58 protein-coding genes and 2 tRNA genes (2 of these 60 cut by a window edge) are annotated in these 55,436 nt (G+C 67.0%); 26 read left to right on the top strand and 34 right to left on the bottom strand.

The annotated features are described in order from the left end of the window. Positions 1–100: the 3' end of an Asp-tRNA(Asn)/Glu-tRNA(Gln) amidotransferase subunit GatB gene (gene gatB / locus ACJH71_RS07720; protein WP_406757431.1), read on the top strand. The gene continues 1,406 nt to the left of window position 1, outside the view; 100 of the gene's 1,506 nt are visible here — the last part of the coding sequence; its start codon lies off the left edge, out of view; the stop codon is at positions 98–100. A gap of 234 nt (positions 101–334) precedes the next feature. On the opposite strand, the gene ACJH71_RS07715 is transcribed toward gatB, so the two are convergent. The 3 genes from ACJH71_RS07715 to ACJH71_RS07705 form a co-directional block, all read right to left on the bottom strand. Beyond that, positions 335–613 carry a hypothetical protein gene (locus ACJH71_RS07715; protein WP_406757430.1) on the bottom strand — a complete coding sequence of 93 codons (279 nt, stop codon included), beginning with the start codon at positions 611–613 and terminating at the stop codon, positions 335–337. A 17-nt stretch (positions 614–630) separates the two neighbouring features. After that, entirely contained in the window at positions 631–1,665 is a 1,035-nt protein-coding gene (gene gjpA / locus ACJH71_RS07710) for an outer membrane porin GjpA (RefSeq protein WP_406757429.1), read from the bottom strand. A 318-nt stretch (positions 1,666–1,983) separates the two neighbouring features. Beyond that, positions 1,984–3,105 (bottom strand): sorbosone dehydrogenase family protein, encoded by a 1,122-nt coding sequence (locus ACJH71_RS07705; protein WP_024443383.1) that lies wholly within the window; start codon positions 3,103–3,105, stop codon positions 1,984–1,986. A gap of 133 nt (positions 3,106–3,238) precedes the next feature. On the opposite strand from ACJH71_RS07705, the gene ACJH71_RS07700 reads away from it, so the two are divergent. Then, entirely contained in the window at positions 3,239–4,057 is an 819-nt protein-coding gene (locus ACJH71_RS07700; RefSeq protein ID WP_406757428.1) for a DoxX family membrane protein, read from the top strand. A gap of 4 nt (positions 4,058–4,061) precedes the next feature. Here ACJH71_RS07700 and ACJH71_RS07695 read toward each other — a convergent pair whose 3' ends face one another. Continuing rightward, positions 4,062–4,400: a PH domain-containing protein gene (locus ACJH71_RS07695; protein WP_406757623.1), complete on the bottom strand. Its 339-nt coding sequence runs from the start codon at positions 4,398–4,400 to the stop codon at positions 4,062–4,064. A gap of 158 nt (positions 4,401–4,558) precedes the next feature. Here ACJH71_RS07695 and ACJH71_RS07690 point away from each other — a divergent pair, with 158 nt between their 5' ends. The 5 genes from ACJH71_RS07690 to ilvC all read left to right on the top strand — a co-directional run bounded on the left by ACJH71_RS07690 (position 4,559) and on the right by ilvC (position 9,710). Then, positions 4,559–5,209 (top strand): TetR/AcrR family transcriptional regulator, encoded by a 651-nt coding sequence (locus tag ACJH71_RS07690; protein WP_406757427.1) that lies wholly within the window; start codon positions 4,559–4,561, stop codon positions 5,207–5,209. Then, positions 5,206–6,072 carry a metal-dependent hydrolase gene (locus ACJH71_RS07685; protein WP_406757426.1) on the top strand — a complete coding sequence of 289 codons (867 nt, stop codon included), beginning with the start codon at positions 5,206–5,208 and terminating at the stop codon, positions 6,070–6,072. The genes ACJH71_RS07690 and ACJH71_RS07685 overlap by 4 nt, the downstream gene beginning before the upstream one ends. A 201-nt stretch (positions 6,073–6,273) precedes the next feature. Next, entirely contained in the window at positions 6,274–8,142 is a 1,869-nt protein-coding gene (locus tag ACJH71_RS07680; protein WP_406757425.1) for an acetolactate synthase large subunit, read from the top strand. Continuing rightward, positions 8,142–8,654: an acetolactate synthase small subunit gene (gene ilvN / locus ACJH71_RS07675; RefSeq protein WP_406757424.1), complete on the top strand. Its 513-nt coding sequence runs from the start codon at positions 8,142–8,144 to the stop codon at positions 8,652–8,654. The genes ACJH71_RS07680 and ilvN overlap by 1 nt, the downstream gene beginning before the upstream one ends. Positions 8,655–8,708: 54 nt before the next feature. Continuing rightward, on the top strand, positions 8,709–9,710 hold the full coding sequence (ilvC, locus tag ACJH71_RS07670; protein ID WP_406757622.1) for a ketol-acid reductoisomerase: 1,002 nt from the start codon (positions 8,709–8,711) through the stop codon (positions 9,708–9,710). A 117-nt stretch (positions 9,711–9,827) separates the two neighbouring features. On the opposite strand, the gene ACJH71_RS07665 is transcribed toward ilvC, so the two are convergent. The 3 genes from ACJH71_RS07665 to ACJH71_RS07655 form a co-directional block, all read right to left on the bottom strand. Continuing rightward, on the bottom strand, positions 9,828–10,451 hold the full coding sequence (locus ACJH71_RS07665; protein WP_406757423.1) for a hypothetical protein: 624 nt from the start codon (positions 10,449–10,451) through the stop codon (positions 9,828–9,830). A gap of 185 nt (positions 10,452–10,636) precedes the next feature. Then, positions 10,637–12,070, bottom strand: coding sequence for a phytoene desaturase family protein (locus ACJH71_RS07660; protein ID WP_406757422.1), 1,434 nt, complete (start codon positions 12,068–12,070; stop codon positions 10,637–10,639). Between the two features lie 26 nt (positions 12,071–12,096). Further along, positions 12,097–12,567, bottom strand: a complete 471-nt coding sequence (locus ACJH71_RS07655) for a DUF4262 domain-containing protein (RefSeq protein WP_406757421.1) — start codon at positions 12,565–12,567, stop codon at positions 12,097–12,099. A 292-nt stretch (positions 12,568–12,859) separates the two neighbouring features. Between ACJH71_RS07655 and serA the strand changes: the two genes are divergently transcribed. Both serA and ACJH71_RS07645 read left to right on the top strand, forming a co-directional pair. Beyond that, positions 12,860–14,446 carry a phosphoglycerate dehydrogenase gene (gene serA, locus ACJH71_RS07650; protein ID WP_406757420.1) on the top strand — a complete coding sequence of 529 codons (1,587 nt, stop codon included), beginning with the start codon at positions 12,860–12,862 and terminating at the stop codon, positions 14,444–14,446. 2 nt (positions 14,447–14,448) lie between these two features. Further along, a complete protein-coding gene (locus tag ACJH71_RS07645; RefSeq protein WP_406757621.1) occupies positions 14,449–15,459 on the top strand; it encodes a 3-isopropylmalate dehydrogenase in 1,011 nt (336 codons plus the stop codon). 59 nt (positions 15,460–15,518) lie between these two features. Here the strand turns inward: ACJH71_RS07645 and ACJH71_RS07640 are convergent, their stop codons facing one another. Genes ACJH71_RS07640 through ACJH71_RS07590 form a run of 11 tightly spaced genes read right to left on the bottom strand, consistent with a single transcriptional unit; the run spans position 15,519 to position 24,336 of the window. Next, a complete protein-coding gene (locus tag ACJH71_RS07640) occupies positions 15,519–16,193 on the bottom strand; it encodes a 3-oxoacid CoA-transferase subunit B (protein ID WP_406757419.1) in 675 nt (224 codons plus the stop codon). Further along, positions 16,190–16,858, bottom strand: coding sequence for a 3-oxoacid CoA-transferase subunit A (locus tag ACJH71_RS07635; protein ID WP_406757418.1), 669 nt, complete (start codon positions 16,856–16,858; stop codon positions 16,190–16,192). Before ACJH71_RS07635 ends, ACJH71_RS07640 begins: the two co-directional genes overlap by 4 nt. Next, entirely contained in the window at positions 16,855–18,015 is a 1,161-nt protein-coding gene (gene pcaC / locus ACJH71_RS07630) for a 4-carboxymuconolactone decarboxylase (protein WP_406757417.1), read from the bottom strand. Before pcaC ends, ACJH71_RS07635 begins: the two co-directional genes overlap by 4 nt. Further along, on the bottom strand, positions 18,012–19,211 hold the full coding sequence (locus ACJH71_RS07625) for a lyase family protein (protein WP_406757416.1): 1,200 nt from the start codon (positions 19,209–19,211) through the stop codon (positions 18,012–18,014). The genes pcaC and ACJH71_RS07625 overlap by 4 nt, the downstream gene beginning before the upstream one ends. Further along, a complete protein-coding gene (gene pcaG, locus ACJH71_RS07620; RefSeq protein ID WP_406757415.1) occupies positions 19,208–19,756 on the bottom strand; it encodes a protocatechuate 3,4-dioxygenase subunit alpha in 549 nt (182 codons plus the stop codon). The genes ACJH71_RS07625 and pcaG overlap by 4 nt, the downstream gene beginning before the upstream one ends. Further along, positions 19,749–20,498, bottom strand: a complete 750-nt coding sequence (pcaH, locus tag ACJH71_RS07615) for a protocatechuate 3,4-dioxygenase subunit beta (RefSeq protein ID WP_406757414.1) — start codon at positions 20,496–20,498, stop codon at positions 19,749–19,751. Before pcaH ends, pcaG begins: the two co-directional genes overlap by 8 nt. Next, a complete protein-coding gene (locus tag ACJH71_RS07610; protein WP_406757413.1) occupies positions 20,498–21,223 on the bottom strand; it encodes a class II aldolase/adducin family protein in 726 nt (241 codons plus the stop codon). The genes pcaH and ACJH71_RS07610 overlap by 1 nt, the downstream gene beginning before the upstream one ends. Next, entirely contained in the window at positions 21,220–22,020 is an 801-nt protein-coding gene (gene hcaB, locus ACJH71_RS07605) for a 3-(cis-5,6-dihydroxycyclohexa-1,3-dien-1-yl)propanoate dehydrogenase (protein WP_406757412.1), read from the bottom strand. Before hcaB ends, ACJH71_RS07610 begins: the two co-directional genes overlap by 4 nt. Then, on the bottom strand, positions 22,017–22,256 hold the full coding sequence (locus ACJH71_RS07600; protein WP_406757620.1) for a dihydrodiol dehydrogenase: 240 nt from the start codon (positions 22,254–22,256) through the stop codon (positions 22,017–22,019). Before ACJH71_RS07600 ends, hcaB begins: the two co-directional genes overlap by 4 nt. Positions 22,257–22,273: 17 nt before the next feature. Then, complete coding sequence (locus ACJH71_RS07595) at positions 22,274–22,900, bottom strand: 3-phenylpropionate/cinnamic acid dioxygenase subunit beta (RefSeq protein WP_406757411.1); 627 nt, start codon at positions 22,898–22,900, stop codon at positions 22,274–22,276. Next, the gene (locus ACJH71_RS07590) at positions 22,897–24,336 is read right to left on the bottom strand and encodes an aromatic ring-hydroxylating dioxygenase subunit alpha (RefSeq protein WP_406757410.1); all 1,440 of its coding nucleotides are present in this window, start codon (positions 24,334–24,336) and stop codon (positions 22,897–22,899) included. The genes ACJH71_RS07595 and ACJH71_RS07590 overlap by 4 nt, the downstream gene beginning before the upstream one ends. Before the next feature lie 122 nt (positions 24,337–24,458). Here ACJH71_RS07590 and ACJH71_RS07585 point away from each other — a divergent pair, with 122 nt between their 5' ends. Next, positions 24,459–25,277, top strand: a complete 819-nt coding sequence (locus ACJH71_RS07585) for an IclR family transcriptional regulator (protein ID WP_406757409.1) — start codon at positions 24,459–24,461, stop codon at positions 25,275–25,277. Positions 25,278–25,280: 3 nt separating this feature from the next. Here ACJH71_RS07585 and ACJH71_RS07580 read toward each other — a convergent pair whose 3' ends face one another. The 3 genes from ACJH71_RS07580 to ACJH71_RS07570 are packed head-to-tail and all read right to left on the bottom strand — an operon-like array spanning position 25,281 to position 27,456. After that, positions 25,281–25,973, bottom strand: coding sequence for a GntR family transcriptional regulator (locus ACJH71_RS07580; RefSeq protein WP_406757408.1), 693 nt, complete (start codon positions 25,971–25,973; stop codon positions 25,281–25,283). After that, a complete protein-coding gene (locus tag ACJH71_RS07575) occupies positions 25,970–26,692 on the bottom strand; it encodes a maleate cis-trans isomerase (RefSeq protein WP_406757407.1) in 723 nt (240 codons plus the stop codon). Before ACJH71_RS07575 ends, ACJH71_RS07580 begins: the two co-directional genes overlap by 4 nt. Beyond that, the gene (locus tag ACJH71_RS07570) at positions 26,689–27,456 is read right to left on the bottom strand and encodes an Asp/Glu/hydantoin racemase (RefSeq protein ID WP_406757406.1); all 768 of its coding nucleotides are present in this window, start codon (positions 27,454–27,456) and stop codon (positions 26,689–26,691) included. Before ACJH71_RS07570 ends, ACJH71_RS07575 begins: the two co-directional genes overlap by 4 nt. Positions 27,457–27,537: 81 nt before the next feature. On the opposite strand from ACJH71_RS07570, the gene ACJH71_RS07565 reads away from it, so the two are divergent. Beyond that, the gene (locus ACJH71_RS07565) at positions 27,538–28,503 is read left to right on the top strand and encodes a D-2-hydroxyacid dehydrogenase (protein WP_406757405.1); all 966 of its coding nucleotides are present in this window, start codon (positions 27,538–27,540) and stop codon (positions 28,501–28,503) included. A gap of 13 nt (positions 28,504–28,516) precedes the next feature. Further along, on the top strand, positions 28,517–29,887 hold the full coding sequence (locus tag ACJH71_RS07560; protein WP_406757404.1) for an amidase: 1,371 nt from the start codon (positions 28,517–28,519) through the stop codon (positions 29,885–29,887). Between the two features lie 88 nt (positions 29,888–29,975). Here the strand turns inward: ACJH71_RS07560 and ACJH71_RS07555 are convergent, their stop codons facing one another. From ACJH71_RS07555 to ACJH71_RS07530, 6 genes are all read right to left on the bottom strand, one after another. Then, positions 29,976–30,467 (bottom strand): DUF3830 family protein, encoded by a 492-nt coding sequence (locus tag ACJH71_RS07555; protein ID WP_406757403.1) that lies wholly within the window; start codon positions 30,465–30,467, stop codon positions 29,976–29,978. Between the two features lie 27 nt (positions 30,468–30,494). Continuing rightward, positions 30,495–31,403: an ectoine hydroxylase gene (thpD, locus tag ACJH71_RS07550; RefSeq protein ID WP_406757402.1), complete on the bottom strand. Its 909-nt coding sequence runs from the start codon at positions 31,401–31,403 to the stop codon at positions 30,495–30,497. Further along, a complete protein-coding gene (locus ACJH71_RS07545; RefSeq protein ID WP_406757401.1) occupies positions 31,400–31,807 on the bottom strand; it encodes an ectoine synthase in 408 nt (135 codons plus the stop codon). Before ACJH71_RS07545 ends, thpD begins: the two co-directional genes overlap by 4 nt. Further along, positions 31,804–33,081 (bottom strand): diaminobutyrate--2-oxoglutarate transaminase, encoded by a 1,278-nt coding sequence (gene ectB, locus ACJH71_RS07540; protein ID WP_406757400.1) that lies wholly within the window; start codon positions 33,079–33,081, stop codon positions 31,804–31,806. Before ectB ends, ACJH71_RS07545 begins: the two co-directional genes overlap by 4 nt. Before the next feature lie 188 nt (positions 33,082–33,269). Beyond that, entirely contained in the window at positions 33,270–33,836 is a 567-nt protein-coding gene (ectA, locus tag ACJH71_RS07535; RefSeq protein WP_406757399.1) for a diaminobutyrate acetyltransferase, read from the bottom strand. Positions 33,837–33,868: 32 nt separating this feature from the next. Beyond that, positions 33,869–35,119 carry an MFS transporter gene (locus tag ACJH71_RS07530; protein WP_406757398.1) on the bottom strand — a complete coding sequence of 417 codons (1,251 nt, stop codon included), beginning with the start codon at positions 35,117–35,119 and terminating at the stop codon, positions 33,869–33,871. 165 nt (positions 35,120–35,284) lie between these two features. Here ACJH71_RS07530 and ACJH71_RS07525 point away from each other — a divergent pair, with 165 nt between their 5' ends. From ACJH71_RS07525 to ACJH71_RS07510, 4 genes are all read left to right on the top strand, one after another. Continuing rightward, complete coding sequence (locus tag ACJH71_RS07525; RefSeq protein ID WP_406757397.1) at positions 35,285–36,073, top strand: fumarylacetoacetate hydrolase family protein; 789 nt, start codon at positions 35,285–35,287, stop codon at positions 36,071–36,073. After that, positions 36,070–37,542, top strand: a complete 1,473-nt coding sequence (gene gltX, locus ACJH71_RS07520; RefSeq protein ID WP_406757396.1) for a glutamate--tRNA ligase — start codon at positions 36,070–36,072, stop codon at positions 37,540–37,542. The genes ACJH71_RS07525 and gltX overlap by 4 nt, the downstream gene beginning before the upstream one ends. Positions 37,543–37,641: 99 nt before the next feature. After that, positions 37,642–37,713, top strand: a tRNA-Gln gene (locus tag ACJH71_RS07515). Between the two features lie 73 nt (positions 37,714–37,786). Continuing rightward, a tRNA-Glu gene (locus ACJH71_RS07510) sits at positions 37,787–37,859 on the top strand. A 65-nt stretch (positions 37,860–37,924) separates the two neighbouring features. Here the strand turns inward: ACJH71_RS07510 and ACJH71_RS07505 are convergent. Together ACJH71_RS07505 and ACJH71_RS07500 are read right to left on the bottom strand one after the other, a co-directional pair. After that, on the bottom strand, positions 37,925–38,425 hold the full coding sequence (locus tag ACJH71_RS07505; protein ID WP_406757395.1) for a pyridoxamine 5'-phosphate oxidase family protein: 501 nt from the start codon (positions 38,423–38,425) through the stop codon (positions 37,925–37,927). Between the two features lie 41 nt (positions 38,426–38,466). Then, on the bottom strand, positions 38,467–39,168 hold the full coding sequence (locus ACJH71_RS07500) for an IclR family transcriptional regulator (protein WP_406757394.1): 702 nt from the start codon (positions 39,166–39,168) through the stop codon (positions 38,467–38,469). A gap of 54 nt (positions 39,169–39,222) precedes the next feature. Here ACJH71_RS07500 and leuC point away from each other — a divergent pair, with 54 nt between their 5' ends. From leuC to ACJH71_RS07485, 3 genes are all read left to right on the top strand, one after another. Further along, the gene (gene leuC / locus ACJH71_RS07495; RefSeq protein ID WP_406757619.1) at positions 39,223–40,641 is read left to right on the top strand and encodes a 3-isopropylmalate dehydratase large subunit; all 1,419 of its coding nucleotides are present in this window, start codon (positions 39,223–39,225) and stop codon (positions 40,639–40,641) included. Positions 40,642–40,671: 30 nt separating this feature from the next. Next, positions 40,672–41,268 (top strand): 3-isopropylmalate dehydratase small subunit, encoded by a 597-nt coding sequence (gene leuD / locus ACJH71_RS07490; RefSeq protein ID WP_406757393.1) that lies wholly within the window; start codon positions 40,672–40,674, stop codon positions 41,266–41,268. 188 nt (positions 41,269–41,456) lie between these two features. After that, positions 41,457–42,164, top strand: a complete 708-nt coding sequence (locus ACJH71_RS07485) for an HU family DNA-binding protein (protein WP_406757392.1) — start codon at positions 41,457–41,459, stop codon at positions 42,162–42,164. Positions 42,165–42,212: 48 nt separating this feature from the next. On the opposite strand, the gene ACJH71_RS07480 is transcribed toward ACJH71_RS07485, so the two are convergent. The 3 genes from ACJH71_RS07480 to cofC are packed head-to-tail and all read right to left on the bottom strand — an operon-like array spanning position 42,213 to position 46,076. Further along, positions 42,213–43,145: an NUDIX domain-containing protein gene (locus ACJH71_RS07480; protein ID WP_406757391.1), complete on the bottom strand. Its 933-nt coding sequence runs from the start codon at positions 43,143–43,145 to the stop codon at positions 42,213–42,215. A 53-nt stretch (positions 43,146–43,198) separates the two neighbouring features. Next, positions 43,199–45,406: an RNA degradosome polyphosphate kinase gene (locus ACJH71_RS07475; RefSeq protein ID WP_406757618.1), complete on the bottom strand. Its 2,208-nt coding sequence runs from the start codon at positions 45,404–45,406 to the stop codon at positions 43,199–43,201. Further along, positions 45,396–46,076, bottom strand: a complete 681-nt coding sequence (cofC, locus tag ACJH71_RS07470; protein WP_406757390.1) for a 2-phospho-L-lactate guanylyltransferase — start codon at positions 46,074–46,076, stop codon at positions 45,396–45,398. Before cofC ends, ACJH71_RS07475 begins: the two co-directional genes overlap by 11 nt. A 129-nt stretch (positions 46,077–46,205) precedes the next feature. On the opposite strand from cofC, the gene ACJH71_RS07465 reads away from it, so the two are divergent. Together ACJH71_RS07465 and ACJH71_RS07460 are read left to right on the top strand one after the other, a co-directional pair. Then, positions 46,206–47,234 (top strand): NAD(P)H-dependent glycerol-3-phosphate dehydrogenase, encoded by a 1,029-nt coding sequence (locus tag ACJH71_RS07465; protein WP_406757389.1) that lies wholly within the window; start codon positions 46,206–46,208, stop codon positions 47,232–47,234. 23 nt (positions 47,235–47,257) lie between these two features. Beyond that, on the top strand, positions 47,258–48,370 hold the full coding sequence (locus ACJH71_RS07460) for a D-alanine--D-alanine ligase family protein (RefSeq protein WP_406757388.1): 1,113 nt from the start codon (positions 47,258–47,260) through the stop codon (positions 48,368–48,370). Positions 48,371–48,475: 105 nt separating this feature from the next. Here the strand turns inward: ACJH71_RS07460 and ACJH71_RS07455 are convergent, their stop codons facing one another. Then, complete coding sequence (locus tag ACJH71_RS07455) at positions 48,476–49,021, bottom strand: DUF3515 domain-containing protein (RefSeq protein ID WP_406757387.1); 546 nt, start codon at positions 49,019–49,021, stop codon at positions 48,476–48,478. A gap of 39 nt (positions 49,022–49,060) precedes the next feature. Between ACJH71_RS07455 and ACJH71_RS07450 the strand changes: the two genes are divergently transcribed. Beyond that, the gene (locus ACJH71_RS07450) at positions 49,061–50,038 is read left to right on the top strand and encodes a thiamine-phosphate kinase (RefSeq protein ID WP_406757386.1); all 978 of its coding nucleotides are present in this window, start codon (positions 49,061–49,063) and stop codon (positions 50,036–50,038) included. A 6-nt stretch (positions 50,039–50,044) separates the two neighbouring features. Then, entirely contained in the window at positions 50,045–50,725 is a 681-nt protein-coding gene (locus tag ACJH71_RS07445) for a uracil-DNA glycosylase (RefSeq protein ID WP_406757385.1), read from the top strand. Positions 50,726–50,799: 74 nt separating this feature from the next. Here the strand turns inward: ACJH71_RS07445 and rpmB are convergent, their stop codons facing one another. Next, positions 50,800–50,991, bottom strand: coding sequence for a 50S ribosomal protein L28 (gene rpmB, locus ACJH71_RS07440; RefSeq protein WP_024443272.1), 192 nt, complete (start codon positions 50,989–50,991; stop codon positions 50,800–50,802). A gap of 193 nt (positions 50,992–51,184) precedes the next feature. Between rpmB and ACJH71_RS07435 the strand changes: the two genes are divergently transcribed. The 3 genes in view from ACJH71_RS07435 to ACJH71_RS07425 are tightly spaced (at most 2 nt apart) and all read left to right on the top strand, a layout consistent with a single transcriptional unit that may run on beyond the window. Beyond that, positions 51,185–52,834, top strand: a complete 1,650-nt coding sequence (locus tag ACJH71_RS07435) for a DAK2 domain-containing protein (RefSeq protein ID WP_406757384.1) — start codon at positions 51,185–51,187, stop codon at positions 52,832–52,834. 2 nt (positions 52,835–52,836) lie between these two features. Then, positions 52,837–55,065, top strand: coding sequence for an ATP-dependent DNA helicase RecG (gene recG, locus ACJH71_RS07430; protein WP_406757383.1), 2,229 nt, complete (start codon positions 52,837–52,839; stop codon positions 55,063–55,065). Next, on the top strand, positions 55,062–55,436 hold the 5' portion of the coding sequence (locus ACJH71_RS07425; protein ID WP_406757382.1) for an HNH endonuclease family protein. Its footprint extends 339 nt past the window's final position; only the first 375 of its 714 coding nucleotides appear in the window; its start codon is at positions 55,062–55,064; its stop codon lies off the right edge, out of view. The genes recG and ACJH71_RS07425 overlap by 4 nt, the downstream gene beginning before the upstream one ends.

Genomic DNA, 55,436 nt, shown 5'->3' with positions numbered 1-55,436 from the left:
GGCCGCGGGTGCCATCGTGGGAGCGGTGATGAAGGCGACCAAGGGGCAGGCCGACGCCGCCCGGGTGCGTGAGCTGGTGCTGGCCGCCTGCGGCGGTTAGTCCTGGGCTGCCTCAGCCGACGGTGGCGCCGCCAGTCTGCGGCAGCTGGCGGAAACCCTGGTGGTCGCGGTGGTCGAAGATGAACTGCAGCCACCGGAAGTCGATCAACATTGTGTGGTCATCCTTTTCGCTCGTCGGGCTAGCGTGCGGCGGCGGTGACGTTCTGCGGTGAGTCACTGCTATCAACCCGTTGAAACCCAAGGTAAGCCCGATATTTAAGGCGTCCGGGCGGAGTCAGTAATACTTCTGTGAGAACCGATTGTGCTGACCCGCCGCCCTGGCAAGCACTTCGCCATCAAGGGCCGGGCCGTCGGTGAACTGGCGCTGGACCAGCTGACTCGGCCCTCCTTGCGGGTAGTTGATCACCGGATGAAACGGAAAGGCGTTCTGGCCAGCCTGTACCGCGAGCTGTCCTACAACGATCTGCACCGCAAACTGCGAGTTGCTGCTGGCCCACCCGCTGCACTGACCGGGCAACGCAAAAGTGGCCCCCTTCGCGGTGAAGGGGGCCACTTCTGTGTTGACCGGATTTACACGCTGATGCCGAAGATGTCGGTCACCAGCGAGGCGATGGTGTCGGCCTCGTCGCCCAGGGGGCTGCCCACGCCGTCCCAGCCGAGCGTCATGGCGATGATCTCCTGCAGGCTTTGGAATGCGCCTAGCAGTCCGACGCCTTGACCCTCAATCTCCAGCGGGAAGCCCATGAGACCGGTGGTCAGTCCGAGGCCGTTGATGATCGAGCCGCCGATACCGGGCGAGCTGCCGTCGGAGATCTCGTTGATGAAGCCCTCGACGTCGGTGCCTGTGACACCGGGCGACAGCAGCCCGCCGAAGGTGTAGCTGAGCGCGGTGACGTCCAGGTCCGCGGGCAACAAGCCGGCCTCGGTCAGGCTGGGTAGCAGCGCATCCAGGTTGAGGGTGGCCCCGTTGAGGAGCCCGCCGACCATGTTGGCAGGGATGTTGGCCACGTCCTGCAGTGCCGCGGTCCAGTCCGGGTCGTCGCCGGACAGCGCGGTGCTGATCTCGCTGACGCTGTTGCCCAGCGCCACCAGCGGCGCGATCGACGGGCCGATCGCGCCGATCAACACCCCGCTGAGCGGTGACGCCAGGAAAGAGAGGATCGGTGTGAGCTGGTCGGTGGTGAGCGGGAAATCGTCGGGCATGTACTGGGGCATCACCAGCGTGACCAGTGCCTGCAGAGCGTCGTTGCTCAGCAGCAGCGGTGACATCGTCAGGTCGGTCGCCATGTTGGGCTGCACGATCGCCTCGAAGACCGCCTGCGGGTCGATCGAGGTGCCATTCATGAGGTCAGCGATCAGCTGCTGGAAGGCGACGCCCGGCACCGCGGACATGCTGTCCCACAGGGTGGTGGCGTTGTCCTTGGCGGTGGCGAAGACGTCCTGCCATGCGCCGAACGGGTCGAAGTCCGCGGTCAGCGCCACAGCGGCCGAGTGCGACGCGGTCAGGCCGGGCAGCGGAACGGTGACCGGGGTGGCGGCGACGGCGCCGGCGCCGATGAGCGCGATGCCTGCTGCGACCCACGGAGCGGGGGCAATGTGTTGCATTGGTCTCCTAGTTACGTACGCGTGACGACTGCCACGGCAACGAAAGGCTACTTGAAAGTAGCTTAGGTGCAAATGAACTGATTGCTAACAAAAGCCAAGGTCAGCCCAAGTTCGCCCGATGTGACCTGGGAATATACGGATTCCACAAAATTGATTGACAGAGAATTCTCAGAAACTTGGCGCCTGGGGGGCGGACGCGCGGCTACTGGGAGTGGACCAAAGTTGCGTCCGGGAGTCTGCGGTCGCGCGTGAAAGGAGCCTCGGGCAACGCGAGCTGAGACGCGGGGCCGCCGGTCGGGGGCGCGGTGCGGTGCCCGGCTAGTCCTTGTCGTCGTTGGCGCGCGGGAATCCGCCGCCGGACGGGAAGAGTGGGAACACCACGTCGTCGAGTTTCTCGGCATCCCCGGCGGTCTTGTTGACCGTCGCGCCCCAGACGTTGCCGTCCGGCGACATCTTGACGGCCCAGACGTGGCCGTGGGTGTCTTGGCGCATGACCTCGGGTTCGCTGGTGACTGATCCGGTACCGGCAGCCAGTCGCACGGCCACCGTCTGCTTGGTGTTGACCAGGTTGACCAGCACGATGCCATCCATGGCGGCGCAACCGGCGACGCCGGGCTTGTCCGGCCACGTCCAGACGGTCGAAACCCGGGAATCTTTGGTGATGCGCTGCAATCGGTCGCCGCTCGGCGTTCGGTCGGTGACGTAGAGCGAGCCGTCGACGTGGTCGATGCACAGTCCACCGCCGGCGCCCATGCCGCTCAGCGCCGTGGTGGGCGCTGCCTGGCCGATGGTCGTGGGTTGCTCGATGCGCAATACTTTCCCGGCTGTCGAGCCGGGATCGGCGGCCGCGGCCGGATTGCCCGCGTCTCCGGTGAGCACCACCAGGGTGGTCGGGCTGGTGAAGATCAGCGCGCCGGTATTGCCGGTCGCGCCCTTGGGGATTCCGGTCAGGATGTCCTTCGGGACGTCGCCGTCGGCGATCCGGATCACCCGGTTGTCGGTCGGCGTGCTGATGTAGGCGTACATCAACCGGTCCTGCGTGTAGGTCGGTGACAGCACGATGTCCATCAGGCCGCCGTCCCCGGCCGGGTCGACGCCGATGACGGTTTTCACCTTGGGTTCGGCGGACAGTGAGACCTCTTTGACCGCACCGGTGGTCCGCTCCGCGACCAGCGCCGATTTGCTGTCGCCGTGCATGATCAGGCCACTGGTGCTCTCGAGGCAGCCCTGCATCACCCCGGGTGCGGGGCACTGCTTCGGGAACGGGTTGGCGGGCAGCGGTGGCGGCGGCGGGGGAGTCGTGGGGGGCGCCATCCCGCGCCGCGGCACGGTGGTGAACGGTTGAGACTGAGCGTCATCGAAGTGCGCGCAGCCGGTCAGAACCAGCAAAGCTGCGCACAGCACGACAGGCACCCGGTGAACCACCCCGCGCATCCGCATGCCCGTCAGGTTACGGACACCGGGTCGGGTTTCGCCACGACGCCCACCGCAGTGCCGCACCGGACCGGATTCGATTCGCTAACGAAGGCGTTCAAATCCCCAATCCCGCCGGGGTTGCCCTTACGCTGGCAGGGTGACCAGTCATGGTGAGGGCTCACACTGGCGTCGGCCGGGTGAGACTGCCGACGCAGGCAAAGGACGTCCCAAGTCGGCACGTCTGGTAGATCCGGAGGACGACATGCCATCACCGACCTACACCGGTGATTTCGAGACCGCAGCCATTCCGGCTTACGACCCCACCGGCGCTCGTGCCGCAGTGGGGACCGGCTACCACCCGTTGCCCTACGCCGAGCCTCAGGTCAACCCCGGCCGGGTCGGAGTCGCTGTCGGCGGAGACGCCGACGCCGACGAGCCGTTCCGGGCGCTGGACCGGCGCGGCACCCAGGATCTCGGTCTGCTGGTGCTGCGGCTGGGCCTCGGGGTGTTGTTGGTGGCCCACGGGCTGCGCCAGCTGTTCGGGTGGTGGGGCGGTCAGGGGCTGTCCGACTTCAAGAGTTCCATTGCTGCGGCCGGCTACCAGCACGCCGACATCCTGACCTACGCGGCTGGCGGCGGCCAGATCGCCGCGGGCCTGCTGCTGGTGCTCGGCCTGTTCACGCCGGTGGCCGCCGCCGGCGCGTTGGCGTATTTCATCAACGGCGTGCTCACCGGTGTCTCGTCGCACAACCAGGGCCGGTTCGATCTCTTCCTGCCCGACGGCCACGAGTACCACGTCATTCTGATCGTGGTGGCAGTGGCGATCGTGCTGGTCGGCCCGGGCCGGTATGGCCTCGATGGCGACCGCGGCTGGGCCCGGCGGCCCTTTATCGGATCCATCGTGGCGCTGGTGCTCGGGATTGCCGGTGGCATTGCGATGTGGGTGTTCCTCAACGGGGCCAACCCGCTGGGTTAGAGATTCAGCGATAGGGGTTGGGCACCCGCCCGCCGCTGGCCTCGGTCAACAGCGGCAGGGTGGCGAAACTGACCGCGGGCAACCGCACACTCTCCCCGTCGCGCAGATGCGCCCGCGCCCACGATCCCCGGGTGAATCCCAGGCCGGCGATGGCATCCCAGTCCACTGCGCGACTGCCGAGCAGGGTCCGCACGCTGATCTGCTGGGCGTCGGCCACGGTTCGCCACCGGGCGATCATTACCGACAGCAATGCCGGCAGTGCCAACAGTGGCGCGGTCAATGGCCACGTCAGCACGGGGATCAGCAGGCCAAGGGCCAGGAAGCCGACCGCGAAGTGTGCCATCGGCGAGATGCGGATCACCAAAGGTGCGGTATCGGGTGATGGAGTGGCCACCCCCGCATGATGTCACCGCCGGCGGCGATGGAGCCGGTGGGTAGCGGGGAGCGCCCGCGCTAAGAATAAATATTGACTACTTATTTTATGTGCTGCATGATGAACGCGTGTCGCCGACAAAACCCCGCCGAACCCAGGCGGAGCGCACTGCCGAGACGCGGCACGCGCTGCTCGACGCGACGCTTGACGCGCTGGTGGAGGTCGGCTTCAAGGGCACCACCACCACCGAGGTGGCCCGCCGTGCCGGCGTATCGGTGGGGGCGCTGCAGGGGCATTTCCCGACAAAGGTCGGCCTGTTGACCGCCGCCATCGAGTTCTCGCTGAACCGCCGCATCGAAGAGTTCGAGGTGTTGATGGCGGGGCTGGATCCCGCCGCCGACAAGCTGGACGAGGCTTTCGACCTGCTCTGGTCGATGTATTCCGGCCCGACGTTCACCGCGTCGCACGAGCTGTGGGTGGCGGCTCGCACCGACCCGGAGCTGGCGCCGGCGGTCATCGAGACAGATCGACAGTTCGCGGAAGCCTGCGAGCGGGTCTACGGCGAACTGCTCGGTCCGGCCGGTCCCGCCGATGTAGCCGCCCCGCAGTGGCGCATTGGCCTACAGATGGCTTTCGTGCTGATGAACGGCCTGGCGATGTCGCGGTCGATCGACGGCTACGAACCGGTGGCCACCAACGACATCCTCGAGACTTTCAAGGCGCTGGCTCGGCCGTTGGTGGCCGACCCGGCAGATCAACAACCAGAGGGGACGCAATGAGCGCCGATGAGTACCGCCGCCAGCCGACACACCCGGCGGTACAGCCGCGTCGCATCCGGTTCAACTACCCGGTGGCGGCCCTGGATCGCCACTTCGTTCAGGGCGACCTGGTGATGAGCCACATGATCGCGCACCTGTCGGCGGTGTTCCCGGAGGGTGAGGACTTCTTCATTCGTTCGGTGCGTCGCTACGCCGACCAGATCACCGACCCCGACCTCAAAGATCAGGTGAAGGGATTCATCGGCCAGGAGGTGACCCACGGGCGCGAGCACCGTGCACTCAACGAGCGCCTGCACGAGATGGGTTACCCGACCCGCAGGATCGACCGGCTGGTGGCGCGCCGCCAGGCGATCATCGAACGACGGTTCTCCCCGCTGACCTGCCTGGCCATCACCGCCGCACTCGAACATTTCACCGCCGTCTTCGCCGAGACCCTGCTCGGTGACGAGCGGGCCCAGGCCCTGCTCGGCACGACCGAAGTGCGGTCCATGCTGCTGTGGCACGCCATCGAGGAGTCCGAGCACCGCTCGGTGGCATTCGACGTCTATCGCGCGGTCGGGGGTGATGAGACCCGGCGCATCCGGACGATGCGGATCATCCGCTTCAGTTTCCCCCTCGCCGTCGTGACGAACACCATCTTCTCGCTCTTCGGCGACCGGGCCGCCTATCACCCGGTGCGACTCGTCCGCAGTTTTGCCGCCCTGCGGCATTCGCCGTTCCTGACCCGCGCGGTCTTCCGCCGGTTGGGGGAGTACATGCAGCCGGGCTTCCATCCCGACGACCAGGACAACGCCGCGCTGCTTGAGTACTGGGAGGCGGAACTGTTCGGCGAGCATGGATCGCTGGTCGACCACCTGAACTGAGCGCTCGCTCATTTGACGCTGGGTCGGTCCAGCGGCTACCGTCGTGTGCTATGGACAACGGCATGCTCGTAGTAGCCCACTGCGCGTTGGTTGTTGCCTGAACTTCCAACACCGACGCGCAACCCTCGTGCAGCAGCTGAGCTGGCGGGGGTTTTTTGTTGCCACCAGTTCTATAGCACCAGAGGAATTGAAGAGGAAACCGTGAGCGCACCTACCACGCGACCGCCGGAGCGGTCGGCACCGTCTCAAGCCGCCAACGGGGCTTCGGCCTCGGACGCAGCTTCAGACAAGGCCAAATCACCCGCCAAGCGGGTCCCGCCGGAGCAGATGACCGGTGCCCAATCGGTGATCCGTTCGCTGGAAGAGCTCGACGTTGACGTGATCTTCGGCATTCCTGGCGGCGCGGTTCTGCCGGTCTACGACCCGCTGTTCGACTCGAAGAAGCTGCGCCACGTGCTGGTCCGCCACGAGCAGGGCGCCGGGCACGCGGCCAGCGGCTACGCGCACGCCACCGGACGGGTCGGGGTGTGCATGGCCACCTCGGGGCCGGGTGCCACCAACCTCGTGACCCCACTGGCCGATGCGCAGATGGACTCCATCCCGGTGGTCGCGATCACCGGTCAGGTCGGCCGTCAGCTGATCGGCACGGACGCCTTCCAAGAGGCCGACATCTCCGGCATCACCATGCCGATCACCAAGCACAACTTCCTGGTTCGCAACGGCGACGACATCCCGCGTGCGCTGGCCGAGGCATTCCACATCGCGGCAAGCGGACGGCCCGGAGCAGTTCTCGTCGATATCCCCAAGGATGTTCTGCAGGGCCAGTGCACCTTCGCGTGGCCGCCGCGGCTGGATCTGCCCGGCTACAAGCCCACCACCAAGCCGCACAGCCGGCAGGTCCGCGAGGCCGCCAAGCTGATCGCGGCCGCGAGCCGGCCGGTGCTCTATGTCGGTGGCGGAGTGATCCGCGGTGACGCCTGCGAGGAACTGGCGGAGCTGGCGGAGCTGACCGGCATCCCGGTGGTCACCACCTTGATGGCCCGCGGCGCGTTCCCGGACAGCCACCGTCAGCACCTGGGCATGCCCGGTATGCACGGCACGGTCGCGGCGGTGGCCGGGCTGCAGCGCTCGGATCTGCTGATCACCCTGGGCGCCCGATTCGACGACCGGGTCACCGGCCAACTGGATTCGTTCGCCCCGGATGCCAAGGTGATTCACGCCGACATCGACCCCGCTGAGATCGGCAAGAACCGGCACGCCGACGTCCCGATCGTCGGTGACGTCAAGGCCGTCATCGCCGAGCTGCTCGAGGTCCTTCGCCACGAGAAGCTGTCGCTGGACCAGACCGAGTGGTGGACCTACCTCGACGGCCTGCGTTCCACCTACCCGCTGAGCTACGGGCCGCAGAGCGACGGCAGCCTGTCGCCGGAGTTCGTCATCGAGACGCTGGGCCGCATCGCCGGACCCGATGCGCTCTATGTTGCCGGTGTCGGCCAGCACCAGATGTGGGCGGCGCAGTTCGTGAAGTACGAGAAGCCGCGCACCTGGCTGAACTCCGGGGGCCTGGGCACCATGGGCTTCTCGATCCCGGCGGCCATGGGCGCCAAGATGGGCCGCCCGGACGCCGAGGTGTGGGCGATCGACGGCGACGGCTGCTTCCAGATGACCAACCAGGAGTTGGCCACCTGCGCGATCGAGGGCATCCCGATCAAGGTTGCCTTGATCAACAACGGCAACCTGGGCATGGTGCGCCAATGGCAGACCCTGTTCTACGGGGAGCGCTACAGCCAGACCGACCTGGCCACCCACTCCCACCGCATCCCCGATTTCGTGATGCTGGCCGAAGCGCTGGGCTGTGTCGGATTGCGTTGCGAGCGTGAGGAAGACGTCGAAGACGTGATCAATCAGGCGCGGGCGGTCACCGACCGGCCCGTGGTGATCGACTTCATCGTCGGCGCGGACGCGCAGGTGTGGCCGATGGTGGCCGCCGGCACCAGCAACGACGAGATCCAGGCTGCACGCGGCATCCGGCCGCTGTTCGACGACGAGAACAACGAGGGGCACGCGTGATGGCGACAGGTTGGAAGACCCACACGCTCTCGGTGCTGGTCGAAGACAAGCCCGGTGTGCTCGCGCGGGTGGCGGCACTGTTCTCCCGGCGCGGATTCAACATCGAGTCGCTGGCCGTCGGCGCCACCGAGACCAAGAACATGTCGCGGATGACGATCGTCGTCTCGGTGGAGGACACCCCGCTCGAGCAGATCACCAAGCAGCTCAACAAGCTGATCAACGTCATCAAGATCGTCGAGCAGGAGGAGGACAACTCCGTCTCCCGCGAGATCGCGCTGATCAAAGTCCGTGCCGATGCCAGTACGCGTGGACAGATCGTCGAAGCGGTGAACCTGTTCCGCGCCAGGGTGATCGATGTCTCTCCGGAGTCGTTGATCATCGAGGCCACCGGCACGCCGGCCAAGTTCGAAGCGCTACTGCGGGTGCTGGAGCCCTATGGCATCCGCGAGATCGTCCAATCGGGTCTCGTATCGTTGTCTCGCGGTCCGCGCGGCATCGGCACGACCAAATAGTCCCCCAGAAAAAGCCAGTAGAGATAGTAAGGAAACAACACAGTGGCAGTTGAGATGTTCTACGACGACGACGCCGACCTGTCGATCATCCAGGGCCGCAAGGTCGGCGTGATCGGCTACGGCAGCCAGGGACACGCGCATTCGCTGAGCCTGCGCGACTCCGGTGTGCAGGTGAAGGTGGGCCTCAAGGAAGGGTCGAAGTCGCGCGCCAAGGTCGCCGAGCAGGGCCTCGAGGTCGACACGCCCGCCGAGGTCGCCAAGTGGGCGGACGTGATCATGGTGCTCGCCCCCGACACCGCCCAGGCTGAGATCTTCACCAACGACATCGAGCCGAACCTGGTGGCGGGCAACGCACTGTTCTTCGGTCACGGCCTGAACATCCACTTCGGCCTGATCAAGCCGGCCGCCGACATCACCGTCGGGATGGTCGCGCCCAAGGGCCCGGGGCACCTGGTGCGCCGGCAGTTCGTCGACGGTAAGGGCGTGCCCTCGCTGATCGCGGTCGCGCAGGACCCCAACGGCGACGGCGAGGCGCTGGCGCTGTCCTACGCCAAGGGCATCGGCGGCACCCGGGCCGGCGTCATCAAGACCACCTTCAAGGAGGAGACCGAGACCGACCTGTTCGGTGAGCAGGCCGTGTTGTGCGGTGGCACCGAAGAACTGGTGAAGACCGGCTTCGAGGTCATGGTCGAGGCGGGCTACGCCCCGGAGATGGCCTACTTCGAGGTGCTGCACGAACTCAAGCTGATCGTCGACCTGATGTACGAGGGCGGCATCGCGCGGATGAACTACTCGGTGAGCGACACCGCGGAGTTCGGCGGCTACCTGTCTGGGCCGCGGGTGATCGACGCCGGTACCAAGCAGCGGATGCGTGAAATCCTCTCCGACATCCAGGACGGCACCTTCGTCAAGCGCCTGGTGGCGAACGTCGAGGGCGGCAACAAGGAGCTCGAAGGTCTGCGCAAGGAGAACGCCGAGCACCCCATCGAGGTCACCGGCAAGAAGCTGCGCGACCTGATGAGCTGGGTGGACCGGCCCATCACCGAAACCGCCTAAGCGGCGGTGCTGATTTCGCCCCTATAGCCGTTGGCGCACAACGGCTATCGAGGCGAAGAAGATCCCCAAAGACGAGTGGCCCCTTCCCCGGAAGGGGCCACTCGCCATTTGTCGTACTTACAGGCTGCCGAGCAAACCGTCGAGCCAGCCGGACAGGTCCAGTCCCGAGAACAGGTTCGACAGGTCCAAGTCGTCGAACAGGGCCGACAGGTCGAAGTTGTCGAACAGGCTCGACAGGTCGAAGTTACCGAACAGGCTCGACAGGTCGAAGTTGGTCAGCAGGTCAGTGAGCCCGCTGAAGATCCCCGACAGGTCGAAGTTGGCGAAGAAGTCGCCGAGGCCGCCGAAGATGGCCGACAAGTCGAAGTTGTCGAAGAAGCCGCTGAGGATGCCGGAGAGGTCGAAGTTAGCCAGGAAGTCGGTCAGTCCGCTGAAGATCCCCGACAGGTCGAAGTTGGTGAACAGATCGTCGAAGATGCCGGACAGGTCGAGATTGGTGAACAGATCGCCGAAGATCGCGGAGAAGTCGATGTTGTTCAGCCAGTCGCCGAGGCCGCTGAAGATGCCGGAGAAGTCGATGTTGCCCAGGGCGCCATCGAACACACCGCTGCCGTCAGCGGTGAGTTCGATGGCCGGGATGTGCGGGTTCGCCGGGGCGACGATCACAGGAGTTGCGGCGATGGCGCTGGCGCCGATGAGCGCAGCGCCCGCCAAGGCGAATGGACGAAGGATGGTTGGCACGGTTTCTCCTCAAGTGAAGTGTGGCTTGTGTCACTACCGGGAGTTTTTGTAACGCCCAACACAAGTTAGCTGAGGCTACACCGAAGCTGGCAGTATGTCTCTAATTAACTGGGAAAAATCTGTGCAGACTGTAGGTGCCCGCAAAGCCAACGTTTTCGCTGGCGTCGAACGTGGACGCGGTCCGGTCAGGCTGCCAGGCTCGGCAGCCGGTTGATCCCGAACTCGCGGCGCAGCAGGGTGCGGGCGGCGTAGTAGCCGGCCATGCCGTGCACCCCGGCGCCGGGGGGAGTGGCCGCCGAACATAGATACACCCCGGGAATCGCTGTAGCCCAAGGGTTTACCCGTGGGGTCGGGCCGGCGAGAGCCCGCCATGCGCTGTTGCCTCCGGCGGCGATATCGCCGCCGACGTAGTTGGCATTGTGGTGTGCCAGCTGGGCGGCTGGAACGGATCGGACCGCGACCACGATGTCGCGGAAGCCGGGGGCGAATCGCTCGATTCCCGCGGTGACAGCCTCGGCCTGGTCGACCGTTGAGCCGGCCGGAACGTGCGCGTAAGCCCACATCGGTCGCCGTCCGGCGGCGTCGATACGGGACGGGTCGACCAGATGCGGTAAGGCCGCCAGGATCATCGGTCGCTGAGCGTGCCGCCCGGAAGCGACCGCGGCTTCGGCCAGTGCCATCTGGTTGCGGTCACCACCGAGATGCAACGTGGGTGCCTGCGCCAACCGTGGATCGCTCCATGGCACCTCGCCGGAGAGTACGAAGTCCACCTTGGCCGCCGCGGAACCGAACCGGTAGCGGCGCAGCGCGTTCGCATACCGCGACGGCAACGCGTCACCGTAGATCGACAGCAGCGCGGTCGGTGCGGTGTCGTACAGGACCACGCCGCCGGGTGGCCGGCTCACCGGGGTATCGGCGGCGACCTGACCGCCGTGCGTGGTCAGGTCGGCGATGAGGGCATCGGTGATGGCCTGGCTGCCCCCGACCGGGATCGGCCAACCGACCGTATGACCGAGCGTCGCCAGCATCATGCCGGCGCCGGCAGAGGTCACCGACGGCAGTCGTGAAATCGTGTGCGCGGCCACCCCGGTGTAGAGGGCGCGGGCGTCATCACCGGACAGCGTCGCGTTCCAGGCCGGTCCGGCTTGTCCGGCCATCCGCAACCCCAGTCGGGCGACTGTGGCGATCCCGGACGGAACCGACCGCTTGTCGCCGAGGAGAAACCCCACCACGGCTCGACTGTCGGCCACCAGCGGCCCCAGTAGCCGTCGCCAGGACGAGCCGCGCTCCAACTCCGCGCAGGTGCGGTCCAGGTCGCGGTAGGCGATCGCCGCGGGTCGGTCATCGAGTGGATTGCCGTAGGAAATCTCGGGCGCCGTCAGCTGCACACCCCGGGCGGCCAGATCGAACTCGGTGAAAAAGGGCGATGCCAAGCCGAGCGGATGCACCGCCGAGCAGATGTCATGGGCAACGTCACCGAATTCCGGATCGGCGGCAGTGCGCGCTCCGCCGCCGAACGTGGGCTGGGCCTCGAGAACCTGAACCGTCAGGCCGGCGCGGGCGCAGATGACGGCGGCGGCCAGGCCATTGGGTCCACTACCGACGACGGTGACATCCATCCGTCGATAGTAGGGAGCGGCCCGCGCTATGCGGCCAGATCGGGGTGTACCCCCAATACCGGCTGCCGGACGCCGCCGTTGTCGAATTCGGGGCACCACGGCCGATGGCCGCGCTCATCTGGCCACACCAGCTGCAATGCCCGCACACCACTGCCGTAGAACGCGATTGCCACGTTCATGTGCGCGTCGGGATGCTCCACCGCAACCACGGCGAGCAGCGGACCGTCGGGTACTTCGATCCATTCGCCGGGCAGCGGCCGTCCGCCCGTCATCAAGTAGGCGGCCACACTGTTGAGCAAACGGGCGGTCCGATCCGGCGGCAGGCCCGTCACCAGCAGCTCAGGCAGGCCGTGTTCATGCAGGCCGACCGTGTAGGCGTACGGTGCGCGATCACTCTCTACGTATTGCACCGCCCAACCGTGTTTATCCACCGTGGCGCGAATGGAGTCCAGCCACTGCTCGACGGTGCTGTCCGGGTGATCGCATTTCCAGCACATAGGTGCCCCTTCCTGCGGGTCGATTTGACCCCAGGGTCCGCCGGGGGTCCGACAAGAAGTGGGCCCCGCGTCGCGAGATTGAACTCAGGCGGGTGAAATCGGCGCAGCGCCCGCCTCAGTGCAATCTCGGGGCTGGGGATGGGCCGGGCCGGGCTTGCGACCGGCACTGTGCTGATGGTGGCCGGCCCACTGCGCCCGGCTCCGCCGGGCTTGCGACCGGCGCTGTGCTGATGGTGGCCGGCCCACTGCGCCCGACTCCGCCGGGCTTGCGACCGGCCACTAGGCTGTCCGAGTGACTCTGCCCGTGGTTTTGATCGCTGACAAACTCGCCCAATCCACCGTCGCCGCCCTCGGCGACCAGGTCGAGGTTCGCTGGGTGGACGGCCCGGACCGGGAGAAGCTGCTGGCCGCGGTTCCGGAAGCGGACGCGCTGCTGGTGCGCTCGGCCACCACCGTCGATGCCGAGGTCCTCGCGGCCGGCACCAAGCTCAAGATCGTGGCGCGCGCCGGGGTCGGCCTGGACAACGTCGACGTCGAGGCCGCCACCGCCCGTGGGGTGCTGGTGGTCAACGCCCCGACCTCGAACATTCACAGCGCCGCCGAACACGCGATCGCGCTGATGCTCGCCGCCGCCCGCGAGATCCCGGCCGCCGACGCCTCGCTGCACGGCAAGCAGTGGAAGCGGTCGTCGTTCTCCGGCACCGAGATCTACGACCACACCGTCGGCGTGGTCGGCCTGGGGCGCATCGGACAGCTGGTCGCGGCGCGCCTGGCCGCGTTCGGCGCCCACATCGTCGCCTACGACCCGTATGTGTCGGCGGCCCGCGCCGCCCAGCTCGGTATCGAACTGCTGCCCCTCGACGAGCTGCTCGGCCGTGCCGACTTCATCTCGGTGCACCTGCCGAAGACCCCCGAAACGGCGGGTCTGATCGGCGCGGAAAACCTGGCCAAGACCAAGCCGGGGGTGATCATCGTCAACGCCGCCCGCGGCGGGTTGATCGACGAGGCCGCCCTGGCGGCGGCGATCACCAGCGGCCACGTCCGGGCCGCCGGTCTGGACGTGTTCGCCACCGAGCCGTGCACCGACTCGCCGTTGTTCGACCTGCCGCAGGTGGTGGTGACCCCCCACCTGGGCGCATCGACCGCCGAAGCCCAGGACCGGGCCGGCACCGACGTCGCCAAGAGCGTGAAGCTGGCGCTGGCCGGTGAGTTCGTTCCCGACGCGGTCAACGTCGGCGGTGGCGCGGTCAGTGAGGAAGTCGCACCCTGGCTGGACCTGGTGCGCAAGCTCGGGCTGCTGGCGGGCGCGCTCTCCGATGGGCTGCCGGTGTCGCTGTCGGTGCAGGTGCGCGGCGAACTGGCCTCCGAAGACGTTGGGGTGCTGCGGTTGTCGGCGTTGCGCGGGCTGTTCTCTGCGGTCATCGAAGACCCGGTGACGTTCGTCAACGCGCCGGCCCTGGCCGCCGAACGCGGCGTCGACGCCGAGATCGGCACCGCCACCGAAAGCCCCAACCACCGCAGCGTCGTCGAGCTCAAGGCGGTCACCGCCGACGGCTCGACCGTCACCGTTGCCGGCACGCTGTCCGGCACCCAGCAGGTGGAGAAGATCGTTGAGATCAACGGCCGGCACTTCGACCTGCGGGCCGAAGGCGTCAACCTGATCATCAACTACTCCGACCAGCCTGGCGCGCTGGGCAAGATCGGCACTCTGCTGGGGTCGGCGGGCATCAACATCCACGCCGCGCAGCTGTCCGAGGACGCCGAAGGCCCTGCGGCGACCGTCCTGCTGCGGGTCGATCGCCAGGTGCCCGCCGATGTGGAGTCGGCGATCAGTGCTGCGGTCGGCGCCAACAAGATTGAAGAGGTAGACCTGACATGAGCCTGAAGCTTGCCGTCATCCCCGGCGACGGGATCGGCCCGGAGGTTATCGCCGAGGCCGTCAAGGTGCTCGACGCCGTGCTCCCGGGCACAGAGAAGACCGAATACGACCTGGGCGCCAAGCGTTATCACGCCACCGGCGAGGTCCTGCCGGATTCGGTGTTGGAAGAGATCCGCGGCCACGACGTGATCCTGCTCGGCGCGATCGGTGACCCGTCGGTGCCCTCGGGTGTGCTGGAGCGCGGCCTGCTGCTGCACGCCCGCTTCGCCCTGGACCACCACGTCAATCTGCGTCCCAGCCGGTTGTACCCGGGGGTGACGAGCCCGCTGGCCGATCCGCCGGAGATCGACTTCCTGGTGGTGCGCGAAGGGACCGAGGGTCCCTACACCGGCAACGGCGGGGCGCTGCGGGTCGGCACCCCCCACGAGGTCGCCACCGAAGTCAGCGTCAACACCGCGTTCGGGGTGGCCCGAGTGGTCCGGTTCGCCTTCGAGAAGGCCCGCGCTCGCCGTAAGCACTTGACCCTGGTGCACAAGAACAACGTGCTGGCCTACGCGGGATCGTTGTGGACCCGGACGGTGGCCGAAGTCGCCAAGGATTACCCGGACGTCGAGACCGCCTACACCCACGTCGACGCCGCCACGATCTACATGGTCACCGACCCGGGCCGGTTCGACGTGATCGTCAGCGACAACCTGTTCGGCGACATCATCACCGACCTGGCGGGTGCTGTCTGCGGCGGGATCGGCCTGGCGGCCAGCGGCAACATCGACGCCACCGGTGCCAATCCGTCGATGTTCGAGCCGGTGCACGGCAGTGCGCCCGACATTGCCGGGCAGGGCATCGCCGACCCGACCGCGGCGGTGACGTCGGTGGCCATGCTGCTGGGCCACATCGGCGAGCCCGAGGCCGCCGCCCGGGTCGATGCGGCCGTCGAGCAGCACCTGGCTACCCGCGGTGGGCAGAAGCTGTCTACCGTGGCCACCGGAGAGCGGATTCTGAACCTGCTCTGACACGGCGATGGTGACGCGCCCCATGGCGTTGGGCCGCATCATCGTGGATGGGTGCTGGGCTAGCTGAAGCTGACGGGCAATCTCGCCGCCAGGGCAGCGGCGGTGATGCCGAAGGTTTCACGGGCCCGAATCGTTCCGGTAGTCGTGTCGATGTCGATGATGGCGTACTCGGTATAGACCCTGCTGACGCACCGCAGACCGGTCAGCGGATAGGTGCACGACGGAACCAGTTTGGCGGCACCGTCCTTGGTGAACAGGTCCATCATCACGAACACGTCCTTGGCGCCGATCGCCAAGTCCATGGCGCCACCGACGGCCGGGATTGCGCCCGGTTCCCCGGTGTGCCAGTTGGCCAGGTCGCCGCACTGACTGACCTGTAGTGCTCCCAGCACGCACACATCGAGGTGCCCGCCTCGCATCATCGCGAAGGAGTCGGCGTGGTGGAAGTAGCAGGCCCCGGGAGTCTCGGTGACCGGAATCTTGCCGGCGTTGGTGAGGTCGGGATCGACGTCCGCGCCGCGGGCTGCGGGGCCCATGCCGAGCATGCCGTTCTCGGTGTGCAGTATCACCGCGTCGTCGGGCGACAGGTGATCCGCGACCAGCGTGGGCTGTCCGATGCCGAGATTCACGTACGAACCCGCAGGGATGTCACGGGCGATCACTGCGGCACGTTCGTCGCGGGTCAGCGGGCCGCGATCAATGTGCTCGATCGTGTTCGCAGAGGCCGACGTCACGAGCTCGTCTCCAGGATCCGGTCGACGTAGATTCCCGGCGTGACGATCGCTTCGGCGTCCAGCTGCCCGGTGTCGACGACACGGGACACCTCGGCGATCGTCAGGGTGGCGGCGGCGGCCATCACCGGGCCGAAGTTGCGGGCGGTCTTGCGATACACCAGGTTTCCCATGCGGTCTCCGATATGGGCGCGGATCAGCGCGACATCCCCGTGAATCGGATACTCCAGCGCGTAGTCCCGGCCGTTGATGGTCCGAATCTCTTTGCCCTCGGTGAGCAGCGTGCCTACGCCAGTGGGGCAGTAGAACGCCCCGATGCCTGCACCGGCGGCGCGTATGCGTTCGGCGAGGTTGCCCTGTGGTACCAGCTCCAGCTCGATCTTGCCGGCGCGATACAGGCCGTCGAACACGTAGGAATCGGACTGACGGGGAAACGAACAGATCAGCTTGCGGACCCGCCCGGCGGCCAACAGTGCTGCCAGCCCGGTATCAGCAGTGCCCGCGTTGTTGCTGACGATGGTCAGATCGCGAGCTCCCTGGGCGATCAGGGCGTCGATCAACACGGTGGGCAGGCCGGCCAAACCGAATCCGCCTACCAAAACCGTTGCGCCGTCGGCGACTCCGGATACCGCCTCGGCAGCGCTGTCACAGAACGCAGCACGGCTCACCGGTAACCCTCCGAGCTGTCGTGGTCGCCCAGCACCTGCGTGGCAATGCGGAACGCGGTATTGGCATCGGGTACACCGCAATAGATGGCGGTCTGCAACAGCACCTCTTTGATCTCGTCGTTGGACAGGCCGTTACGGCGCGCCGCGCGCAGATGCATGGCAAGTTCCTCGTGGTGGCCTCGAGCCACCAGGGCGGTCAGGGTGACGATCGAGCGGCTGCGTCGGTCGAGGCCGTCTCGGGTCCAGATGTTGCCCCACGCGTAACGAGTGATCAGGTCTTGAAAGTCGGCGGTGAACTCGGTGGTGCGTGCGATCGTGCGGTCGACGTGTTCGTCGCCCAGGACCTGTCGGCGCACCGACATACCCGCGGTGTAGACCGGATCCCGCACCATCAGATGGGCGAGGATGAGGTTGACGGTCGCCTTGGGGGCCTCGACGGGCGCAAGGTGGCCGACATCGTCGAGCACCACCAGGCGGCCGTGTTGGACACCGGAGGCGATACGCCCCAACGACTCTGGGGGAGTGGCGTCATCACGGGAACCAGCAATGGCCAACACCGGTGCGGCGATCTGACCGAGTCGTGCGGTGACATCGAAGTCGGCCAGTGCCACACATGCCTGGGCATACGATTCGTCGTCGGTTCCGCGCAACGCATCCACCAGCGCCGCGACCAGACCCGGCGCCCGATCGATGAAACCGGGTGCGAACCAGCGTTGCAGACAGGCCTCGACGACCGCGCCGGTACCCGATGTGCGCACGGTGGCGGCACGCGTCGCCCAATCCTCGGCCCGACCGATGGCGACGCCAGTGCATAGCAGCGTGGCGCTCGACAACCGCTCGGGGGCATCGAGCAGCAGCTGCAGACCGACCGCACCACCGATCGAATTGCCGGCGTAATGGAACGCCGAGCGCGGCGCGATCTCGTCCGCCAAGGCCAGCACGCCTGCCGCCAGGTCCGGTATCCGGAAGGCAGGAGCTGCTGGACTACGACCGTGGCCGGGAAGGTCCCACGCGATGACGCGCAGGCGCTCGGCGAGTTGTTCAGCGGCTAAGCCCCACAGGGCGGTTGCCGATGTCCCGAGCGATGGCCCGAGCAGGAGCAGGTCCGCGTTCGGTGGTCCGCCGAAGTCAGTGCCGACCAGCCGCGGCACGCTCATGTTGCCTCCATCCAGTGGTGTGCGCGCTGCAACACGGCATCGATGAGATGGCTTGTCGCCCCGGTGTAGTCGCGACGAGCGGTATTTCCGGTCAGTTCGGTCATCGCCCGCTGTTCGCCGAGCAGGTCACCGGCGGACGCAAGATTGGCCGCGGCGCGATCGGTGTCGATGACCAGGCCGGCGAGTAGGTCTGTGGTCTGCGACGCGGCGGCTACGGCATTGCGGGACAAGGTCCGCAGGGCGGCCCATTCGGCGTGCCAGCCGCCGTCGGAGCGCTCATCGACACCGGCGGCCGACGCGGCGTGCAAGCCGGCGGCCAGCGACGGTGCCGCCAATCCGGTACGGCGGATCAGTAGGGACAACACCGGATTGTTCTTGTGCGGCATCGTCGACGAACCGCCGCCGCTGCCCTCGGCCAATTCGCCGACCTCGGATCTATTGCTTGCGGCAACGTCATTGGCGATGTGGGCCCAGGCGTCGCAACATGTCACCAACGCGTCACCCACGCGAGTAATGACTGATCGAGTCGTGTGCCACGGTGGGCCCTCGGCAAGACCAAGGGCTGCGGCCAGGCGCCCGGACAGGGCGAGGGCATCGGTGGGTGAGCCGGTCAGCTCGGTGGCAGCGGCCATGGTTCCCGCGGCGCCGCCGGCCTGCACTGAAAGCTCCGGCAGTGCCGCGACACAGTCGGCGCCATCCAGAAGTCCGGTCAGCCAATGGGCGAACTTCATGCCGAGCGTTGTCGGCAAAGCGGGCTGGGTCAACGTGCGGGCCAGCATGGGGCTGTCACGGTAGGTTTCGGCCAGCGCGGCCACGGTGCGTACCTGCCTGCTGAGTTCGCTGCGAACGCGGTCCAGCGTGTCGCGCAGGCACAGCATCAGTGCGGTGTCGACGACATCCTGGCTGGTCAGGCCGCGGTGCAGCCAGCGGGCCGATTCGTGGCCGGTGCGATCCCGGAGCAATGCGAGCAGGCCGGGCACCGGGTTTCCGGTCGCCTCGGCGGCTACGGCCACCGGTTCCACGTCGGCTGCGGTGATCGCCGCAGATAGGTCGGACCGCGCCGTCGCCGGTGCGATACCCGAGTCGACAAGCACACCGAGCCAGGCGCTTTCGACCCGCGCCAGCGCAGCCAGGTACGCCGCGTCGCTGAAGATCTGTCCTGCCCGGTGGTCGCCGGGCCACAACAAGTCGGTCATGGTTGCCCCCGGTAGCGCAGGAAAACCGTCTCGTCGGCGCCCTGCAGTCTGATGTCGAAGCGAAAGCCCTGCTCGTCGGCTACCGCGATGAGCGTATGGCGACGGTCAGCAGGAACGGAACTCAACAGTCGGTCTGCGTCGAGTTGATCTCCCGGCAGATAGGCACGGGTGAACAACCGGTTCAGCAGGCCCCGCGCAAACACGGCGACGGCAATAAATGGTGTCGACTGCTGGGATGCTCCGGGTTTCACCGTCGTGAAGCAGTAACGGCCGGCGGCGTCTGTTGCGGCGCGTCCCCACCCGGTGAAGGTGTCGCCGTCGCGACGAAGTGAACTCGAGGTTGGCACGACGCCGTCCGAATCGGCATGCCAGATCTCCAACAGCGCATCGGGAACCGGCGCCCCGGCGCCGTCGGTGACGGTGCCGTGCAGCTGGATGGCACCGACTGAGCCGGGGGGAACGAGTTCGCTACCACGCTCGAACGGCAACGCGTAGCCGAAGAACGGGCCGATGGTCTGCCCGGGAGTGGCCGTCCGATTAGTCATCGTGATCCTCGAAAGGCGTTGCGGCTGAACCGGTGAGCACGATGTCCCACCGGTAGCCGGTAGCCCATTCGTGGCTGGTGATGTCGTGGTCGTAGAGCGCGACGAGCCGATCACGGGCCTTCTGGTCGGTGATCGACTGGTAGATCGGGTCCAACGCGCACAGCGGGTCGCCGGGGAAATACATCTGGGTGATCATCCGCTGCGTGAAATCACTGCCGAACAAGGAGAAGTGGATATGCGCGGGGCGCCACGCGTTGTGGTGGTTGCGCCAGGGGTACGGGCCGGGCTTGATCGTGGTGAACCGGTAACACCCGTCGTCGTCGGTGAGGCAACGCCCTGCTCCGGTGAAGTTGGGGTCCAACGGTGCGGGGTGCTGATCGCCCTGGTGGATGTAGCGCCCGCTGGCGTTGGCCTGCCAGATCTCGACGAGTTGCTTGCGCACGGGCCTGCCGTCACCGTCGAGGATTCGCCCGGTCACCACGGTCCGCTCACCGATCGGCGAGCCGGTGTGCTGCGCGGTCAGATCGGCGTCGCCCGGGCCGAGGTCGCCGTCGCCGAAACAGGGCGCCTGTAGCTCGATGCCCTCTGGATCCGTGAGGTGGAGCCGACTCTTGGGATGGCGCAGCACGCTACTGCGGTACGGCGGATAGTCCAGCTTCGGCTGGCTCTCTTGCATGCCCGCGCGCGAGTACTCGACCTGGATCGCCGCGATCTCGGCGCTGATCTCCGCCTGACCCGTCATCACCGCTCCAGCCGGGCCAGTTCGTGGCGCCACGCGGCATCCGCGGTGAATGAGGGACCAAGGTCGGGCAGATCCGCCCAATCCGATTCGTCGATCGGCCTCAATGTGCCGCCCGCGGAGCGGACCCGCAGTGACATCGAAGCCAGTTGGTCCAGGCTGATCGCCTGCAGGACAGCCCGGGCAGCGGTGGCTGCGGCACTGGTGATGCCGTGGCCGCGGCAGATCACCACCGGCTTGCCCGCCATGGCGGCGACCATCTCCTTGCCGAGTTCTGCGGTGCGGATCAGCACGGCCCTCGGGTACACCGGGACGCCCCGACGCGCGAGCCATGCGCCAGGGATGTCGAAGGCCCCGTAGATGGGTTCTATCGTGATGCCCGCCAGGTCGGCGGCCACGACGGCCGCCGGATGCAGGTGGGCCACTGCCCGGTGTTCGGGATGGGCCAGCAGGGTTTCGACGTGAATCGGCAGCTCGTTAGGCACCCGATACCCGTCCAGTTCGCCTGGCATGCCCGGTGTTCCGTCAAAGCGGATCAGCCGAATGTCGTCGGGACCAGTGAATGCGACGCCGTCGTCAGAGTCGCTGCGGCACCGCATGAGTAGGTGTTCCTCGTCGACTCGGGCACTGATGTGTCCGAGAATGCCGTCCACCAGGCCCCGGGCGGCAGCGACTCGGCATGCCTGGGCGACCTCCAGCCGCAGCGGCGCCAGATAGTCGGCGGTCACGCTGTACCCCCGGTAGTCATTCCGAATCCACCGTCGGGATGTGTGCTCCCTGCGGTGATGCCGCGGGACCGGTCCGATGCCAGGAAGACATAGCTCCAAGCGTGGTCCTGTGGAGTGAGTGCGACATTGAGCGGGGTGCGTGCGGCGAGATCGCGGGCCCGGTTGGGGGTGTCGTCAAGGCGGATCTGGTCGAGCGACAGGTTCTGCAAACCGCGCAGGTCGGTGTTCAACGTGCCGCCCGGTGCAACGCCGTTGACCCGGATGTTCGGGGCGAGTTCGTAGGCGAGAGTGGTGACGAGGCCGCGCACGGCGAACTTCGACGCGACGTAAAGTACGCCGCCGCGACCGGGATAGAACGACGACGCAGACTCAGTGAGAACGATGGACGACCGCTCCTGGGCTTGAAGCGCAGGGATGGCGGCCTTCACCGACTGCAGATAACTCAGCACGTTCGTGGTGAACATCTCGTCGAAGGCCGGCGCCAGCTCTTCGGTCGAGATGTCGGTGATTCCCTTGTAGAAGTCGAAGATCCCGACACAGGTGACCAGCGTGTCCAGGCCGCCGAATGCCGCGACTGTTGCTGCGACAGCGCGTTCGTTTGCCTCGGCAGTGGTCGCATCGCCCTGTGTCACCGGCACTTCGGGCAGCTGACGTGCCAAGGCATCGCACTTCGACCGATCGCGTTCCAGCACCGCGACCTGGGCTCCCTCGTCGAGATATGCGTCAACGACTGCTCGGCCGATGCCCGAGCCGGCGCCGACGACCAGCGCACGCTTACCGTCCAGCCATCGGGTCATGGCAGGTCACTGTCGTCTGCGAGGAGCGGTTGATGCATCTTGCCGACCATCGCGGCCAATGTGTAGGTGTTCTGCCAGGTTAAGGCTTCAAGTTCCAGGGCATCGAGACTGATCCACTGTCCCGACTTCGGTGAAGCGATCAGCAGCCGCGAACCGTTGCGAGTATCGACCCGGCGCAGCGTGACTTCGGTGAACTCGTTGGCGATGGCTATGGCGTCACCCACCGCATTGGCCATCAGGTCGTCGAGTGCGCTCACAGGAAGACCGCCAGGTTCTGCATGCGAATGACCGACTCATCGACATAGATGGTGCGGCGCGCCAACTTCCATCCGTGATCAGTCAGGCGTAACAGATCTTCGCGGCCGCAGGAGACCAGCGCAGCCTCGTTGACGTCGCCGCGGCTGCGGAAGAGCAGTTCGGCCGACTCGACGATCAGGTGCTGGTCATCGTCGCAGGCAAAGGTGCGGACGTTGGTGATGTGATGGCGCAGCCGTGACGGCGGGTCTTCGGTCCAGGCGTGTTCGGTCGCAAAGCGCGCGACGCGTCTGTGCAGGGAGTACTTGTTCTCGTCGAAGTGAGCCATGCCGGGCGACGTGTCGAACCCAGCGCCGGAGGCGGTGGTCACTCGCACGGGCATGAAGTAGTGGATGTCCTCGGTGAGAGTGTCGAGCCATTCGGTGTACTGCTGCGCGTCGAGAAGATAGGCCTCATCGACCAAGAACTGATGTGCCTGCAGGTGTCGGGTGTCGTTGAACGGTAAGGGCTTACCGGTACGGACCTTCGTTGGTGCATGACCACCCAGGACTGCCAGCTCCCAGGGGCCGCCGGCATCGCTCGGTCGTGGAAACCCCGCCCGCGTGCTTTTCTCGGCGGATGTCATACCCGGGCCTCCTCGCAGGCGTCCTCGCATGCCGACGTGCCGTTGGTCTGCACCAGGGGCGTGATGCCTTCGCGCTGTGTGCCCATCGCCGCGGTGGTGGTCGCCACCGCAGGCATTTCGAGGTGATCGGCCCACATCCGAAGCATCGCCCGCTGATTGTTCTCGTTATAGCCGACTTGAGCGGTACCTGGTCCATGGAATTGCTCCGGCGGTAGGGCATTGACCACCGGAGTGTCGTCGGCGAGCAGGCCCATCCGGCCATTGAGCAACAGTTGGCGGGCCATGGATCCGGCGGCGGTATTGGTCAGCGACACCCAGTTCTCCACGTCGTCCTGTTCGAACATGCCCGTGGAGCCGAAGCACATCAGATAGGCCTTGTAGGAGTCCTTCTTGAACTGCTCGGGTGCGGCCGCGTCGACCGCGAACCAGGAGTACACCTCGGTTTCGTTCTCGCTGATCGGCTGCCAGGTGCGAATCGATATGAACGGCAACACGTCTTCACTGTCTTGAATCTTCGGCCAGTTGTGCACCAGGCTCATGTTGGGGAAGACCGATGCCGCCGAGATCATGAAACCGTCGTCGGCGACCATGCGCTGGTGGTCGGGTGACCACACGTCCTTGATTCGCCCCACCATGTCGTCGGGGTAGCCGACATAGCGCATCCGTTCCTCAAAGGTGCCCGGCGGCAGTTTGTAGGTGGTACCGCCGCCGCAGGTCGCCCAGTACGTTGCGCCGTCTTTGCGCTTCTGCGCCTTCGGTTCACGAAACAGCCCGATATCGACGACAGAGGCGTGGGTGTGGGGGGTGTGATACATGTCGCCGGCGAAGTTCTCGACGCCGATCTTCCAGTTCGCCTTGATGCGCCACCGTTGCGGGCCGCGCACCTCGAGGCCGCTGCGGCTCTGCTTGGTGTAGAAGTCCAGATAGAACCTGAAATCGCCGAGAAACTCTTCGAGCGGGGGAGCTTGCGGGTCAAGGCTGATGAAGATCAGCCCGTTGTAACTGGCGAGACCTGGTGCCGGCAATAGGGTCTGGCCCCGCTTGGAAAAGCCGGCCTCGCCGCCGTAGGCCTCTTGGTGGAAGGGCAGGCCGGTGATGCGCCCGTCATTGCGGTACGACCAGCCGTGGTAGGGGCATCGGAAATTGGAGGCGTTGCCCATCTCGGCGCGGCATACCTGCATCCCACGATGCAGGCACATGTTGAACATGGCCCGCACGTCGCCCTTGGAGTCGCGCGCAATGATGAAGGAGTCGTTGAGCAGGCGCCGCACCACGTAGTCGCCGCCCTGGGGTATCTCCGACTCGTGCGCCACGAACATCCAGGCGCGGCGGAAGAGTCGCTCTTTCTCCAGTTCGAAGATTTCGGCGTCGTTGTAGATGTGCGCTGGGATCATTCCCCGCCTGACCTCATCGAGGACATGCCGGTGATCACTCATCGATGCGTCTCCAGTCGTGAAGGCCCGCGTTGTCTGGTATGCAGAGAAAATCTCTGGGGCGTGGAGAAAACTTTGCCAGGATGCCGGTTAAAAGGTCAACAACCCGCAGTACTGTCTCTGGCATGCAGAGCGATGAACCGCTGGGGCCGACCGGCGAGGGCGCCGGCGCCGCGGCTCCAGACTGGGGTGTGCCGCAGTATCCGATCGGATCGGTGGACCGGGCGCTGAAGCTTCTCCTGTTGTTGGGAGAGCAGCCGCAGATCCGGTTGACGGACGCGGCCAAACACTTGGACGTCGCATCCTCCACGGCCCATCGTCTGTTGGCCATGCTGCAATATCGGGGCTTCGTGCGCCAGGATCCGGTGTCCAAGGCCTATCACCCCGGGCCCGCGCTGATGAGCGTGGCGTTCTCGGTGTTCAACCGCATCGATGTCGAGGGTGCGGCAAAGCCGGTTTTGCTGCGCCTCAGCGAACGCCTCAACGAGTCGGTCCATCTCGGAATGCTTGAGGGCTCAGGCGTTCGCTTCATCGCCGCCGCTGAGGGGCAGGCTGCCGTTCGGGTTGCCTCACGGCTCGGGCGCACGATGCCGGCGCACTGCACCTCAACCGGCAAGGCGCTGCTGGCGCGGTTGTCCGATGCCGACATCGCCCGTCTGTACCCAGACGACGAGCTGCCGCGCGTGACGGCACATTCGGTCGGCACCAGGACGCAGCTGCAACGCGAGCTCAGTCAGATACGACAACAGGGGTACGCGGTGAACCGGGAGGGAAGTGAGGATGGAGTCGCTTCGGTCGCGGTGCCCATTCCTACGCGTGCGCCGGGAGTTCTGCTGGCGCTCAATGCCGCAGCGCCCGTTCACCGACTGAGCAGTTCGCAGTACCGAGGGGTGGCGGCCGTATTGGTCGAGGCGGCCAAAGAGATCGGCGACCAGATCGGCTAACAGCTACGACGGGGCCAAGAGCAGCTGTGCCCGCCGCGCCAACAGGCGACGTACGGCGTCGTCCATGTGTTCGTCGATCAGCCGGATCGCGAGGCCCTCGTCACCGGCACCGATCGCCTTGCGCAGCACGACATGTTCGGTGACCTGATCGCGCAGGTCGGGGTAGGCCTCTTCGAGTTCGCCCAGCAGTATTCGGGTTTCCGAAAGCAGGGTCCGCATCGCGCGGTGCAGTCGTGGACTGCCGGCGCACTCGACGAGCACCTCGTGGAACGCCTGGTCGGCATCGGCTGCCGCGGCGCCGTCGCCCTGGGACGCGGCAACGCGCAAGGCCTCTACCGGGCCACGCAGTCGGGCGGCCGCGGTGCGGGTGTCGCCGCGCAGCACTTCGATGACGGCGGCGCGTTCGATGGCCTTGCGTGCCTGGTACACATCGCGGACGTCGTCATCGGTGAGTTCGACGACGAAAATGCCCCGATTGCGTTCGCTGCGCAGCAACCCTTCGGCCACCAGCCGCTGCATTGCCTCGCGTAGCGGGCCGCGCGACACCGCGAACTGCGCGGCCAGGGTCGCTTCGCCGAGTTGTTGACCCGGCGCCAGCCGGCCGCGGGTGATCGCCTCCCGGAGCCGCTCGGCGATCAGCTCCGCCGTCGAGGGCCGGCTCAATGGCTCGAACCCGGCATCATGTGAGATTGTCATCGCCCATCCTCGAACAATGCGCCCAGCCCGGTTGTCCGCCGGCTTATCCCGGCGATGCGCAAACCTTCCCACACCGTCACCACATTGGCGGTCAGTACCGGCTTGCCGAGCAGTCGATCGAGTTCGTCGACCTGGGCGACGGTGTGCATGGCGGTGTCGGGGATCAGCAGCGCATCGGCCCGAGGGGAGTCATTGCGCAGTGCGAGTTCTCGGACTTGGCCAGGCGTCAGCCGGCCCACCTCCGCCGCGGTGGGGATGCCGGAATCTCCCATGGCTTCGACGGTGACACCGTGGGCGGCAACGAAATCCACAAACAGCTGGGCGATGTCGCGCGGATAGCTGGCGGCGACCGCAACGTGGCGGCAGCCGAGCGCGGCCAGGGCGTGCACGAACGCGAACGACGTACTCGAGGCGGGCACGCCGGCTTCCGCTGCCAGTCGATCAACCTGCTCGGCAGCGCCGGAGGGGCCGAACACGAAGCTTCCCGACGTGCACGCCCAGACCACCGCGGCGGGCTGCTGCGGTGTCAGCAACGCAGCGCCGTGGGCGAGTCTGGCTGGACTGCCGAGGTCCATCAGTTCCGGCACGGCATGCAGGTCGGTGCCGTAGATGTGCGCGACGGGCAGGTGCACGCCCAGCAGGCGGGCGGCATGGGGGTAGTCCGACTCGGCGGCGTGGTCGGGATAGATGAACCCGACGGTCGGTGGTGCGCCGGTCATTGGGGGGCTCCGGTGAAGACATCGCGGAGCCACCGGCCGGGTCCCATCATCGGCAGGTCCATCCGCCCCAGGCACGCCCACATCGTCAGTTGATTGGCCGTGAGGATCGGCTTACCCAGCATCTGCTCCAGGGGAGCGATGATGTCGTAGGTCCGCAGGTTGGTACAGCTGACGAAGATGGCCTGCGCCTCCGGGCGATCCGCGGCCAAAATCCGTTCGGCCACGGTGCGGTAGTTGACCTTCCAGATCCCGCCACCCAGTCCCAGATGATCGGAGTGCAGCACGGACACCCCGAGCTGGTTCAAAAACACCCGCAGCAGGTCGGTCAACTCCCCGTCGTAGGGGGTCAGGACGCTGATCCGCGAAATGTCCAGCGCGATGATCGCTTCAGCCAGTGCGCCCGACGTGGTGACCGCTGCCTTGGCTCCGGCGGATTCGATGGCCGAGACCAGCGTCTTCTCGTACTCGACGCCGTGGATGAAGCTCCCCGACGCGCACAGATAGGCAACCACCTCCGGCTCGACGTGCAGCACGTCTCGGGTCGCCGCCTGTAGATGATTGGTGTCAGACACCAGTTCGGCCATGGCTCGGCTGACCGGGACAGGTTCGTAGTGCGTACGTGCCAGGTGCAGCGTCACCTCGGCAGGGATCCAGCGCCACAGTTCGCGTTCGATCGCCAGATCGAACGGCGCGATGATGCCGACACCGCGCTGATCGACCGGCCCGTCGAAGTCCGGCAACTCCGGAAACTGGGACAGATCCATGGGTTTCCCCATACTGACGTTCCACCCCCAGGCCAGCCCTGGATTGTTGACAATCATACGATCTGTTTTTACGGTGTCAATGTGGACGCGCGGCCGGTGGTGACCGTCCAGCACGGCGAGTCGGTCCCCGCACAACTCGATTCGATCAGCGCAGACGCGGAGCTACGCCTGGTTCCGTCATCGCGGCTGGCCGACGGCATTGTCGGTGCCGACGTGCTCTTCTTGTACGACTTCTCTTCTCCCGCACTGGCATCGGTGTGGCCTTCCGCCGAGGCATTGCGCTGGGTGCAGGTTGCCGCCATCGGGGTGGACGCCGTGCTCTTCGACGAGTTGATCGACAGCGATGTCGTCATCACCAATTCCCGCGGAATCTTCGAGGAACCGATCGCCGAGTATGTGCTCGGGCAGATCCTGGCCTTCGCCAAGGACTTCCGGCGGTCCTGGGACGCTCAGCGCGTCCAACGGTGGGAGCACTTCGACAGCGAGCCGATTGCCGGCGCATCGGTCACGATCGTCGGGCCCGGGCCGGTCGGGCGGGCCATCGCCCGGTTGTTGCGTGCGGTCGGAATGTCGGTACGCGGCGTTGGACGCAGCGTCCGCGAGGATCCCGACATCGGCGCGATCACCACCGATGTGTTGGCCGCAGTCGCCGACGCCGACTATGTGGTGCTGGCCGCGCCGCTGACGTCGCAGACCCGGGGCATGGTCGATTCCGGGGTGCTCGACGCGATGCGGCCGACGGCGCGACTGATCAACGTAGGCCGCGGCGAGCTGGTAGACACCGATGCGTTGGTGGCGGCGCTGCAGGCCGGCGTCATTGCCGGAGCCGCACTCGATGTCGTCGACCCAGAGCCGCTCCCGGCCGATCATCCGCTGTGGAGAGTCCCCAACGTACGCCTGACACCGCACAACAGCGGTGACATCAAGGGTTGGCGAAACGCATTGCAGCAACAGTTCATCGCCAACTTCCGCCGGTACATGTCCGGCCAGCCGCTGCACAACGTGGTCGACAAGCGCCGCGCGTCGGCGACCAGCGAAACCGGTTGAGGAGGCACGTCGTATGACTCACCCCACCGAACTGAGTGCCCTGCAACTGGTCGCCGCCTACACCTCCGGCGAGCTGTCACCGGTGGAAGCCACCGCCGCAGCGCTCGCGGCGATCAGCGAACGTGACGGCGAGGTCAACGCCTTCTGTCTGGTCGACGAGGAGGCGGCGCTGTCGGAGGCCCGCAAGTCCGAGGTCCGCTGGGGCGGCAACTACACCAAGGGACTGCTGGACGGGGTGCCGATCGCGATCAAAGACGTCTTCCACACCGCCGGTTGGCCGACCCTGCGGGGATCGCTGCTCGCCGACGCGGCGGGGCCGTGGCCCGACGACAGCCCGGCGGTGAACAAGATCCGCAACGACGGCATGGTGCTGCTCGGTAAGACGACCACCCCGGAACTGGCCTGGAAGGGCGTCACCGACAGCCCGCGTACCGGCGTCACCCGCAATCCCGTCGACACCACGCGCACCGCGGGCGGCTCCTCGGGCGGCAGCGCCGCCGCGGTCGCCGCCGGGATGGCGCCCTTGGCTATCGGCACCGACGGTGGCGGCAGCATCCGGATTCCCGCGAGTTTCTGTGGGGTGGTGGGTTTCAAACCCACTCATGGCCGCGTGCCGATGTATCCGATCAGCCCGTTCGGGCCACTGGCGCACGCCGGCCCGATCACCCGGACCGTCGAAGACGCCGCCATGCTGATGGACATCATCGCGCTGCCAGATTTTCGCGACCCCACGTCGTTGCCGCCGACTTTGACGACTTACCGCGGCGAAGTCCGGCGCGACGTGGTCGGTCTCGACGTGGCGTATTCGCCGACGCTGGGATATGTCGACGTCGACCCGCAGATCGCGTCCGCGGTGGCCGAGGCCGTTCAGGCGCTGGCCGACGCCGGATTGAACGTTCTAGTGGCCGATCCCGGCTTCGCCGACCCGATCGACGCGTTCGAGGTGCTGTGGGCAACCGGGGCGGCGGGCAGCCTGCGTGGCCGGGAAGGCGACCGCGGGCTCGTCGACCCCGGGCTGGCCGACATGTGGGACCGGGGGACGGCGGTGTCGGGCGTCGACTATCTGGCCGCCCGCCAGGTGAGTGTGGATCTGGGTGTTGCCATGGGGCGCTTCCACGAACGGCACAACTTACTGATCACGCCGACCACCCCGATTGCGGCCTTCGCCGCCGGCCACGACGTGCCGGTCGATTCCGATCTGCGGTGGTGGGCCCAGTGGACGCCGTTCACCTACCCCTTCAACATGACTCAACAGCCGGCGCTGAGCATCCCGATCGGCGCCACGGCGGAGGGTCTGCCGATCGGCATGCAGATCATCGGCCCCCGGCACAGCGACGATCTGGTGCTGGCGGCCGGCTTGTTCGCCGAGCGGGTCTTGGGCTAGATACAGTCCCGTTCCACCAGCGAGCGTGCGCAGAATGCCGTCGTCAACGGCGTGTCGCTGTGCAGACATGCACTCTCGCCGGAAAGGGTCAGGCCCGGGCGAAGGCCAACTGTTCGCCGACCGCACCGGCCATCCACAAGTCGTTGCAGGCGGCGGCCATCTCGGTCAGGCCGTCCTCGATCGTGGCGAAGACATTGCCGGGCACCCACCCGACGTCGCCATTGATCAACAGATTGTTGCGGCCGTAGAAGATCGCCAGGTCGGTGGCGCCCAGTGGTGAATTCGCCTGCCCGTCCTTGTCATAGCCGTAGGCGGGGTTGCCGATGTCACCGGCGTCGAAGTCGAAGAAGCAGACATCGCCGGGGATTGGTGTGACCGTGGTGTTCTCGCGTCCGGGGGAGCCCAGTGGTGGCAACAGCGTGTAGACCTCGTTGCGGGCGTACTTGCCGTGATAGGCCTGGCCTGCGACGGGTAGCGCTTCCCAGACCACGGCGCAGGTCAGGGGCGCCTGCTCCTCGAGCAGTCGCGCCCGGCAAGACACCCCGCGCCCGGTCAGCGTGATGGACAGGAAACGTGCCACAGCAGCCTCTTTCCTCTCCCGCCGGGTCTACACCGGGTCGAAGACGCGGCTGGCGATGAATGTCGGTCGCGGAACGGCAGCGCCGAACGGCTCCACCAGGGCGTTGTCCACGCTGTTGTAGACGATGAACACGTTCGAGCGTGCATATGGCGTGATGTTGCTGCTCGATCCGTGCATGCAGTTGCTGTCGAAGAACACCGCGGACCCGGCCGGTCCGGTGATCTGACGAATCCCATGCTGATCGGCCAACCAGGTCAGGCTCGCATCGTCGGGCGTGCCGATCTCCTGCTGCTTGAGCGACGAGCGGTAGTGATCCGGCGGGGTCTGGCCTGGGCACGACACGAACCAACGGTGCGACCCGGGCATGATCATCAGCGATCCGTTGCTGTCCAGGTTCTCGGTGAGGGCCACCGAGACGCTGACCGCGCGTGGGGTGGGCATGCCGTCTTCGGCATGCCAGGTCTCAAAATCGGAGTGCCAGTAAAACTCTCGGCCGTTGAACCCCGGCTTGAAGTTGACCCGGCTCTGGTGCACATAGACGTCGGAGCCGAGCAGTTGACGGGCCGGTCCCACCAGGCGCGGGTCTGCGACCAGCGCGGCGAACGCCGGACTGATCCGGTGCACCTCGAAGATCGACCGGATCTGGCCGCTGTCGCGCTCGCAGATCGAGCGCTCGTCGGCGGCCAGCGCGGCGTCGGCGCGCAGGCGGTCCAGCTCGTTACGCAGGTCTGCCACGACGTCGGCGTCCAAAACGGTGTCGACGGCCAGAAATCCGTCGGCGTCGAATTGCGCGACCCGTTGCGGGCTCAACGGGCCGCCGCCGTTGGCTTCTGCGGCCCAGACCACCGGGTCGTGCCGCGGTTCGATACCGATCGTGACGTTGTTGCGCGTAGGGTAGCGGTCGACGAGGCCTTGCTCGGTCAGGGGAGGGGTCACGATGCCGTCTCCTGTGGTTGTTCCGTGAGCAGGGGGTACGCGCCGGTGTCGTCGTGCACCTCCTGCCCGGTGACCGGCGGGTCGAATACGCACACCATGCGCAGGTCGGTGTGGGCGACAACGCGGTGGTGCTCGTGACCGTCGAGCAGGTACAGCGTGCCGTCATGCAGCGGGTGCACCTCGCCGGTCTCGTCGTTGATCAGCTCGCCTTCGCCGCCGACGCAGTACACCGCCTCAACGTGGTTGGCGTACCACATCGAGGTCTCGGTACCGGCGTACAGGCAGGTCTCGTGCATCGAGAACCGCTGCCCGTCGCGGGCCAACAGCAGCCGCTGGCTGTTCCAGGTTTTGGACTGGACGTCGCGGTCGGTGCCCTTGATCTCGGCGAGGGTACGGACGATCATCGGCTGGCTCCTGACGTGGTTGCGGTGAGTTGACGGGCGGCGACGGCTTCGATCGATTGGGCGGCGATCGTCAGGCCTTCGGCCAGATCGTCGTCGTCAATGACCAACGGCGGCATGAGTTTTACAACCTCGCTTTCGGGGCCAGAGGTCTCCAGCAGCAGCCCGCGCTCGAACGCCTCACGGCATACCTCTCCAGCCAGCTCCGGTCGTTCGAAGGCCACGCCGCGGATCAGGCCGCGACCCCGGGTGCTGACGCCGGGGATCGGGTCCACCACTTCGGTCAGCGCCTGTTCGATCAGTTCACCCTTGCGCAGTACCGACTTCTCCAACCGATTGTCGGTCCAGAAGTTCAGCGCCGCAGCGGCGGTCACGAACGACGGGTTCTGGCCGCGGAATGTGCCGTTGTGCTCGCCCGGCTCCCACACGTCCAGTTCCGGCTTCAGCAGCGTCAGTGCCATCGGGAGCCCGTACCCGCTGATCGACTTGGACAGACAGACGATGTCGGGAACGATGCCGGCCGCCTCGAAGCTGAAGAACGGTCCGGTGCGCCCACAGCCCATCTGGACGTCGTCCACGATCAGCAGCAGGTTGTGGCGCTGGCACAGGTCGGCCAGGCCGCGCAGCCATTCCAGGCGGGCCACGTTGATTCCGCCCTCACCCTGCACAGTCTCGACGATCACCCCCGCCGGGTCGTTCAGGCCGCTGCCGCTGTCCTGCAGCAGTCGCTCGAACCAGATGAAGTCGGGGGTAGCGCCGTGGAGGTAGTTGTCATAGGGCATCGGGGTGGCGTGCACCAGCGGAATCCCGGCACCGCCGCGCTTCATCGAGTTGCCGGTCACGCTCAGCGCACCCAGCGTCATTCCGTGAAAAGCGTTGGTAAAGCTGATGATGCTCTCGCGGCCGGTGATCTTGCGCACCAGCTTCAGCGCCGACTCCACCGCATTGGTCCCGGTGGGTCCGGGAAATTGCACCTTGTAGTTGAGCTCGCGGGGCTTGAGGATCACCTCGTTGAAGCGCTCCAGGAACTCAGCCTTGGCGACGGTGTTCATATCGAGGCTGTGCACCACTCGATCCGAGCTGAGGTATTCCAGTAACGGCGCCCGCAGGTCGGGGTGATTGTGGCCGTAATTGAGCGCTCCGGCGCCCGCAAAGAAGTCCAGATATTCCTTGCCGTTGACATCCCACATCCGAGAGCCACTGGCGCGGTCGAACATCACCGGCCAGGACCGGCAATAACTTCGTACTTCGGATTCAAGGGTTTCGAAAATCGTCATAGTTCCTCCGTCCGTCGGTCACATACAACGGAACGGAACGACAGGTCGACATCAAACTCGTGCCGCGGGTGATCTCGGCTCGACCCACCACCCCGCTCGTATGCCCCCGCACTAGGTCTGTCGGGGCTCACGTTTGCGCGTCCGTGACCTTACCGAGACCATTTTGTGATCTCAACCTTGCCACGCCCTCACCGGCGTCGTGGGTGTACCCGAAGCGGTCCGATCCGAAACAGTTCTTCTGCCAAATGAGATTCGGTGAACAAATCCGCTCCGAACAGCTCGGAACACGCCAGTGGCGCGTCCCATCGGCGGGCGAAAGCGCCAAAGAGTCGTCGGCTGGCTTCGTTATCCGGTGTGATCGAGGTCTCAAGATGTGTCACGCCCTGGGCGAGCTGCGCGCTCGCCAGGTGGTCGAGCATCCGCCCGGCCAGGCCGGCGCCACGGTGAGCAGCGTTGACAGCTACCTGCCAGACCATCAGGGTCTCCGGCTGATCTGGGCGCCGGTAGCCGCTGACGAAGCCGCCGAGTTGATGCGGCGGTCGCGGCTTCGCCTCTCCTGCGTCGAGCCTCGCTGAACCGCCGGGTTCTCCGCCGACCTCGGCAACCACCGAGGTAGCGGCGAAATCGCGGCACCACAGTAGGTATGCGTAGGGCGAGTTGACGTCGAGAGTGGCGCTGTCGACGGCCATCTGCCATAGGGCTGGGCCGTCCGCCACAGTTGGTGTCCGAAGCCGGACAAGATCCGTATCCGTCATCGTTTCGACGGTACTTGGCCGCCGGCTCGGGGTTACGTGGACGGGTCGGGCGGCGGCCCGGGCGGCACTCGCAGGGTTCGCAGCGCCTCCAGTGCCGAGCGGCCTTCGGGTTCAGCGCTCACCGGTACCAAACGCAGTGCGGCCAGCGGGAACAGTCCGCACAACGCAAACGCCACCGGGTAACCGGCGGCACCGATCAGCGCACCGAAGACCGGGGGAGCGATCCCGGCGGTCAACCGCTGAGTGGTGTTCTGGATGCCCAGTGCACGACCGCTCCAGTAGGGGCCGGCGATCTCGGCGACTGCGGTCGAGGCCAATCCGTTGTCCAGCACGGTGATAACCGCCGCGACGACCATGGCCGCTTCGGCGAGACGGGAGTGCAGATGGTCGGCGGTGCCCAGAGCCAGCATCGCCAGCGCTCCGGCGACGGCGAGGCTGCGAATCGGGCGCAGCCGCGACCTGACGCGGTCGGACCACCGGCCGGCGGCCACCCGCCCGGCGGCGCCGAGCAGCTGCGACACCGTCACCAGACCGCCTGCGGCGGCGATGGACCAATCGGTGTCCACGATCAGCCACACCAGCATGAAAGTGGCGAGCACACACTGCGGAACCATCAGCAGAGCCGAGGACAGGTGGATGCGCCACAGCACCTTCGAACTGTTGTAGGGGCTGGCGAGTTCAGTGCCAGAGGCCGCCGACCGTGGCATGCGCGGCGGATCCACCACGCCGATCGCACACGCCACCGCCGCGACTGCGCACAGCGTTGCGGGAAACATCAACGCCCGCGCCAGCCCGTGCTCAGCCAGTTCGGGGATCACCTCGGCCCCCAGCGCGATGCCCAACGGCTGCGCCGTCTGGCGGATACCCATCACCAATCCGCGCTGGTGCGGCGGGAACCAGCCCGTCACCAAGCGCCCGCTGGCGCTGTTGGCGCTGGCGGCGGCCATACCGCCGAGAAACAGGAACGCGCCGACCCCGACCAGCGACTCCATCGAGGCGGCCGCGAACGTGGCCAGCGCGGTCAACGCGGAGCCAACACTCAATACGATTCGCTCGCCGATGCGGTCCAATAACGCGCCCCACGCGAACAGGGTCAGCACCATTCCGAAGCTGGGCATCGAGGCCAGCAGGCCGGCCATCGCCAGGTTGGTTTCCCGTTTGGTCTCCAGCATCGGGATGACGAAGGCGATGCCGTTGATGAAGACGAATGAACACAGCGTGGCCATCAGGGCGACGACCACGACCGACCAGCGAGCGGCTTTGCCGATCGGCTCGGTGGACATCCGACCATGCTTCCACAGGCGGGTCTACCAGGGACGCGAGCTACGCCGATTGATGGCGACCCACTGCGCCCGGCTCCGCCGCGCTTGTGATCGGCCTGAGCCGATTGATGGCGACCCACTGCGCCCGGCTCCGCCGCGCTTGTGATCGCCATTAGGCTTGCTCGAATGCGCCTAGGCCGAATTGCCAGCCCGGACGGTGTCGCCTTCGTCAGTCTTGAAGGAGACCCGGACCGGCCACACGAGATGACTGCCCGCGAGATCGCCGAGCATCCGTTCGGCACACCGGAGTTCACCGGCCGGTCCTGGCCGTTGGCCGACGTGCGCCTGCTGGCGCCCATCCTGGCTAGCAAGGTGGTCTGCATCGGGAAGAACTACGCGGCACATATCGCCGAAATGGGTGGCGCCCCACCGGCCAACCCGACGATGTTCCTCAAACCCAACACCGCGATCATCGGGCCCAACGTGCCGATTCAGCTGCCCGCCAACGCTTCCCCGGTCCACTACGAAGGTGAGCTGGCCGTCGTCATCTCACGTCCGTGCAAGGACGTGCCGGCCGCGCGGGCCAAGGACAACATCCTGGGTTACACGATCGGCAACGACGTGTCGGCGCGAGACCAGCAGCAGTCCGACGGGCAGTGGACCCGGGCCAAGGGCCACGACACCTTCTGCCCGATCGGGCCGTGGATCGTCACCGACCTCGACCCAGCTGACCTGGCGATTCGCACCGAGGTCAACGGGGTGGTCAAGCAGGACAGCCGGACTTCGCTGATGATGCACGACATCGGCGCCATCGTGGAGTGGATCTCCGCGGTGATGACGCTGCTGCCCGGCGACATCCTGCTGACCGGAACCCCCGAAGGTGTCGGCCCCATCGAACACGGTGACACCGTGTCCGTCTCCGTCGAAGGCATTGGCACGCTGTCCAACCCCGTTATCCGCAAAGGAAACTCGTGACCACATCTGGTGTTCGCGTCCGGTTCTGCCCGTCACCGACCGGCACGCCGCACGTCGGGCTGATCCGCACCGCCCTGTTCAACTGGGCTTACGCCCGCCACACCGGCGGAACCATGGTCTTCCGGGTGGAGGACACCGACGCCGAACGCGACAGCGAGGAAAGCTACCTGGCGCTGCTGGATGCGTTGCGCTGGCTGAATCTGGACTGGGACGAGGGTCCCGAGGTGGGCGGGCCCTACGGCCCGTACCGGCAGTCGCGGCGCGCCGACATCCACCGTGACGTGGTGGCGCGGCTGCTGGCGGCGGGAGAGGCATACGAGGCGTTCTCGACGCCGGAGGAGGTCGAGGCCCGCCACTTGGCCGCCGGCCGCAACCCCAAGCTGGGTTACGACAACTTCGACCGCGAGCTGACCGCCGAGCAGCGCGCCGGTTTTCTGGCCGAGGGCCGCAAGCCGGTCGTGCGACTGCGGATGCCCGACACCGAACTGGGCTGGGCGGACCTGGTGCGGGGGCAGACATCCTTTCCGGCGGGCACCGTTCCCGATTTCGCGCTGACCCGCGCCAACGGCGACCCGCTGTACACCTTGGTCAACCCGGTCGATGACGCCATGATGAAGATCACCCACGTGTTGCGCGGCGAGGACCTGTTGCCGTCCACGCCACGCCAGATCGCGCTGTACCAGGCGCTGATTCGCATCGGCGTCGCCGATCGCATCCCGGAATTCGGCCACCTGCCAACTGTTTTGGGTGAGGGCACCAAGAAGCTGTCCAAGCGTGACCCGCAGTCGAACCTCTTCGCACACCGCGACCGAGGCTTCATCCCCGAGGGACTGTTGAACTATCTGGCATTGCTTGGCTGGTCCATCGCCGACGACCGCGACGTGTTCAGTATCGACGAGATGGTTGCCGCGTTCGACGTGGTCAACGTCAACTCCAATCCGGCCCGGTTCGACCAGAAGAAGGCCGATGCGCTCAACGCCGAGCACATCCGGCTGCTCGACCTCGACGACTTCACCGCACGGTTGCGCAGCTATCTCGACACCCACGGACAGGACACCGGTCTGGACGACGCCGGCTTCGCGGTGGCCGCTGCGCTGGTGCAGACCCGCATCGTGGTGCTCGGGGACGCATGGCCGCTGCTGAGGTTCTTCAACGACTCGCACTACGAGCTGGACCCGCGGGCCGCCGCCAAGGAGCTGGGCCCCGACGCGGCTCCGGTGTTGGATGCGGCCATTGCGGCCCTGGAGGGCGTGGGGGAGTGGACCACCGCCAACATCGAGGCTGCGCTGAAGGCCGCGCTGCTGGACGATCTGGGGCTCAAACCGCGCAAGGCGTTCGGCCCGATCCGGGTCGGTGTCTCCGGTGGATTGGTCAGCCCGCCACTGTTCGAGTCGCTGGAACTGTTGGGCTCGAACCGCAGTTTGGACCGGCTCCGCAGCGCCCGGGACGGCGTTGGGGAAGCGCGATGACAACTTCGCGCTAGAAGTTTGGTAGTCTGCTCGTCGGCCCAAGAACGGCTGGCCAGTAGTGCCCCACCGGCACTCTGACCAGCGGTAATGGCCGGCCAATGGGGTATGGTGTAATTGGCAACACAGCTGATTCTGGTTCAGCCATTCTAGGTTCGAGTCCTGGTACCCCAGCAAAAGCGGTCCGCTGCAAGCGATTAGGCGGGCCGTACGGGTTGAGCTATGCTGGCAACCCGGAAATGTTCTAGCCCCCGTCGTCTAGCGGCCTAGGACGCCGCCCTCTCACGGCGGTAGCGTGGGTTCGAATCCCATCGGGGGTACATCGCAAAAGGCCCGCACCGTCACGGTGCGGGGCCTTTTTGTGTCGACCTGATCCAGAGTGGGTTCAGTCGCCCTTCGGGGCGGTGGAACCGGCCAGCGGCATGGCCGGCAACCCGAGCTTGCGGTGGTCCCAGGAGCGGGTGCGCCGTGTGACGATGCGCACAGCCACCCGGTTGTTCATCATCGCGTCGACGCCGGGCTTCATCTCGTCGGTGTAGGGGCCGGTGTAGCGCTCCCAGACGCTGACGCCCACCCGGAAGATGGTCTCGGGGTCGTCGACGATCTCGGCGATGCCCTCGAACGCGGCCCCGCGCAGCGTGTCGTACGTCTGACCGGCTTCCAGAAGGAAGGTGACCCGAGGATCGCGGCGCAGGTTGACCGCCTTCTGGGACTTGGCCTTGGTCTCGAGCCAGATCTCGCCGTCGAGCACCGCGTACCACATCGCGGTCAGGTGGGGCTGGCCGTCGGGCCCGATGGTGGCCAGTGTTCCGGTGCGGTGAGTGTTGACGAAGTCAGCTACCTCGGCATCGGTCATGACGATCTGTGCGCGCTGTTTGGTTCCCATCTCTGCAGTCTGACAGGCGGACCGGGACCCCCGCGCCCGGGTTACAGCCGGGCCGTCAGGTCGCCGGCCGCCGCGAGCAGGTCGTCGGCCCAGCGCGCCCCCGGGCGCCGCCCCATCCGGTCGATCGGACCCGACACCGAGATCGCTGCGACCACCGTGCCGCGGTGATCGCGCACCGGTGCCGACACGCTGGCCACCCCGGGCTCGCGCTCGGCAACGCTTTGCGCCCAGCCCCGCCGGCGCATCTCCGCGAGGGTGCGACTGGTGAACTTGGCCGCCGCCAGCACTTCCTGTTGCACGCCTGCATCGGCGTAGGCCAGCAAGACCTTGGCGCCCGAACCGGCCGTCATCGGCAACCGGGCGCCGACCGGAACTGTGTCTCTTAGCCCCGCAGGCGGTTCCAGCGCCGCAACACAGACTCGTTCGGAACCCTCGCGGCGATACAGCTGCACGCTCTCCCCGGTGATCTCTCGCAGCCGTGGCAGCACCGCCGCTCCGGCGGCGCGAAGCGGATCGTCGGCGCGGGACGCCAGTTCGCTGACCGCGGGGCCGATCTGCCAACGGCCCTCATCGTCGCGGCCGAGCAGCCGGTGGGTCTCCAGGCCTGCGGCCAACCGGTGTGCGGTGGCGCGGGGCAGGCCGGTGCGCTCGCACAGTTCAGCCAGCCCACACGGCGATTCGGCGACTGAGTGGAGCACCGCCAGTGCTTTGTCCAGAACGCCGATACCGCTATGCTGTCCCATATACAGATACTAGCGTCTCAGAATGTAAGACGGTACAGATTGGGGATGGCAGCAATGTCCAAGACCGAGCAGCCTCGCACCTTGGCCGAGAAGGTCTGGGCAGACCACGTCGTGGTATCCGGCGGTGGGACCGAACCCGACCTCATCTACATCGATCTGCACCTGGTGCATGAAGTCACCAGCCCGCAGGCTTTCGAGGGGCTGCGGTTGGCCGGTCGTCCGGTGCGGCGCCCGGATCTGACCATCGCCACCGAGGACCACAATGTGCCGACGGTCGACATCGACAAGCCGATCGCCGACCCTGTGTCGCGTACCCAGGTCGAGACGTTGCGGCACAACTGCGCCGAGTTCGGCATCCGGCTGCACCCGATGGGCGACATCGATCAGGGGATCGTGCACATCATCGGGCCGCAGCTGGGGCTCACCCAGCCGGGTACGACGGTGGTCTGCGGCGACAGTCACACCTCCACCCACGGCGCGTTCGGTGCGCTGGCGATGGGTATCGGCACCTCCGAGGTGGAACACGTGCTGGCCACCCAGACGCTGCCGCTGAAGCCTTTCAAGACAATGGCGGTCAATGTCGACGGGCGACTCGCCGAGGGTGTCACGGCCAAGGACATCATCTTGGCGGTGATCGCCCAGATCGGCACCGGCGGCGGCCAGGGTTACGTCATCGAATACCGGGGCAGCGCCATCGAGGCGCTATCGATGGAGGCCCGGATGACGATCTGCAACATGAGCATTGAGGCCGGCGCTCGGGCCGGCATGGTCGCTCCCGATGAGACCACGTACGAGTACCTGCGCGGCCGGCCGCACGCGCCGACCGGCGCCGACTGGGACGCCGCGGTGGACTATTGGAGCAGCTTGCGCACTGACCCGGGTGCGGTGTTCGACGCCGAGGTCCACCTCGACGCGGACACGCTGACGCCGTTCGTGACCTGGGGCACCAACCCGGGCCAAGGTGTCCCGCTGGGCGCCCAGGTGCCCGACCCGGAGGCGATCCACGACGAGGCCGAGCGACGGGCCGCGGAGAAGGCGTTGGCGTACATGGACCTTCAACCGGGAACGCCGATGCGCGAGATCGCGGTCGACACGGTCTTCGTCGGGTCGTGCACCAACGGTCGCATCGAGGATCTGCGCGCGGTGGCCGACGTGTTGCGTGGGCATCAGGTGGCCGACGGGGTGCGGATGCTCGTGGTGCCGGGTTCGATGCGGGTGCGCAATCAGGCCGAAGCCGAGGGCCTTGCGGAGGTTTTCACCGCCGCAGGTGCCGAATGGCGCCAACCCGGCTGCTCAATGTGCCTGGGGATGAACCCCGATCAGCTGGAGCCGGGGCAGCGGTCTGCGTCGACGTCCAACCGCAACTTCGAGGGCCGGCAGGGCAAGGGCGGACGCACCCACCTGGTTTCTCCGGTCGTCGCCGCTGCCACCGCTGTCCGTGGGACGCTGTCGGCCCCCGCCGACTTGAACTGACCGCCGCCGGTACGAAAAAGGAGCCTTGTCATGGACGCTTTCCACACCCACACCGGAATCGGAGTCCCGCTGCGGCGGTCCAATGTCGACACCGACCAGATCATTCCCGCGGTCTATTTGAAGCGCATCACCCGGACGGGATTTGAGGACGGCCTGTTCGCCACGTGGCGCACCGACCCGTCCTTTGTGCTGAATCTCAGCCCTTTCGACCAAGGTTCGGTGCTGGTGGCCGGACCGGACTTCGGCACCGGATCCTCGCGGGAACATGCGGTCTGGGCGCTGCTCGACTACGGGTTCCGGGTGGTGATCTCCTCCCGATTCGCCGACATCTTCCGCGGCAATGCTGGCAAGGCTGGCTTGCTGGCGGCCCAGGTGGCCCAGGATGATGTGGAACTGCTGTGGAAAGTCATCGAGCAGAGCCCGGGGCTGGAAATCACTGTCAATCTTCAAGATCGGAATATCACCGCCGGAACGGTGGTGGTGGCGTTCACGATTGACGACTACACCGCCTGGCGGCTGTCCGAGGGGCTCGACGATATAGGCCTTACGCTGCGGAAACTCGACGATATCGATTCTTTCGAGGCGGCTCGCCCGAGCTGGAAACCGCGCACTCTGCCTGCTTCTTGAGGCCCCGTGCCGGAGCTTAATTCCGGTCGAAACGACGCTCTCGTCAGCGTCCAAGGGCGGTAACCGGATTGCCGAATTCGCCCATAATCTCGTCTGAAATTGCGCGTGGCTCTTGGATATCAGTGGTATCAGGGTTTACCGTGTGCTCTAGTCGGCTCAAGTAGGGCCACTGGTTTCGGAGGGATTGGATGAACAAAGCAGAGCTCATCGAGGTGCTCACAAAGGAATTGGACACCGACCGTCGGTCGGCGACCGAGGCCGTCGAGCATTTCGTCAATGCCATTGTGCGCGCCGTCCACAAGGGTGAGAGCGTCACCATCACCGGGTTCGGCGTTTTTGAGCGTCGTCGTCGCGCCGCGCGCGTGGCCCGCAATCCCCGCACCGGTGAAACGGTCAAGGTGAAGCCGACGTCCGTTCCCGCCTTCCGCCCCGGGGCGCAGTTCAAGGCGATTGTTTCTGGCGCGCAGCGTGTCCCGTCCGAGGGGCTCGCCGTCAAGCGCGGTGCTGGTGCCAGCGCCACGCCCGCGAAGGCCGCGAAGAAGTCGCCGGCGAAGAAGGCCACCAAGGCCGCCGCGAAGAAGACTGCCGCCAAGGCTCCGGCCAAGAAGGTTGTCGCCAAGAAGGCAGCGACTAAGGCTCCGGCCAAGAAGGTTGTCGCGAAGAAGGCAGCGACTAAGGCTCCGGCCAAGAAGGTTGTCGCGAAGAAGGCAGCCACGAAGGCTCCGGCCAAGAAGGCTGTGACTAAGGCTCCGGCCAAGAAGGTTGTCGCGAAGAAGGCAGCGACTAAGGCTCCGGCCAAGAAGGTTGTCGCCAAGAAGGCCGCCACCAAGGCCGTGGCGAAGAAGGCTCCGGCCAAGAAAGCCACCAAGGCACCGGCCCGTAAGGGTCGCAAGTAGCAACGAATAGCCGAGCGCCGCGGGGTTATCCCCGCGGCGCTCGGTCGTTCACACCAGTGCTTGGGTAGCCAGCGGACTACCGAGGTGGTCGGCGGCGATCAGCCGGCCGCCCGACAGCGACAACACCCAGGTGCTGCCCTTGCGATTGCGCGACTTGTCCGGGCTGACACCGTCGCGGTCGCACCACCAGGCGACCAAATCCGGAATCACCTTGCCCTGGGTGCAGATAACCGGTGTGCCGCCCAATTGCGCGATCTCCACTACCCGGCGCCGGGCCCTTTTCGGGTTGTCGGCGTACGACTCCTCGCTCAGCGTCGGTTCGCTGTGTACCGCCACCCCGAGTTCGGCGGCCAATGGCTCCACGGTCTGCTCACAGCGCACCCGGTCGGCCGCGTACACCGTGGTCGCGCCGAAGGCCAGCAGCTGATCGGTGAGCGCTTCGGCCTGCGCACGCCCCTTCTTGTCCAGTGGCCGTTGGCGGTCGTCGCCGGAGAACCGCGACCGACGGCCGGCGGTGCCGTGCCGCACGATCAACACCGTTTCGGTGTCTGCGGGCTGCTTGGCGAACCGCCGCAATATCTTCCGGTCATAGGCGTACTGCAGTTCCCGCATTGCGGCTTCGACCGGTAGCCAGACCATGTCGTCGACCTCGTGGTTGGGCACGAAATCTCCGCCCACCGCTTGCGCGGCCCAGTAACGCACCTTCTTGACGCCCTGGGTGACCGGATAGCGGACCGCCCCCAGCCGGCGGCCCAGCTGCGCGTGCTGGCCGGTCTCCTCGAGGATCTCCCGCACGGCTGTCACCGGTTCGGTCTCACCGGGATCGACTTTGCCCTTGGGCAGTGACCAGTCGTCGTAGCGCGGGCGGTGGATGAGGGCCACTTCGACGGCATTGCGCCGCGTCCGCCACAGCACCGCACCGGCGGCGTGGACGACCTTGTCTACCGTCCCGGAGCCATTCGACACTGTCGTTTCGAGCACCTTGCACTCCTGCAGGTCAATTCGGACTTCGTGGGCGGTAGTGGGCGGAGATGTCAGGAATTGCGATGCCGGTCCATCAACGACACCTGGTGGTCGCGGACCGTGGCCCCCGCCTGCGGTTCGGCCGTCCACTGACCGTCTGGCCCGAGCTCCCAACAGCGGGTGGCCGGATCCATGGCGGAGTCGAACACATCGCCCAGTTGCGCGGTCAGCCGCGGGTTCTTCACTTGCACCATCACCTCGACCCGGCGGTCCAGATTGCGGTGCATCATGTCGGCGCTGCCGATCCAGAATTCGTCGATGGCGCGGAAGTGGATGATGCGGGAGTGTTCCAGGAATCGGCCGAGAATCGATCGGACGAGGATGTTTTCGGAGAAACCCTCGACCCCGGGGCGCAACGCGCAGATCCCGCGGACGAACAGCTCGACTCGGACTCCGGCGCGAGAGGCGCGGTAGAGCGCATCGATAACCTGCTCGTCGACCAGTGAGTTGAGCTTGAGCCGGATCCGGCCGTCGCCGGACTGGCGGTGTGCCGCGACCTCATGTTCGATGCGTTCAATGATCCCGGTCCGGACGCCGTGCGGGGCCACCAACAGGTTGCGGTAGGCGACTTTCCGCGAATAGCCGGTCAACGAATTGAACAGGTCGGTCAGGTCGGCGCCGATGTCCGGGTCGGCGGTCAGCAGTCCCACATCTTCGTAGAGGCGCGCGGTCTTGGAGTTGTAGTTACCGGTGCCGATATGGCAGTACCGCCGGATCGTCGATCCCTCGCGACGCACGACGAGGCAGACCTTGCAGTGAGTCTTCAGACCGATCAGTCCGTACACCACATGCACGCCGGCCTGCTCCAGCTTGCGGGCCCACTTGATGTTGGCCTGCTCGTCGAACCGGGCCTTGATCTCGACGAGTGCCACCACCTGCTTGCCGGCCTCGGCGGCATCGATCAGCGCGGTGACGATCGGTGAATCACCGGAGGTTCGGTAGAGCGTCTGCTTGATCGCCAGCACGCCCGGGTCGGCGGCCGCCTGTTCGATGAACCGTTGCACGCTGGTGGCGAACGAGTCGTACGGGTGATGTACCAGCACATCGCCTTCACGCAGGGTGGCGAAAATGCTTTTGGGGGTTTCCCGTTCGGCAAACGCCGGGTGAGTGGCCGGGACGAAGGTGCGGTCCTTGAGATCGGGCCGGTCCTGCCCGTAGACCTGCCACAGCGATGACAGGTCCAACAGGCCCGGCACCTCGATGACGTCACCGGGGTCCACGTCGAGTTCGCGCAGCAACAGCTCCAGCATGTGCTCGGTCATGTCGTCGGCGACCTCGAGGCGCACCGGTGACCCGAACCGGCGCCGCGCCAGCTCCCGCTCCAAGGCCTGCAACAGATCTTCGTCGCGGTCCTCTTCGACTTCGAAATCGGCGTTGCGGGTAATGCGGAACGCGTGATGCTCGACGATCTCCATGCCGGGGAACAACACCGGCAAGAATGCCGCGATCAGCTCCTCCATCGGCAGGAATCGGACCTCGCCGCGGCTGTCGCTGCTGCTGGCGCCGACATCGAGTTCGACGAAACGGTCGACGTTGTCGGGGACCTTGACCCGCGCGAAGTGACTTCCACCGTCCTCGGGACGTTTGACCGTCACCGCCAGGTTCAAGCTGAGCCCGCTGACGAAAGGGAAGGGGTGTGCCGGGTCGACCGCCAGCGGTGTCAGCACCGGGAACACCTGCTCGTGGAAGTACCCCGACAGCTGGTCGCGCTCGGTCGATTCCAGGTCGGCCCACGTGACGATGTGGATGCCTTCGGCGGCCAGCCCCGGGCGGACCGAGTCGAGGAACACCCGCGCATGGCTGGTGGCGATCTGCTGGGTCCGTTCGCCGATGCGGCGCAGTTGCTCACGGGGGGTCAGGCCGTCGGCCGAGCGCACGGACAGGCCCATCTCGTCGCGGCGTTTGAGGCCGGCGACCCGGACCATGTAGAACTCGTCCAGATTGGAGGCGAAGATCGCCAGAAACTTGGCCCGTTCCAACAGCGGCAATGAGGTGTCGGCGGCCAGAGCCAGCACTCGGGCGTTGAAGTCCAGCCAGCTCAGTTCGCGGTTGAGGTAGCGGTCGGCGGGCAGTTCGTCGTCGTCGCCGGCCGAAAGCGTCTCGGTGGCAGCGGGTGGTGCAGTCGGAGCGGCGTCGTGCGGACGCCAGTCGGTCGTGTCGCTACGCGTCTCGGTGAGTTCGCTGCCCTCGATTTCGTCCACCCCGAAATCATTGCTCATCCCGCGTGGTGCTGCCACCGGACTTGGCATGTGCGAGTGCACGGGCTGTTGCGGTACCGACTCCGAGCCGACGCGCTACCGCGAGATCTTCCGGGGTGTCGATGTCGCAGCGCAGGCCAGGCCAGGCTCCGGTCAGTTCCAGCGCGCCGGATTCCCGGTGTCGCGTAGATGAATTTCTGCCGAACCTCGGGTCCAGCGCGGTGCCGAACGCGAAGAGCGCCGCGGTGCCCATCCCATGCCGGTCAGCGACGAAGCTGCGCTGGTGTGTCCGCGCTGCGGCGATCGCCTCGTCGAGCTCGTAAGATTGCAAAGCCGGCAAATCGCCCTGCAGCACAACGATATTGGGTACCGATTCGGTTACTGCGGCTTCGGCAGCGGCGAGTGCGTTGTTCAGCGGGTCGCCGTGACCTTCTGGAGTCGGGTCCTCCAGCACCTCGGCTCCGAGCTCGGCGGCGGCTGCCGCGGCGGCCGCATCGGGAGTCACAACGGTGATGTGTTCGAGTCCGCGGGCGGCCACCGCCGCGCTGATGGTGTCCACCAGCATGGCCAGCACCACGGCCTCCCGCAGCGGTGCGGGAAAAGCCGGCGCCAGCCTGGTCTTGGCCACGCTGAGCCGCTTGACGGCGATGATCAGGCCGATGCCGGATACCTCGGCCTGTGCGGAGTTCACACCTCACATCCTGCCAGCGTCGGGCTGAACGTTCCGCGCGCTGGGTTCATAGCGGTGACCCGCTTCGCCCGGCTCCGCCGCGCTTGCGATCCCCGCTAGGGTGATGCGCTTATAGGGAGGTGGTGTGCGATGGCAGGCACCGAGGGCACGGTCGCGGTGATGGGCGCGGGCGCGTGGGGCACGGCGCTGGCCAAGGTGCTCGCCGATGCCGGCAGTGACGTCAGGCTCTGGGCACGCCGGCCCGATATCGCCGCGCAGATCAACGAGACCCGGCGCAACCCCGACTACCTGCCGGGCTTCGAGGTACCCGCCGCGGTGCGCGCCACCAGTGATCCGGCCGAGGCGCTGGACGGCTTGACCACCGTGGTGCTGGCTGTGCCGGCGCAGACGATGCGGGCGAATCTGCAGGCATGGACGCCGCACCTGACCGACAGCGCCACGCTGGTCAGCGTCGCCAAGGGCATCGAGCTGGGCACGCTGATGCGGATGAGCCAGGTGGTCGCCGCGGTGACGGGATTCGACCCCGGTCAGGTCGCGGTGGTGTCCGGTCCCAACCTGGCGGCGGAGATCGCCGCCGAACAGCCCGCAGCCACCGTCGTCGCCTGCACGGACTCCGGCCGGGCGGTGGCGCTGCAGCGGATGCTCAACACGGGCTATTTCCGGCCCTACACCAACTCCGACGTCGTCGGCACCGAGATCGGTGGGGCCTGCAAGAACGTCATCGCCCTGGCCTGCGGGATGGCGGCCGGGGTAGGGCTGGGTGAGAACACCGCGGCCGCCATCATCACCCGGGGCCTGGCCGAGATCATCCGTCTGGGAGTCGCGCTGGGCGCCAAGGGCGCCACCCTGGCCGGGCTGGCCGGAGTGGGCGACCTGGTGGCCACCTGCACATCGCCGCATTCGCGCAACCGCTCGTTCGGCGAGCGCCTCGGCCGCGGCGAGGCGATGCCGCCGGTGCCCGGGTCGGCGGGGTTGTTGAGCACCGCCGACGGTCACGTCGTCGAGGGCGTGACGTCGTGCCAGTCGGTGCTGGCCCTGGCCTTGAGCTACGACGTGGAGATGCCGCTGACCGACGCCGTGCACCGGGTCTGCCACAAGGGCTCGTCGGTCAACGAGGCGGTGGCACTGCTGCTGGGACGTCGCACCAAGCCGGAGTGAGCGGCCCCGGTAGCCTCTGGCGTGTGAATTCCCACGAACGCACCCGGGTGGCCGTAGTCTTCGGCGGCCGCAGCAGCGAGCACGCTATCTCGTGCGTCTCGGCGGGTAGCGTCCTGCGCAACCTGGATCCGCAACGCTTCGAGGTCGTCGCGGTCGGCATCACCCCGGAAGGGGCGTGGGTGCTCACCGACGGCAACCCCGACACGTTGGCGATCACCGACCGCCAGCTGCCGGCGGTCAGCTCGGCCTCCGGTGCGGAACTGGCGCTGGCGGCCGACCCACAGCGTGCCGGTCAGCTGATCGCATTGTCGTCCGCGGGTTCCGCGGAGGTGCTGGCGTCGGTCGACGTGGTGTTTCCCGTGTTGCACGGCCCCTACGGCGAGGACGGCACCGTGCAGGGGCTGCTGGAGCTGGCCGGGGTGCCCTATGTGGGCGCCGGGGTGCTGGCCAGCGCGGCGGGCATGGACAAGGAGTTCACCAAGAAGCTACTGGCCGCCGAGGGTCTGCCGACCGGACCTTATGCCGTGTTGCGGCCGCGCCAGGAGACGCTGTCGATCGAGGATCGGGAGCGCTTGGGGCTGCCGTTGTTCGTCAAGCCGGCGCGCGGCGGGTCCTCGATCGGGGTCAGCCGGGTGATGTCCTACGACGAGCTTCCCGCCGCGATCGCCGAGGCGCGCCGGCACGACCCCAAGGTCATTGTCGAGGCCGCGATGATCGGGCGTGAAATCGAATGCGGCGTGTTGGAGTTCCCCGACGGCACGGTGGCCGCCAGCACCGTGGCGGAGATCCGGGTGGCCGGTGTGCGGGGCCGCGACGACTCCTTCTACGACTTCGCCACCAAGTACCTCGACGACGCTGCCGAACTCGACGTGCCCGCCAAGATCGACGACGAGGTCGCCGAAGCCGTGCAGCAATTGGCGATTCGGGCATTCGCCGCGCTGGACTGCCAGGGGCTGGCTCGGGTGGACTTCTTCCTGACCGACAGCGGACCGGTGATCAACGAGATCAACACCATGCCCGGATTCACCACCATCTCGATGTACCCGCGGATGTGGTCGGCCAGCGGTGTCGACTACCCGACGCTGCTGGCGACGATGGTCGACACCGCCCTGGCTCGCGGCGTGGGGCTCCGCTGACGCCGGCCTGCTAGCTAGCGCGCCGAGCGTGCACTGAGGGCGAAAAAGCAGCCAAATATTCAGTCTGATTGCACGCTCGGTGCGAATCGTCGGGGCCGGCGATCGCTAGCGCGGCGGGCCCGGTCTGATCGGTACGGCGTCGACGGTGCCGGCGATCAGATCCGACACCTCTTGAATCGGCGTAGGGCCCGATCCCGGCGGCAATGTCAGCGCCAGATAGACCTTCCGGTCGACCACATACCAGGTGGCGCGGTCGCCTTCGCGGACCTCGAACCACTGCACGTGATCGACCACCTGGAGCGGTGAACCCACCACGAAATCGGCCGGCCGGTCCAGCCCGCAGCGCAGCACCACGGCCTCGCCGTCGTCGGCGGTCCAGGCCGCCGCGCCCTCCGGTGCCGGTGCGGCGAGCTCGGCGCGCCGATAGTCGCCCAGCCGATCCGGTAGGGCGTCGAGGAGGGCACGGCAGTCTTCGCTGTCGGCGTGCGGGGCGGGCACCGCCGCGACCGGCACCGGTCCGGCCGGCCGTTTGCCCGGGTGGTGTCGCGCGGCGACGGTCAGTGCCGCGCCTACCGCGGCGACCGCGACCACCAGCGCGACGATCAACGCAAGTCGCGGCGGTCCGTCCGCGTCGTTCTCCGGATTGGTCACGCCCCGCCTACCGTTCTGATCACACCTACACTCCAGGCTGTGCGCGGTAACGAGCCCACGCTGGGTCAGCTTGGAGAGTTTCCCATGATCGACCGGCTGGTGGCCGGGCGACGTCAGCCCACCACCACCCAGCTGGGGCCAGGGGACGATGCGGCGGTGGTCCAGTGCGCCGACGGCCGGGCCGTGGTGTCCACCGACATGCTGGTGGAACGTCGGCATTTCCGGCTGGACTGGTCAACCCCACAGCAGGTCGGCCGCAAGGCGATCGCGCAGAACGCCGCCGATATCGAGGCGATGGGTGCACGCCCCACCGCGTTCGTCGTCGGCTTCGGCGCCCCAGCCCACACTTCCGCCGCCGATGCCGCGGCCCTGGCCGACGGGATGTGGGCTGAGGCGGAGCGACTGGGGGCGGGCGTGGTCGGCGGCGACCTGGTCCAGGCCGACTGCTGGGTGGTGTCGGTGACGGTACTGGGGGACCTAGGTGGTCGGGCGGCGGTGCTGCGGTCCGGGGCGCGGGCTGGGGCGACGCTGGCGGTGGCCGGGGACCTGGGCCGCTCGGCCGCGGGACTGCGGCTGTGGCGTGACGGTGTGGGCTCAGCAGAATTCGCGGAGCTCAGGCATCGGCACCTGGTGCCCGAACCGCCGTACGGGCAGGGCGCGGCGGCCGCCGATGCCGGGGCACAGGCGATGACGGACGTCTCCGACGGCCTGATCGCCGATCTGGGGCACCTGGCCGCGGCGTCGCAGGTGACGTTGGACGTGTCCACAGCGGCGCTGGCGCCCGATTATCGTGCCCTGGCGCCCGCGGCCGCTGCGGTCGGTGCCGACGCGTGGTCGTGGGTTCTGGGCGGGGGAGAAGACCACGCCTTCGTCGCCGCGTTTCCCGGTGCGGTGCCGGCCGGTTGGCGGGCCATCGGACAGGTACGGGCGGGGCCGGCACGGGTGCTGGTCGACGGGGCGGGGTGGGACGGGGAGGCGGGCTGGCAGTCGTTTGATTCCGGCGCCCCATTACGTTGAGACACCATGACTGCGCGTCCACTTCCTGAACTTGTCGAAAGCGGTTGGGCCAGTGCGCTGGCGCCGGTGACCGATCATGTCGCCGCGCTGGGGCAGTTTCTGCGCGAGGAGACGACGTCCGGCCACGGCTATCTGCCCGAAGGGCAGAACATCTTGCGTGCCTTCACGTTTCCGTTCGACAACGTCAGGGTGTTGATCGTCGGACAGGACCCGTATCCGACGCCCGGGCACGCGGTGGGCCTGAGCTTCTCGGTCGCCCCGGATGTTCGGCCGCTGCCGCGCAGTCTGGAGAACATCTTCACCGAGTACACCGCGGATCTGGGCTATCCCAAGCCGTCCAACGGCGATCTGTCCGCCTGGGCACAGCGGGGTGTGCTGCTGCTCAACAGGGTGCTCACCGTGCGGCCGGGTACGCCGGCCTCACATCGCGGCAAGGGCTGGGAGGCCGTCACCGAATGTGCGATCCGCGCGTTGATGGCCCGCAGTCAGCCGATGGTGGCGATCCTGTGGGGACGTGACGCGGGGACGCTCAAGCCGATGCTGTCCGACCACTGCGTCGCGATCGAATCACCGCACCCGTCGCCACTGTCTGCGTCGCGCGGCTTCTTCGGATCTCGGCCGTTCAGCCGCGCCAACGAGTTGCTGACGCAGATGGGTGCCGAGCCGATCGACTGGCGACTGGAGTAGCGCGGCTCAGGCGGTCGCGCACACTCGCCGAGGAGGCAGGGGTGTCCTGCGCTCTCGGCGAGAAAAGAGCGGACTTAGCCGCGGACGACCTTGCCGGCCTTGATGCACGAGGTGCAGGCGTTCAGGCGCTGCTTGTTACCGCCGGGACGCGCGGCGTGCACGACCTGGATGTTCGGGTCCCACCGACGGCTGGTCCGACGGTGCGAGTGGGACACCGACTTACCGAAGCCGGGGCCCTTTCCGCAGATATCGCACACGGCAGCCATATGTGACACTCCTCAAAACGTCTGCTTGAGGGCCAACGACCTCAGCGGGTGGCCCGACAACCTGATCAGGATACCCGCCAGGCGGGGCAACCACCAAAACGCCCCATCGCGGCCGGACGGACGTGACCTGTGCTGTCGCCCGGAGTGATTAGGCTTGCAGCCACCGGAGGTGGCGGCAGGAAGGTGGGCGCAGGTGGGCAACCCCGATCGTCGGCTGGATGCGGCGACCTTGCGGGACTGGGCGCACACCGCCGTCGGCGACCTGATCACCCATACCGACGAGATCAACCGGCTCAATGTCTTCCCGGTCGCCGATTCCGACACCGGAACAAACATGCTGTTCACCATGCGTTCGGCCCTGGCCGAGGCCAACACCGAGGCCGCCTCGGGTGAGGTGGGCCGGGTCGCGGCCGCACTGTCGTCCGGGGCGCTGCACGGCGCACGCGGAAACTCCGGGGTGATCCTGTCGCAGATCCTGCGTGGCCTGGCCGATGTGACGGCCCCAAGCAACCCTGATACCGCAGTCAGTGCCATCGACTCCACCTTGCTCGGCGCCGGTCTGCGCCACGGGGTCGAACTGGTGGTCACCTCAATGGGCGGTCGCGAGGTCCCGGGCACCATCGTGTCGGTGCTGCAGGCTGCCGCTGCGGCCGTCGAAGAGTGCGCGGAGCAGGGAGCCGAGTTGGGTCCGGCGCTGGTGGCCGGCACCGATGCAGCCGCGGCGGCACTGGAGGCGACCACCGCGCAGCTCGACGTGCTCGCCGAGGCCGGGGTGGTGGACGCGGGCGGCCGCGGCCTGCTGGTGCTGCTCGACGCCCTGCGCTCCACGATCACCGGGCAGGCGCCCGTGCGGGAGACATACCAGCCCGCGCCGTGCCCGCGGCCGCCCGAAGCGGGCACCGAGGCTCCCGCGCCGCAGTTCGAGGTGATGTACCTACTCGGCGAGTGCGGTCCCGAAGACACCGAAGCCCTGCGCGAGAGGCTGAACCAGCTCGGAGAATCGGTGGCAATCGCCACCTCAGGCGTGGTCGGCGGATATTCGGTGCACGTGCACACCGATGACGCGGGTGCCGCTGTGGAAGCGGGCCTGGCCTTCGGCCGGCCGCGACGGATCCAGATCTCGGCCCTGGCCGGGGCCACCGGCCCGTCCCCGGGCAGCTGGGCGCGGGAGCGTGCGGTGCTGGCCGTGGTCGACGGCGACGGCGCCGAGGCGTTGTTCGACTCCGAAGGCGCCTGCGTGCTGCGGCCCGACCCGCACAGTGCCGAGCCGGTCATGATGGTCACCGCCCAGCAGCTGTTGCGGGCGGTGGTAGACACCGGTGCAGCGCAGGTGATGCTGCTGCCCAACGGTTATGTCGCCGCCGAGGAGCTGGTGGCGGGTTGTACGGCGGCCATCGGCTGGGGCATCGACGTGGTACCGGTGCCGACCGGCTCCATGGTGCAGGGGCTGTCCGCGTTGGCGGTCCACGACCCTGGCCGTCCGGTGGTCGATGACGGCTACACGATGGCCCGAGCCGCCGGCAGCACCCGGCTCGGATCGGTCCGGGTGGCCACCGAACAGGCGCTGACCTGGGCCGGATCCTGCCGGCCCGGCGACGGTCTGGGTATCGCCGGAGACGAGGTGCTGATCGTGGCCCGCGATGTCGGTGCGGCGGCGATCGGCCTGATCGATCTGTTGTTGGCGGCCGGCGGTGAGCTGGTGACGGTGCTGTTCGGGGCCGGTTTCGACGGTGACGTCATGGACGTCTTGGCCCGGCACGTGCATGACCAGCACCCGGGAACCGAACTGGCGACCTACTTCACCGGCCATCGGGGGGACGCACTGCTGATCGGGGTCGAGTAGCGATGGTGACGCTGGCTGACCGGCTGGATTTCATCGTCGGCTCGGACGCCGCCGACAAACTCGACGAATGCTTCGGCATCCGCACCGTCGGAGACCTGCTGCGGCACTACCCGCGCAGCTACGTCGAAGGCACCGGGGTGCGCGGCGCGGCGGACAGTCGCCCCGCCGAAGGCGACCACATCACCATCGTCGACACCATTAGTTCAGCGGTGCTCAAAGACATGCAGCGGCGCAACGGCAAATACCTCGCTGTCACCGTCGGTAGCGGCCGAAACAAGGTCAGTGCGACGTTCTTCAACCCCAAAGGCCTGCGCTGGCGGTTGACCCCCGGCACCCGGGTGATGCTGTCCGGGGAGGTCAAGCTGTTTCGGGGTGCGATCCAGCTCACCCATCCGGACTTCCTGGTACTCAAGGAAGCCGACGATGCCGCGCAGGAACGCAACTTCGGCAGCAGTTCGCTGCGCAACATCGCCGATGCATCGCAAAAGGTCAGCGGGCAGGTCAACCAGTCCGACTTCGAGCGCAGCTGCTACCCGATCTACCCGGCGACCGCGAAACTGCAGAGCTGGGACATCTTCGCCTGCGTGCGGCAGGTGCTCGACATGCTCGATCCGGTTCCGGACCCGCTGCCGACCGCGGTGCGCACCGAACGGGGCCTGCTCGGCGAAGACGAAGCGCTGCGCGCGATCCATCTGTCGGAGAACGCCGCCGAACGGGACCGCGCCCGGGCTCGGCTGGCCGTCGACGAAGCGTTCGGTCTGCAGTGGGCGTTGGCGATGCGCCGCAACGGTGAACTGTCCGAATCCGGGTCGCCGGCACCGCGCCGCGACGACGGGATGGTCGCAGAACTGCTTCGGCGGCTGCCGTTTGAGCTGACCACCGGACAACGCGAGGTGCTCGGCGTGCTCGAAGGCGAACTGGCCGCCAGCCGCCCGATGAATCGGCTGCTGCAGGGCGAGGTCGGCTCGGGCAAGACGATCGTCGCGCTGCTGGCGATGCTGCAGCTGGTCGATGCCGGCTATCAGTGCGCCCTGTTGGCGCCCACCGAAGTCCTTGCCGCCCAACACGCCCGATCGATACGCGACATGCTCGGGCCGCTGGCGCTCGGCGGTCAGCTGGGCGGGGCCGACAATGCCACTGCGGTGGCGCTGCTCACCGGCTCGATGTCCGCGGCCGCCAAGAAGCAGGCTCGCGCCGAGATCGCCAGCGGCCGGGCCGGCATCGCCGTGGGCACGCACGCCCTGCTGGTCGATGTGGTCGAATTCGACAACCTGGGCATGGTGGTGGTCGACGAGCAACATCGATTCGGCGTCGAGCAGCGAGATCAGTTGCGCGCCAAAGCCCCCGAGGGCATCACTCCGCACCTGCTGGTGATGACCGCCACTCCGATTCCGCGCACGGTGGCGCTCACCGTATACGGCGATCTGGAGACCTCCACGTTGCGCGAGCTGCCCCGCGGCCGCCAGCCGATCGCGAGTTCGGTGATCTTCGTCAAGGAGCAGCCGACCTGGCTGGATCGGGCTTGGGCGCGGATCCGCGAGGAGGTGACGGCCGGACGGCAGGCCTACGTGGTGGCACCCCGCATCGACGAGACCGACGAGCCGAGCAAACCCGGTTCAGCAGATGAGGGCGGCCGAACCTCGGCCACCGCGGTGGGGTTGTTCGATCAGCTGCGGGCCGGGCCGCTGTCGGGGCTGCGGCTGGGCTTGATGCACGGGCGGCTGACCGGGGACGAGAAGGACGCGGTGATGACGGCGTTCCGCAGCGGTGCGGTCGATGTGCTGGTCTGCACCACGGTCATCGAGGTCGGTGTCGACGTACCCAATGCCACCGTCATGCTGATCGCCGACGCCGACTGGTTCGGAATCAGCCAGCTGCACCAGCTTCGCGGCCGGATCGGCCGCGGCGAGCACGCCAGCCTCTGCCTGCTGGCGACCTCCAGCGGTCCGGGGTCCAAGGCGGGTCAGCGCCTGAAGGCCGTCGCCGGAACCCTGGACGGATTCGCCCTGGCCGATCTGGATCTGGCCGAGCGTGGTGAGGGAGATGTGTTGGGCCGCAACCAGTCCGGTTGGAGAGGCGGCCTCAAACTGCTCTCGCTGGCCGACCACGGCGAAGTGATCGAGGCGGCCCGGTCGTGGTGCAACAAGGCTTGGGAAACCCACCCGGATGATCCCGGATTGGCCACGCTCGCCGCGCATTTCACCGACATCGACTACCTGGACAAATCATGACCGGTCGTAAAACCCTGTTGTGGCTGGCCGTGGTGGCGGTGCTGGCCGTGGTCGTCGCCTACCAGACGGTGTCGGCCGTAGGTAGGAGCAGCCGTGCCCTGGCAGCGCAGGCCGGCATGCCCACGGTGGCGCCCGGCACCGACGTCCTGGCCGGCATCACCGTGGTTCCAGCCCGCACCCACCGCTACGACTACCGCCGCCCGCTGTTCGGCGATGCCTGGGATGACGACAACGATGCGCCGGGCGGGCACAACGGCTGTGACACCCGCAACGACATCCTCAACCGGGATCTGGTGGACATCACGCACGTGTCGACCAAACGCTGCGCCGACGCGGTCGCCACCGGAACCCTGCACGACCCCTACACCAAC

Origin of the sequence: Mycobacterium sp. SMC-15 (genome assembly GCF_045310925.1) — a bacterium.
Lineage (GTDB): Bacteria > Actinomycetota > Actinomycetes > Mycobacteriales > Mycobacteriaceae > Mycobacterium.
Note: the sequence above shows the minus strand (reverse complement) of the source record. Positions and strands in the feature narration are given on the sequence as shown.

Coding starts and splice junctions, on each gene's coding strand:
- gjpA (WP_406757429.1), bottom strand. CDS start 1,665: ATGCAACACATTGCCCCCGCTCCGTGGGTCGCAGCAGGCATCGCGCTC.
- ACJH71_RS07705 (WP_024443383.1), bottom strand. CDS start 3,105: ATGCGGATGCGCGGGGTGGTTCACCGGGTGCCTGTCGTGCTGTGCGCA.
- ACJH71_RS07695 (WP_406757623.1), bottom strand. CDS start 4,400: ATGGCACACTTCGCGGTCGGCTTCCTGGCCCTTGGCCTGCTGATCCCC.
- ACJH71_RS07685 (WP_406757426.1), top strand. CDS start 5,206: ATGAGCGCCGATGAGTACCGCCGCCAGCCGACACACCCGGCGGTACAG.
- ilvN (WP_406757424.1), top strand. CDS start 8,142: ATGGCGACAGGTTGGAAGACCCACACGCTCTCGGTGCTGGTCGAAGAC.
- ilvC (WP_406757622.1), top strand. CDS start 8,709: ATGTTCTACGACGACGACGCCGACCTGTCGATCATCCAGGGCCGCAAG.
- ACJH71_RS07660 (WP_406757422.1), bottom strand. CDS start 12,070: ATGGATGTCACCGTCGTCGGTAGTGGACCCAATGGCCTGGCCGCCGCC.
- ACJH71_RS07655 (WP_406757421.1), bottom strand. CDS start 12,567: ATGTGCTGGAAATGCGATCACCCGGACAGCACCGTCGAGCAGTGGCTG.
- pcaC (WP_406757417.1), bottom strand. CDS start 18,015: ATGAGCGTGCCGCGGCTGGTCGGCACTGACTTCGGCGGACCACCGAAC.
- ACJH71_RS07625 (WP_406757416.1), bottom strand. CDS start 19,211: ATGACCGACTTGTTGTGGCCCGGCGACCACCGGGCAGGACAGATCTTC.
- pcaG (WP_406757415.1), bottom strand. CDS start 19,756: ATGACTAATCGGACGGCCACTCCCGGGCAGACCATCGGCCCGTTCTTC.
- pcaH (WP_406757414.1), bottom strand. CDS start 20,498: ATGACGGGTCAGGCGGAGATCAGCGCCGAGATCGCGGCGATCCAGGTC.
- hcaB (WP_406757412.1), bottom strand. CDS start 22,020: ATGACCCGATGGCTGGACGGTAAGCGTGCGCTGGTCGTCGGCGCCGGC.
- ACJH71_RS07600 (WP_406757620.1), bottom strand. CDS start 22,256: ATGGCCAATGCGGTGGGTGACGCCATAGCCATCGCCAACGAGTTCACC.
- ACJH71_RS07595 (WP_406757411.1), bottom strand. CDS start 22,900: ATGACATCCGCCGAGAAAAGCACGCGGGCGGGGTTTCCACGACCGAGC.
- ACJH71_RS07590 (WP_406757410.1), bottom strand. CDS start 24,336: ATGAGTGATCACCGGCATGTCCTCGATGAGGTCAGGCGGGGAATGATC.
- ACJH71_RS07585 (WP_406757409.1), top strand. CDS start 24,459: ATGCAGAGCGATGAACCGCTGGGGCCGACCGGCGAGGGCGCCGGCGCC.
- ACJH71_RS07580 (WP_406757408.1), bottom strand. CDS start 25,973: ATGACAATCTCACATGATGCCGGGTTCGAGCCATTGAGCCGGCCCTCG.
- ACJH71_RS07575 (WP_406757407.1), bottom strand. CDS start 26,692: ATGACCGGCGCACCACCGACCGTCGGGTTCATCTATCCCGACCACGCC.
- ACJH71_RS07570 (WP_406757406.1), bottom strand. CDS start 27,456: ATGGATCTGTCCCAGTTTCCGGAGTTGCCGGACTTCGACGGGCCGGTC.
- ACJH71_RS07560 (WP_406757404.1), top strand. CDS start 28,517: ATGACTCACCCCACCGAACTGAGTGCCCTGCAACTGGTCGCCGCCTAC.
- ACJH71_RS07545 (WP_406757401.1), bottom strand. CDS start 31,807: ATGATCGTCCGTACCCTCGCCGAGATCAAGGGCACCGACCGCGACGTC.
- ectB (WP_406757400.1), bottom strand. CDS start 33,081: ATGACGATTTTCGAAACCCTTGAATCCGAAGTACGAAGTTATTGCCGG.
- ectA (WP_406757399.1), bottom strand. CDS start 33,836: ATGACGGATACGGATCTTGTCCGGCTTCGGACACCAACTGTGGCGGAC.
- ACJH71_RS07530 (WP_406757398.1), bottom strand. CDS start 35,119: ATGTCCACCGAGCCGATCGGCAAAGCCGCTCGCTGGTCGGTCGTGGTC.
- ACJH71_RS07525 (WP_406757397.1), top strand. CDS start 35,285: ATGCGCCTAGGCCGAATTGCCAGCCCGGACGGTGTCGCCTTCGTCAGT.
- ACJH71_RS07505 (WP_406757395.1), bottom strand. CDS start 38,425: ATGGGAACCAAACAGCGCGCACAGATCGTCATGACCGATGCCGAGGTA.
- ACJH71_RS07500 (WP_406757394.1), bottom strand. CDS start 39,168: ATGGGACAGCATAGCGGTATCGGCGTTCTGGACAAAGCACTGGCGGTG.
- leuC (WP_406757619.1), top strand. CDS start 39,223: ATGTCCAAGACCGAGCAGCCTCGCACCTTGGCCGAGAAGGTCTGGGCA.
- leuD (WP_406757393.1), top strand. CDS start 40,672: ATGGACGCTTTCCACACCCACACCGGAATCGGAGTCCCGCTGCGGCGG.
- ACJH71_RS07485 (WP_406757392.1), top strand. CDS start 41,457: ATGAACAAAGCAGAGCTCATCGAGGTGCTCACAAAGGAATTGGACACC.
- ACJH71_RS07475 (WP_406757618.1), bottom strand. CDS start 45,406: ATGAGCAATGATTTCGGGGTGGACGAAATCGAGGGCAGCGAACTCACC.
- ACJH71_RS07465 (WP_406757389.1), top strand. CDS start 46,206: ATGGCAGGCACCGAGGGCACGGTCGCGGTGATGGGCGCGGGCGCGTGG.
- ACJH71_RS07445 (WP_406757385.1), top strand. CDS start 50,045: ATGACTGCGCGTCCACTTCCTGAACTTGTCGAAAGCGGTTGGGCCAGT.
- rpmB (WP_024443272.1), bottom strand. CDS start 50,991: ATGGCTGCCGTGTGCGATATCTGCGGAAAGGGCCCCGGCTTCGGTAAG.
- recG (WP_406757383.1), top strand. CDS start 52,837: ATGGTGACGCTGGCTGACCGGCTGGATTTCATCGTCGGCTCGGACGCC.